Raw genomic sequence first — 56,638 nt, 5'->3', positions numbered from 1 at the left:
ACAGCAACACGAAAAACTACGCTGCGCCGCTGAATCACCGTTGAGTGTTCAGCCTTGCCCGTGGGTCATCGGACTGCCATCAGACATCTGTCGGGCAGCCATCAACGAGTGGTGCTCGTCGTGGTTGTGGTTGTTGTACCGGTATTCGCACCGTCACCACCGCCAGAAGCGGCGATGCCGAGCCCGACCAGCGCGCCCAGTGCACCGATACCCACAGCGGTGGACGTGCCGGACGAGATGGCTCCCGCCTGCGCGCCTGCTGCAGTACCTGCTTCACCCGCTTCCTGTGGCGCAGCATAAGCGCCGGAAGAGACAGCAACGAGGATCAGGGCTGCACCGGCAACCATAGTTTTTTTCATAACAACGTTTCCTGCATTGAGTGAATGAAGGATCTCTGACCGGCAACCCGGATGATGCAGATAACCTGCGATCCGCGTGACGGACAGGCCCATTGCGGGCGCGTTCATTATAGGGCAACAAAATATCAGAGTTCAGTGCCATAAAAACCAGGGCAAATAGCGGGGCGCGAACGTGATTTAATGAGCAATATTGGCGATAACTGCTCTTTATATGGGAGGGTTTCGGGCGGATACCAGATATTTCGCTGTCTGCGAATCTGTTGCAAAGCGTAATGTTCTTTTTTATTTATATCTGGTACGGAATAAGAATAATCAGAATTTACTCAAAACGGCCTGAATTAAATAAGCTTATTAATCAAAGGATAACAGGCCGGTCCGCCACTTTTCAGGGCCATTTTAAACTGGGTATACGCCAGTTTCATCTGATCAGGTTCAGAATTATCTCAGGCTGTTTTAAGACTTTTCCCGCCTCGGACAGCGGCCGGAAAAGAATAAATGGCGTGTTCAGCGATAAAAACGGACAAAAAAAGGGCAGCGCGATGGCTGCCCTGTTCATTTAACGCCGATTAACGCCAGGACTTATAGCGGTTAATTAAGGCATTGGTGGAACTGTCGTGCGAAGTAACCTCGTCGTCGTTTTCCAGTTCCGGCAGAATGCGGTTCGCCAGCTGCTTACCTAATTCCACACCCCACTGATCGAAGGTGAAGATATTCAGGATAGCGCCCTGAGTGAAGATCTTATGCTCATACAGGGCAATCAGCGCGCCCAGGCTGTAAGGCGTAATCTCACGCAGCAGAATGGAGTTGGTCGGGCGGTTACCCTCAAATACCTTGAACGGCACGATATGGGCCACGGACTCAGCAGACTTACCGGCATCGGTAAACTCTTTCTCGACCACGTCGCGTGACTTACCAAACGCCAGCGCCTCGGTCTGGGCAAAGAAGTTTGAGAGCAGCTTCGGATGGTGATCTGCGAGCGCATTGTGGGTGATGGCGGGCGCGATAAAGTCACACGGGACCAGCTTGGTGCCCTGATGGATCAGCTGATAGAAGGCGTGCTGACCATTGGTGCCTGGTTCACCCCAGATGATAGGGCCGGTCTGGTAATCCACCGGATGACCGTCGCGATCCACATACTTACCGTTCGACTCCATATTGCCCTGCTGGAAGTAGGCAGCAAAGCGGTGCATGTACTGGTCGTAAGGCAGAATGGCTTCAGTTTCGGCACCGAAGAAATTGTTGTACCAGATGCCAATCAGCGCCAGCAGGATCGGCAGGTTCTGTTCCGCCGGGGCAGAGGCGAAGTGCTGGTCCATAGCGTGTGCGCCGCTCAGCAGCTGCTCAAAGTTGTCGAAGCCGATGGAGAGGATGATCGACAGGCCGATGGCTGACCAGAGTGAATAGCGGCCGCCCACCCAGTCCCAGAATTCAAACATGTTGTTCGTGTCGATACCAAATTCACCCACCGCTTTGGCGTTGGTTGACAGTGCCGCGAAGTGTTTAGCAACATGCTGCTGGTCACCGGCTGTCTTCAGGAACCAGTCGCGCGCGCTGTGGGCGTTGGTCATGGTTTCCTGGGTAGTGAAGGTCTTCGAGGCGACCAGGAACAGCGTGGTTTCCGGGCTGAGATCTTTCAGCGTTTCGGCGATGTGGGTGCCGTCAACGTTGGAGACAAAATGCATGTTCAGATGGTTTTTGTACGGGCGCAGCGCCTCGGTCACCATAAACGGACCCAGATCGGAGCCGCCGATGCCGATATTCACCACATCGGTGATCGGCTTACCGGTATAGCCTTTCCACTCGCCGCTGATGATACGTTCGGAGAAGGCTTTCATCTTCTCCAGCACCGCATTGACTTCCGGCATCACATCTTTGCCATCTACCAGAATCGGCGTATTGCTCCGGTTGCGCAGGGCGACGTGCAGCACCGCGCGATCTTCGGTACGGTTAATCTTCTCGCCGGAAAACATCGCGTGAATGGCACTGCTCAGATCGGTCTCTCTGGCCAGCGCCTGTAACTTATCGAGGGTGTCCTGGGTGATGCGGTTTTTGGAGAAATCCACCAGCATCTGATCATCAAAGGTGGCAGAGAATTTGGCAAAACGATCGGCATCCTGGGCGAACAGATCGGCGATTTCTACCGATTTCATCTGCTCAAAATGCTGTTGCAGCGCTTTCCAGGCTGCGGTTTGTGTCGGATTGATATTTTTCATGGCAACACTCTTGTTGATATTAAGAACCGTCATTCCATCGGAGGCAGATCCTGCCCATTTAGCGTTTCAGTATGACCACAGTTGTAACTGAAAGGAAAAATTTTGTCAGTGCCCGGCGGGCGGGCGCACGGAACAGCGGACGCTTATCGCCAGCATTAAGTGGTGCGAAGCGCCCAGCCCGACGCGGCAAAGTGTGCCGCGAAAGCGGGCATAAAACGTTGTGCATTATCAGGGATTACTGCACAGGCTGAACCCATTAAGCACTGTAGCCGCTGCGACAGAGGGTAATTTGTTTTCTGATGCGACATTCCGGGCCTCACTGGCGTTGACAGCAGGGCCAGAAAAGGCTAAATCTATGCGCCTACTTGCGCACCTGTGCGCAAGCCAGAAGAGGCGCGTCGCCCAGGCAGTGTGTTGGAGGAGCCGTATCCGGTGAAAACACATAATGGGGAGCGACGCCGAGGCGGTTCAGCACGCGGTGTGTTGTCTGTCGGCTACAGGGGCTGAATCCTCTGGGTTGTCACCAGAAACGTCTGCAGTCGACGTTTCGCAAGGTGGGGCGCTTCTGGGTGACTCGTCTACCCGATCTGGTCTGCCCGTTTCTGCTCTTTCCTTGTGCCTGGCTGAAAGAATGTTTCTCGACCCTTTCTGCGGCGAGAACAAGATAACCTGACACGAGGTCCTACATGTCTCAAACTCTGATTGTGGCAAAATTCGGCGGCACCAGCGTGGCCGATTTTGAAGCGATGAACCGCAGCGCCGATGTGGTTCTGCAGGACGCCAGCACGCGTCTGGTGGTGCTTTCCGCCTCGGCGGGCATTACCAATCTGCTGGTGGCGCTGGCCGAAGGCCAGCCGGCTGCCCAGCGCGCAACGCTGCTGGACGATATCCGCCGCATCCAGTACGCCATCGTTGATCGTCTGCAGCGTCCGGCGGTGATCCGCGAGGAAATCGATCGGATGATCGACAATATCAGCATGCTCTCCGAAGCCGCTTCGCTGGCCAACTCACACGCCCTGACCGATGAACTGGTCAGCCACGGCGAGCTGATGTCTACGCTGCTGTTTGTGGAAATTCTGCGTGAACGTCAGGTTAACGCCGAATGGTTTGATGTCCGCAAGGTGATGCGCACAGACGATCGCTTTGGCCGGGCCGCACCGGACGTCGCAGTGCTGGCGGAGCAGGCGACGACACAGCTGCAGCCGCGCATTGCACAGGCGCTGGTGGTGACACAGGGCTTTATTGGCAGCGAAAGTGAAGGGCGCACGACGACCCTGGGCCGTGGCGGCAGTGATTACACCGCCGCGCTGCTGGGCGAAGCCCTCCACGCCGCGCGGGTGGATATCTGGACCGATGTGCCGGGCATCTACACGACCGACCCACGCGTGGTGCCAACGGCAAAACGCATTGATGAGATTACGTTCGAAGAAGCCGCCGAAATGGCGACCTTCGGGGCGAAAGTGCTGCATCCGGCGACGCTGCTGCCTGCTGTCCGCCGCGGCATTCCGGTCTTCGTCGGCTCCAGCAAGGACCCGGCGGCGGGCGGCACCCGCGTCTGCAATGAAACCCGTAACCCGCCGCTGTTCCGTGCGCTGGCGCTGCGTCGCAAGCAGACGCTGCTCACGCTGCACAGTCTGAACATGCTGCACACCTTTGGGTTCCTCGCCGAACTCTTCGCGATTCTGGCGCGTCACAACGTCTCTGTTGATCTCATCACCACCTCCGAAGTGAGCGTGGCGCTGACGCTGGACACCACCGGCTCCACCTCAACCAGTGGCAGCCTGCTGACCCAGGCGCTGCTGACGGAACTCTCGTCGCTGTGCCGGGTTGAGGTGGAAGAAGATCTGGCGCTGGTGGCGATTATTGGTAACCAGCTGTCAAAAGCCTGCGGCGTTGGCAAAGAGGTGTTTGGTGTGCTGGATCCCTTCAACCTGCGGATGATCTGCTACGGTGCCAGCAGCTACAACCTCTGCTTCCTGGTGCCGGGCAATGACGCTGAAAGCGTGGTGCGGACGTTGCATCACAACCTGTTCGAGTAAAACGCCTTGCCCTCAGGCCGCGTTCGCGCGGCCTGAAACCTGCCTGAGTGTCCGATTTTTGTCCGGTCCTTCCTCGTTGCAATAGTCTGAATAAAATAAGCAAAAACAATTTCTTAGATTACTCGTTGTCAAATGGCAACCCATTTCTTTGCGCATTTCGTGCACCTCCGTTGCGCTCCCCTTGCGCAGATTTATAATCCCGCCGCTGAATCAATTCACCCAAATTTAGGAAATATCATGAAAAGGTTAGTCGCAGAGGCGCTGGGTACGTTCGTACTGGTGGCGGGCGGTTGTGGGAGCGCCATTCTGGACGCGGCGTTCCCTGAGCTGGGCATCGGCTTCACGGGCGTGGCGCTGGCTTTCGGGCTGAGCGTGCTGGTCATGGCGTACGCGGTGGGGCATATCTCCGGCGGTCACTTTAACCCGGCGGTCACCCTGGGATTAGTGGCGGGCGGCCGTTTTCCGGCGTCACAGGCCATCCCCTATATTCTTGCGCAACTGGCGGGCGGCATCGCTGCGGGCGCAGTGCTCTATCTGATCGCCAGCGGCAAAGGTGACTTCAATGCCACGGTGAGTGGCTTCGCGGCAAATGGTTATGGCGAACATTCGCCAGGCGGCTTCAGCCTGCAGGCGGGCATGATCACTGAAGGGGTAATGACCGCTATCTTCCTGATTGTCATCATGGGCGCTACCAGCGAACGCGCGCCGAAAGGCTTCGCGCCTGTGGCGATTGGCCTGGCGTTAACCCTGATCCATCTGGTCAGCATTCCGGTAACCAACACCTCGGTGAATCCGGCCCGCAGCACCGCGGCCGCGCTGTTCCAGGGCGGCTGGGCGCTCTCTCAGCTCTGGATGTTCTGGTTGATGCCGGTTATCGGTGCAGTGATTGGTGGTTTGATCTACCGCGGTTTACAGGAATAAGCAGCGTAATTTCGTCGATATCCTGCGGATCGGCAGCAGTCGATCCGCATTTTCCCGCCTCGCCCGATCTTCGCCTTACGTCCCGATCCTGAGATGTTATGATCCTGCCCTCGTCACGGCAGTCGTTCCTGTCTGACGCTCCGACAGGGAAATCCTGCATAAAACATCACATTCTTATAAGGAAGTCTGGCTATGCTCGCCACCCTGACCCGCCTGTTCCCGCTCTGGGCCGTGTTGTTATCCGCCGCGGCGTATTACTCGCCAGTCACCTTTCTCGGCATCGGCCCCTGGGTCACCTATCTGCTGATGCTGATTATGTTCGGTATGGGGGTGACCCTGAATATCGATGATTTTAAACGGGTATTGATCCGGCCTGCGCCGGTGATCGCCGGCACCTTTCTGCACTATCTGGTCATGCCGCTCGCGGCCTGGGGACTGGCAAAACTGTTTCATATGCCGCCCGATCTGGCTGCCGGCATGATCCTGGTGGGCAGCGTGGCCAGCGGCACCGCCAGCAACGTGATGATCTATCTGGCGAAAGGGGATGTGGCGCTGTCGGTGACCATCTCCTCGGTTTCGGCACTGGTGGGGGTGTTCGCTACGCCGCTGCTGACCCGCTTCTACGTGGATACTCACATTCAGGTGGATGTGGCGGGTATGCTGCTGAGCATCGTGAAGATCGTCGTGATCCCGATTACCCTGGGATTGATCATTCATCACAGCATGAACAGCGTGGTTCGCCGGGTAGAGCCGTGGCTGCCTGCGTTTTCGATGATCTGTATTCTGCTGATCATCAGCGCGGTCGTTGCGGGCAGTCAGGGTTTTATCGGATCGGTAGGCCTGATGGTGATCGCGGCGGTGATCCTGCATAACGCGATCGGCCTGCTGGGCGGCTACTGGGGCGGTAAGCTGTTTGGCTTCGATGAATCCACCTGCCGCACCCTGGCGCTGGAAGTGGGTATGCAGAACTCCGGTCTGGCGGCAACGCTGGGCAAGCTCTACTTCTCGCCGCTGGCCGCTCTGCCGGGCGCGCTGTTCTCGGTGTGGCACAACCTCTCTGGCTCACTGCTGGCGGGCTACTGGTCGGGAAAAGCGATTAAGAAAAAGGCACCCTGACGTCGCAGGATAGCGGGGCGATCCCGGTTGCGCCAGACTCCGGCGCAACCGGCGGTTCAGGCTGCTCGCGGCCTATTCATAATCACGTTCATCGTCGGGCTGCTCCAGCACGGTGTAGGCCACGCTGCAGAACAGGGAGTTAAGACGCTTCATGTCGCCGAGCAGACCGAGATGCAGCGAACTGGTTTCGATGCTCTGCACGTTCTGCTGATGCAGCCGATCGACGTGCGCGTGCGAGTAGCGGCGGATCATCAGGCGGAAGCGGTGTTTTGCGCGGCGCAGACGTCTGGCGCTGGTGACATCGTGCGACAGAAACACCGACAGACTCATTCTGAGGTTAGCGAGCAACTGCTCCAGTAACCCCTCCAGCTCTTTTAATCCCTCGGCAGAGAAGGCACGGCCTGCCGCCAGTGATTTATCGGCAACATCGCCACTCATCCGTTCGATGATGTCCCCGGCCTGCTCCAGGTTCAGTGACATCTCGATAATCTCTCCCCAGCGGCGCGAATCCTCTTCGGGCAGATCCTCTTTCGGCATCCGTGCCAGATAGAGTTTGATGGCGGTATAGAGCACATCCACATCATCATCCAGCCGCCGGACCGTGCGCTCCTCGCGGGATTCGCCGTGCACCACCTTGCTGAAAGCCTCCAGCATCTGCTCCAGCACATCTCCGATGCGCAGCGCCTCGCGGGCAGCGTTCACCAGGGCCAGTGCGGGCGTGTCCAGCGCGCTGCGATCGAGGTGTCTGGGTTTGAGATGCAGCGTGGTGTCGATATCGTCGGCGATCAGGCGACGACAGAGACGCGCCATCTGGTCAGTCAGGGGCACCATCGCCACACAGCGGATCAGGTTGTAAAACACATGGAAGAAGATCACTAACTCTTCATCGTTAACCGGCAGCTTATCGAGCCAGTGCGCCACAATATCGACAAACGGCAGGACCAGGATGCAGCCGATGAATTTAAACAGCAGACTGCCAAGCGCCACGCGTTTGCCCGCCGCATTGGATCCGCTGGCGTTGATCATCGCCAGCAGGCCGCTGCCCAGATTGGCACCGATGACCAGACAGAGCGCCACCTTAAACGAGATCACGCCGGTGGCGGTCAGCGTAGCGGTGATCAGCACGGCGGCCAGGCTGGAGTAGCTGATGATGGCGAAGACCGCACCCAGCAGCGCATCAAGCATCACGTCACCGGTCAGGCTGGAGAAGAGGACCTGAACACCGGAAGCCTGGGTTATCGGACGCGCCGCCGCGACGATCAGCTGCAGCGCCAGCAGGATCAGACCCAGTCCGATGCTGGCGCGGCCCAGCTGACCAGCGCGCGTCTGCTTGCGGCTGAGGAAAAAGACCACGCCAAAAAAGATAAACAGCGGTGAGAGCCAGGAGAGATCAAACGTCAGGATACGCGCCATGATCGCGGTGCCAACGTCGGCGCCCAGAATCACCACCAGCGCGGGCGTCAGGCTGACCAGATTCTGCGCCACAAAGGAGGTGACCAGTAAGGTAGTGGCATTGCTGCTCTGCACCAGCGTGGTCACGCCAATGCCCGCCAGAAAAGCCATGGGTTTTTTTTCGATGCTGCGGCTCAGGACCCGCCGCAGATCCGCGCCGTAGACCCGCATGATACCGGTTCGTACAATGTGGGTGCCCCAGACCAGCAGGGCTACGGCAGAGAGCAGATTAAGCAGAGTTAACACGGGGCATCGCTCCTCGTTCGTCAGGCGCAAAGCACAGACTGCCAGCCTGACGGGAAGCGCAATCTGCGAAGGGGGATTGCCGCGCTGTGCGTGATTTTTTCCTGTGTTTTAAGCCACCTGGCGCAAAGTCGACATCTCCAATTGTAGACCAATCTGACTGCCCGCGGGATGCAAATCGGCCGCCGAGCGGTTCAGCACATCCACCGAAAGTTCGACCCCGTTTGCCCGGATACGGTAGCGGATGACGTTGCCCAGCAGGCTGTGGCTGAGGATTTCAGCCGCTATTCCCTCGCCCGGTGCGGTAAACCGCATCGACTCAGGGCGGATGGCAACCTGGCTGCTGAAAGGCTGGCCGGTCAGCCGCGTTGCCTCTCCGGCGCTCAGCAGGTTGTAGTTGCCGATAAACCCGGCGGCAAAAAGATCGACCGGCTGAGTGTAAAGCGCCTCCGCATCGCCGTTCTGCACGATTTTTCCGCGATTCATCAGCACGATGCGGTCGGAGAGCGTCAGCGCCTCCTCCTGATCGTGCGTGACGAAGAGGGTAGTCAGTTTCAGCTCGCGCTGAATACGCCGGATCTGATCGCGCAGGTGGCGTCGAATGCGCGCGTCCAGCGCCGACAGCGGCTCATCCAGCAGCAGCAGACGCGGGCGCGTCACCAGCGACCGCGCCAGCGCCACGCGCTGACACTGCCCGCCCGAAAGCTGATGCGGATAGCGGCGTGCATAGTCGCTGAGTTCTGCCAGCTCCAGCACCTCCATCACCCGCTGGCGGATCTGCGCCCCGGGCAGTTTCTGCATCTTCAGGCCGAACGCGACGTTCTTCTCCACCGTCATGTTAGGAAACAGCGCATAGCTCTGAAACACCATGCCGATCGCCCGCTTCTGCGGAGCCAGCGGCACGATATCTTTGCCCTCCAGCCGGATCTCGCCGCTGTCGACGCCGGTCAGGCCCGCCAGGCAGCGCAGCAGCGTCGATTTGCCGCAGCCGCTCGGGCCCAGCAGGGTAACAAATTCCCCTTCTGCGGCACTGAAATCGATCTGCTCAAAAATGGGTGTGGGCCCATAGGACTTATTCAGCTCTCTGACTTCCAGATAACTCATATTCAGCCTCGCTCAGGATTCAGGGCGTTAGCCAGCCAGGTGACCAGCAGCACCACGACGAAATAGGAGATCACCAGCGCGCTGGTGAAGTGGCCGCTGCCGTTGCGCATGTTGAAGAGGTAAACCTGCAGGGTTTCATAGCGGTTGCCGACCAGAATATTGGCGAAGACAAACTCGCCGATCAGAAAGGAGAACGAGAGCAGTACGGCAATCAGCATCCCTTTGCGCAGATTGGGCAGCACGACCCACAGCGCCGCCTGCCAGGTGCTGGCCCCCAGCAGCTGTGCGGCATCGATCAGCTCTTTGAGGTTGATCGTCTGCATATTGTTTGCCAGCGCCCGATAGATAAAGGGCAGCGCGATAGTGAAATAGCAGCCGATTAAGATCCAGGGTGTGCCGGTCAGCATCAGCGGGGAGGCGGAGTAAAGTTGCAGCAGTCCTACAGAGGAGACGACGGGGGGCACGGCGAAGGGCATCAGGATCAGCACATTCATCACCGCATCCAGCCGGGGATAATAGTAAGCGATCACAAACATGGCAGGCAGCATCAGCACCAGCGAGAAGAGCAGCGCGCCGAAACAGATCAGCAGAGAGTGCCCCAGCGCCGTCAGAAAGCGCGGGTCGCTCCAGAGCTGGATGAACCACTTCAGGCTATAGCCCTGCGGCAGAATGGTGTTGCTCCAGTCGGATGAGAGCGCATAGAGCAGCGTTGCCAGCAGCGGCAGCGCCAGCAGGGTAAAAAGCAGCCCGACCATGATGCGGTGATAGAGGTGTTCGGCGCGTGACATGGCGGCTCCTTTCATGGCTGCTTCGCATTGAGATAGCTGCGGCGCACCAGATATTGCTGCACCAGGGTGATCAGCGCCATGATCGCCACCAGCAGCATGGCCAGCGCGCTGCCGGTGTCAGGGTCCAGCGAAATATCGCCGGAGACCAGCGCGGCAATGCGCACCGGCACCACGTTAAAGTTGCCGGTGGTCAGGGCGTATATCGTGGCATAGGCGCCCAGCGCATTCGCCAGCAGGATGACAAACGTCCCGATCAGCGCCGGAAAGAGAATCGGCAGGCCGATGTGCCACCCGTAGCGCCAGCGGCTGGCACCCAGCAGCGCCGCCGATTCCTGCCACTCCTTCTTCAGTCCGTCGAACGCCGGATAGAGCAGCAGTACGCCAAGCGGGATCTGGAACCAGGTGTAAACCAGCACCATGCCGTTGCGCGAAAAGAGCCGGAAGCTCTCAATCACACCATAGTGGCGCAGCAGCAGCGTCAGGCAGCCGTTCAGCCCCAGCAGGATCACAAAGGCGAAGGCGAGTGGCACCCCGGCAAAGTTGCTGGTCATGTTGGTAAAGGAGAGCAGAAAACGCTGCAGCCGCCCGCCGCCGAGCTGATGCAGTGAATAGCCGGTCACCAGCGCAATCAGTAATCCATACAGGCTTGACCAGAACGAGATATCCAGCGAAAAGCGGAACGCCTGCTGATAGAAGGGCGAGGTCAGGATATCCCGATAGTTATCCCAGCCCCACTGGCTGTTCATCTCACTCCAGAAGCTGTTGATGGCGATCCACAGCAGCGGGGCCAGCTGAAAGGCGACCCAGAACAGGGTGAAAGGCAGCAGCAGCAATAGCGCGATCCCTTTGCCTTTCATCGTGGCCACTCCGCCAGCAGTCCGCGACAGACCGGCTTATCATGCGCGACCGCCAGCAGCTCGCACAGGGTGCCGCAGAGGTCGGTCTGCTGCGGCGCAAGGTCCGGCTGTAGCGAGAACGCGCGGCCAAAGACAAACAGCGGCACGGTGGTCTCCTCCGGCAGGATCCCGCCGTGGGAGCGGTCGTCGTTCATGCCGTGATCAGCCGTGACCATCACCTGATAGCCTTCCGCCAGCCACGAAGGCATCCACTGCGACAGCAGGCCGTCGGCGATGCGCGCCCGGTTACGATACTGCGGCGAGCAGAGCCCCGACTTATGCCCGGCATCGTCGATGTTCATCGGGTGGATCAGCAGAAAATCGGGATCGTGACGCAGCCGCAGACTCTCTGCATCTTCAAACAGATGCGAGTCGGGATAGCTGTCGTCAGAGTAAAAATGGCCATACTGAATGGGCAGGTCCGGCGCGTCGGTGTGACGGTCGCGCGCCGGAACGAACGGGGTCCGGTTATAGAGCTCACTTACCCAGTGGTAGGCGGCCGCCGCCGTCGTCAGTCCGGCGGCCCGCGCAAAGTGAAATACGCTGCGTTCGCGACTCAACCGGCTGACGCCATTATGAATAATGCCGCTTCTGACCGGCGGAACACCAGTCAGAATGCACTCATAAAGCGGGCGCGACAGTGACGGCAGCTCACAGGTCATACGGTAATAGAAGCCGTTGCCCTGCGAACATTCGGCATGCAGATAACCCATTGCATGTTGCGCCACCTGATTGCTCAGGCCGTCCAGCACCACCAGGATCGTTTTCATTCCGTTCTCCCCGCCAGCGGCTACTGCTGCATGTTGATGATGACGTTTTCCTGCCACAGGCGCGGCAGCATTTTCGACGATTTATCCCATGCAGTCTGGTCCTTAACCGGACGGGCGTTTTTATATTCCGATTGCGGCAGCAGGCGAGCCTGAACGTCCGCCGGCAGCGTCAGATGCTCAGCACGGATCGGGCGGGCATAGCCCTTCGCCAGGTTGATCTGCCCCTGATCGGAGAAGATATATTCGCGGGTCAGTTTCGCGGCGTTTGGGTGTTTTGCATATTTGTTGATAAGGGTGGTGTAGCCGGAGGTCACTGAACCGTCAGAGGGGATCACCACTTCATAGCGATTTTTGTCGATCTGGTCACGGTAGTTCAGGGCGTTGAAGTCCCATACGACCGCCATCTGCACTTCACCCTTTTCGATGTTAGCGATCACCGGATCGGTCACGCCAAGACGTCCCTGTTTTGCCAGGTCCGCAAAGAAGGCCAGCGCCGGTTTCAGGTTCTTCTCATCGCCGCCCAGCGCGTAGTTTGCCGCCAGTACGCCGTTAGCCGCCTGAGCTGCCACGCCGACGTCGCCGATAGTAACCACATACTTACCTTTCTTCAGATCGGCCCAGCTGTGGGGAATATCTTTGACCTGCTGCTTGTCGATCAGAAAGGCAATGGTGCCGGTATAGGCCAGCGCCCAGTGTCCCTCTTTATCTTTGGCCCAGTCCGGGATCTGATCCCAGTGGGTGGGTTTGTAGGGCTGGGTCACGCCTTTAGCCACGGCAATGGGACCAAAGGCGGCACCGACGTCACCGATATCAGCACTGGCGTTCTCTTTCTCCGCCTCGAACTTGGCCAGCTCCTGAGCCGACGACATATCCGTGTCGCTGTGCTTCAGGCCATATTTGCTGCTGATGTCCTGCCAGGTCTCTTTCCAGTTGGCCCAGCTGTCCGGCATCCCGACGCTGTTGACCTGACCTTCACTGCGTGCGGCTTTTTCCAGCGCGGCAGGGTCGTTATCGGCGGCCTGCGCAACGGGCAGGGTAAGCACAACAGCACTGGCTACTACAGAGGCGATAAACGCTTTCATCTCAGTTGCTCCGGGTGTAAGTTGATGGGCCTGACTGGTCTAGTCCAGCAAGAACCGAGCCAATGTAGCCCCTGTATATGAACGATTTATGACAAGGCGGCGCGGGGCGGGGAATGGGGAGAGAAAGCGGCGGCCGGTCAGCCGGTCGATGGCATGTTTACCTGAACAGTAAGTGTGCGGGGTCGCACTAAAATGAGGCTACTGTTGTGGAGTCACCAGCACTCAAATCGGCGGACGCGATCGCCAGCGCCCTGCTGACGCGCATCCACTCTGGCGAGTTCAGCGGCGGACGGCTGCCCGCCGAGCGTGCCCTGAGCGAGGCGTTCAGCACTACCCGCATCACTCTGCGGGAAGCACTGGGCAAGCTGGAAGCGCAGGGGGTGATCTACCGGGAACTGCGGCGCGGCTGGTTTATTGCACCGCCGCGGCTGATCTATAACCCGCTGCATCACAGCCATTTTCATGCCATGGCGCTCGCGCAGGGACGGCAGGCGACCACCGAAGTGATCGCCGCTGAAGAGGTCGCGGCGCACGAGAGCGTGGCGACCGCGTTGCAGCTGACGCCGGGTTCGGCGGTTTACTGCATCCGCCGCCTGCGGCGTATCGATGGACGCGCGGTGCTCTATGTCGAACACTACCTCAATCCCCGTTTTTTCCCGGATTTGCTCGGCGAAGACCTGACGCGTTCACTGACCGATCTCTACGACCAGCGTTACGGCATCCGTTACGGCGGGGCGCGCTTCACCATCCTGCCCGGTCCGTTACCGGAGATCGCCGCACCGACGCTGAATGTGGCATCCGGCAGTCCCGGACTGCTGATCACCCGCATCAATCGCAACCAGCATCGGGAAGTGATTGACTGCGACTGCGAATACTGGCGTTACGATGCGCTCTGCGTGGATGTGGAAGCCTGAGTCAATATTGTGATTTGCGTCACACTCGCGCATGATAGCGCGCGCTGATAACCTCTTTTTTAAGGCGCAACATGAGTGACAAAAATCCGTTTGCCCGCCACCTTGCCACGCTGCTGCAGTGGGTGCTGAATCTGGGCCTGCTGAGTCTGGCGATTATCCTTATCGTCTTCCTGGGCAAAGAGACGATCCACCTGGCAAACGTGCTGTTTAATACCGGCGAGCAGGCCTCTTCCTACCTGCTGATTGAGGGAATCGTCATCTATTTCCTCTATTTCGAGTTTATTGCGCTGATTGTGAAGTACTTTCAGTCAGGCTATCACTTTCCGCTGCGCTACTTTGTCTATATCGGCATCACGGCCATTATCCGGCTGATCATCGTCGACCATAAAAATCCCTTCGATACGCTCTGCTACTCGGCCGCGATACTGATTCTGGTAATCACGCTGTGGCTGGCAAACAGTAACCGGCTGAAACGCGAGTGATCTCTCTGCCGTCTGACACGACGGCAGGTGTTCGCATCGCCGCTCTGCGCTAAACTAGCGACCTGAAAATTACCGGGAGTGGTGCTATGTCGCAAGACGCACTCAGCTTATTACGTGCGCTCAACTGGCTTTCGCCGTCGCAGGCTGCCCCTGCGCCATCTTTGCTCGACTGGCTGATGGAGGAGGATTCGATGACGCGCCGTTTTGAACAGCATTGTCAGCGGGTCACGGTTCAGCCGCTGCGAGAAGGCTTTATCAACGCCAGCGAACTGGCTGAGGAGAGGGCGCTGTTGCCAGATGATGAACGCTTCTGGCTGCGTGAAGTGCTGCTGTTCGGCGACGATCAGCCCTGGCTGGCGGGCCGCACGCTGGTGCCGGAAAGCACCCTCAACGGGCCGGAGGCGATGCTGCAACAGCTCGGCACCCGTCCTCTGGGCCGCTATCTTTTCTCCTCATCGACGCTGACCCGCGATTTTATAGAGCCGGGGCAGGTGGAGGGATTGTGGGGGCGGCGTTCGCGCCTGCGTCTCTCCGGCAAACCGCTGTTGCTGACTGAACTATTTTTACCCGCATCGCCATTCTATCGCGATCGGGACTGAGGGCTCTGTAGTGCAAAATAGTATGACCATGAAATGGCGGGCTTACGCCCGCCTGATGCGTATCGACAAACCGATCGGGACGCTGCTGCTGATGTGGCCAACGCTCTGGGCGTTGTGGCTGGCGGATATGGCCGTGCCGTCGCTGCCGGTGCTGGCGGTTTTTGTCGCCGGTGTGTTCGTAATGCGTGCGGCCGGTTGCGTGATCAACGACTATGCCGACCGTAAGGTGGATGGGCACGTTGAGCGCACAAAGCATCGGCCTCTGGCCAGCGGGGCGGTGAGCGCCAGAGAGGCGAAGCTGCTGTTTGTCATCCTGGCGCTGGTGGCTTTTGCGCTGGTGCTGACCATGAACCTGATGACAATTCTGCTCTCCGTCGTCGGGCTGGCGCTGGCCTGGGTTTACCCCTTTATGAAGCGTTATACCCATCTGCCGCAGGTGGTGCTGGGTGCTGCCTTTGGCTGGGCAATTCCCATGGCGTGGTCAGCAGTTAGTGAGTCCTTACCTCTCGTCTGCTGGCTGGTGTTCATCGCCAATATCTGCTGGACGGTCGCCTATGATACGCAGTATGCGATGGTGGACAGGGATGACGATCTGAAGATTGGCGTGAAGTCGACCGCGATTCTGTTTGGCCGTTTTGACAAGCTGATCATCGGTCTGCTGCAGCTGGCGACCCTGGTGCTGATGGCGCTGGTGGGGATGATGCTGCATCTGAATGGTGCCTTCTACTGGACGCTGCTGCTGGCGGCGGCGCTGTTTGTTTATCAGCAGAAGCTGATCGCCGGGCGCGAACGGCAGCCCTGTTTTCAGGCGTTCCTGAATAATAACTATGTCGGGATGGTGCTGTTCCTTGGCGTGCTGATGAATACGCCGCCGTTCAGCCAGCTATTCTGACAGCGTTCCGGGTATAAAAGGCCGGTTCATTGCTGCCGTGCGCCTTCCGGGCTGAATTTCAGGCATAAAAAAGGCGACCTCATGAGGTCGCCTTTTTATCTGCAGGCAGATGTCAGTCGTGCGCCACGGCGGTTTCAATCGTCAGGCGAACGTCATTGGTCACCAGGTCTGCCAGAATGTGCCAGGTGGCCTGGGTCTGCGCGACATCAGCATCGCCGCGATCACTGATATACCCTTCGTCGCGCAGCGTCAGTACCAGCGAGGTGAAGACGGCTTTGTCGAAGAACTCCGGTGCGTTGATGCCGTGCAGTACCGACAGTCGCTGTGCCAGCGTCCGGCTCTCTTTTTCCAGCGTGCCACGGTTAATCGTTGGCTTGGCACTGAGAATGGAGAAGGTAATAGCGTAACGCTGCAGCGTTTCACGCACCCCGGCGGCCAGCAGTTGCAGCGTGCGGTAGCGCGCCGCAGTGAAGCGCAGCTCACCGGCTTCGCGCGTGATCAGGCCCTGACGCGCCAGCTCCTGACACAGGTCAGCCAGCAGTTGCGGCAGTTCATCGGTCTGCCAGCGCAGGAACAGCTCACTCTTCAGCATCGGGTAGATCAGGCTCACCTGACGCAGCAGTTCGGCTTCGCTCAGCGTCTGATGCTGCTGAACAATGGCGGCAATCAGCGACGGCATCACCAGCATGTGATGAATGTTGTTGCGATAGTAGGTCATCAGCACCGCCTGCTCGCGCGGCAGAATGATGATGTCACCGATACTGTCCTTTTCACTCTCAAACTTGTTCATGCCCATGGCGTGATCCAGCAGTGCTTCCGCTGAGAGATCGGGCACCGTCGCGTTGGGTGAGTAAGGCACATTGCGCAGAAGCTGGGTGTAGCACGCCAGCTGCTCAATCAGCTGTTCGCGCGTTAGTGAGCGCTGACGTGACGCCAGCAGGGCGGTGACACAGAGGTTCATGGCATTGGCTGCGCCCGCTTCATTGATCCGCACCATCAGGCTGGCAGCGATATCGTTGACGGTCGGCGTTAACCAGCTCGGACGCTGCGGCTCGATCGGATCGATGTCGTCGCGCCATTCCGGCACGCGCTTGTTGAGATAGTTAACCAGCGGCATCGGCTCGCCAAAGTTAACGTAGCCCTGGCCGAGATTACGCAGCTTGCGTAAGCCCCGTACCATCTGCATGAAGCCCTCTTTCTCTTTCGCCGCGCCGCGCAGCTCTTTGGCGTAAGTCCCCACTTCCATCACATGCTCATAGCCGATGTAGATCGGCACCAGCGTGATCGGGCGATTTCCGCCGCGCAGCATCGCCTGTAGCGTCATTGCCAGGGTGCCGGTTTTCGGGTCCAGCAGGCGACCGGTGCGTGAACGGCCCCCTTCGACAAAGTACTCAACCGAATAGCCACGGGTAAACAGCTCGCCGAGGTATTCGCGGAACACCGTGGCATAGAGCTTATTACCCTTAAAGGTACGACGGATAAAGAACGCGCCCAGACGACGGAAAATCGGGCCAGCCGGCCAGAAGTTGAGGTTGATACCGGCTGCGATATGCGGCGGCACCAGACCCTGATGGTAGAGCACATAGGAGAGCAGCAGATAATCCATGTGGCTGCGATGGCAGGGCACATAGACGATCTCATGGCCATCCTGCGCCAGCTGACGCACTTTTTCGCCGCCGTTGACGTTGATGCCCTGATAGAGACGGCTCCAGAGCCAGCCCATGACACGGTCAGTGACACGAATTGCTTCATAGGAGAAGTTGGCCGCAATCTCTTCCATCATCTCGATGGCATTCTGCTGCGCTTTCTCGTGGGAGATCTTTTTGCTGCGTGCTTCATCTTCTACCGCTTTTTCAATCGCTTTGGATTGCAGCAGACGATTAAAGAGATCCTGACGCGCCGGTAAACGCGGGCCAATCGCGGCCAGCCGCTGACGGGCAAAATGAATACGGGCCACGCGGGCCAGCTTCTGGGCGATCGACTTGTCCGTTCCGTGTTCGGTTGCCATACGGCGCAGCGAAACGGTCGGCGAGAAGCGGACAAAACTGTCGCGTCCGTGCCAGATGACGGCAAAGAATTTCTGTACCCCGTTCAGGACCCGCAGATGGGGCGTTGGCTCGCCCTGAACTTCACGTCCCGGTGCGCGGCCAAACATCACGGTGACTGGCAGCATCTGAATATCCAGCGTGGGATTGTTTCGATGCAGATCGAGGTAGTCGTGAAAGATTTTCACGGATTCGACGCTGGGCACAAAATAGGGGAAAACGCGCGGACCATCGTGAATAAAGACGTGACGCGGCAGCAGCGCGCCGTCAATCTCCAGCGGAGAGAGCGGATCGGGCAGATGATGCCGCAGACACTGGGCGCGCAAAGTCAGTAAGTCGGCCTTCGAATCGTAAGGCAAAACATACATAATAGGCCGGGTCGGATCCAGACCATGTTCTGACACGGGATCGGCCGGAATGGCCTTACTTTTTACCAAAAACGACAGTGGTAAGTTAAGCAGTTTGTAATAGAGTTTACGCCAACCTGACATAGACAACATGAAGCCTCTTGTTAGCAAAGCGCCGCAAGCATACCAGAAAGTGCAGCGAAGATCTGTGGTGGTGCGAATTGCACGCAGCCCAGACATTGACGTCAATACGATGAAAGGGTTCCCCCATCATGGCAAATAACGCCACCGGACTTATCAGAATAGTTAAAGCCGCAGGTTACTCATGGCAGGGGCTGCGTGCCGCCTGGCAGCATGAAGCGGCATTTCGCCAGGAGGCGCTGGCCGCGCTGGTTGCCATTATTATCGCCTGCTGGCTGGATGTGGATGTAGTCTCACGTATCCTCATGATTGGGTCCGTGGTGCTGGTGGTCATTGTCGAAATCCTTAACAGTGCCATTGAAGCGGTAGTCGATCGCATCGGTCAGGAGCATCATCCGCTGGCTGGTCGGGCAAAAGATATGGGATCGGCCGCGGTGCTGATCAGCATTCTACTGGCTCTGTTTGTCTGGATCGCGCTGCTCTGGACACATTTGCGATAAGCGTTCCATATCGCGTCGGAAGCCGCGTTTTGCGGGACAATCGGTTTCCATTTCACCAATACCTGTATATACTCACAGCGACTGTATAAACAACCAGGGGGCGGGATGAAAGCATTAACCAGCAGGCAGCAGCAGGTCTATGACCTGATTCGCGACCATATTACTTCAACGGGCATGCCGCCTACGCGTGCCGAGATTGCCGCGCAGCTGGGATTCCGTTCGCCGAATGCGGCAGAAGAGCATCTGAAAGCGCTGGCGCGTAAAGGCGTCATCGAGATCGTGTCCGGTGCCTCGCGCGGCATCCGTCTGTTGATGGAAGAAGAAGCCTCAGAAGGCTTACCGCTGATTGGCCGGGTTGCTGCCGGTGAACCTATCATGGCGCAGGAACATATCGAAACCCACTACAAGGTGGATCCGGGCCTGTTTAAGCCGTCGGCTGACTTCCTGCTGCGCGTCAGCGGAATGTCGATGAAAGATATCGGGATTATGGATGGCGATCTGCTCGCGGTGCATAAGACCCAGGATGTGCGTAATGGTCAGGTCGTCGTGGCGCGCATTGATGATGAAGTCACGGTGAAGCGCTGGAAAAAGCAGGGCGCTATCGTGCATCTGCTGCCTGAAAACAGTGAATTTGACCCGATCGTGGTTGATACCCGTGCGCAGTCGCTGACTATTGAAGGTCTGGCCGTGGGCGTGGTTCGCAACGGCGAATGGCTCTGATTTTTCTGCCCGCGTGCATTCGCCCGCTCTGATGCTATTCTGTCTGCCCTAATTCTGTCGCTGCCCTGTCTGCGCAGCGACACTGAGCACGGAACGGCGAATGCGCTTTATCACGGCAACCGATAAAAATCTCTGGCGGCTTGCGCTGCCGATGATCCTTTCAAATATCACCGTGCCCCTGCTGGGCGTGGTCGATACCGCAGTTATTGGTCATCTCGACAGCCCTGTCTATCTTGGCGGGGTCGCGGTCGGGACCACCGTCACCAGTTTCCTCTTTATGCTGCTGCTTTTTTTGCGGATGAGTACCACCGGTCTCACGGCGCAGGCGCTGGGTGCGGGCGACAAAACGGCGCTGGCGCGGGCGCTGGTCCAGCCGCTGATCATTGCGCTGCTGGCCGGTGTGCTGTTTATCGTCTTACGCTATCCGATTATTCAGCTGGCAACGCAGCTGATCGGTGGCAGTCCCGAGGTCCTGGCGCAGGCTGCGCGGTTTATCCAAATCCGCTGGCTCAGCGCACCTGCCACGCTGGCAAATCTGGTGATCCTGGGCTGGCTGCTGGGCGTACAGTATGCGCGTGCGCCGGTGATCCTGCTGGTGGTGGGAAATCTGGTGAATATCGTGCTCGATCTCTGGCTGGTCATGGGTCTGCACTGGGGTGTCGCGGGGGCGGCCACCGCCACGGCGCTGGCTGAGTACATCACGCTGGGCGTTGGCAGCATCATGGTCTGGCGGGTGCTGAAACTGCACGGCATCACGCCAGCCCTGCTGAAACAGAGCTGGCGCGGTGACACTGCCCGGCTGCTGCGCCTCAACCGGGATATCATGCTGCGATCCCTGATGCTGCAGCTCTGTTTCGCCTCGCTGACCGTACTGGGCGCACGGCTCGGCCCTGATGTGGTCGCTGTTAACGCCGTCTTACTGATGTTCATTACCTTCACCGCCTACGCACTCGATGGCTTCGCCTATGCGGTAGAGGCATTTGCGGGAGAGGCGCATGGCGCTAAAGATGGCCGTAAACTGCTGCGTGTCTGGCACTCCGCCTGTCGTCAGGCGGTGGCCGTCGCGCTGTTCTTCTCGCTGGTCTATGCGATCGCCGGTCCGCAGATCGTGACGCTGTTGACCTCGCTGACGTCGCTGCAACAGACCGCCGATCGCTACCTGGTCTGGCAGGTCATCATGCCGCTGGCGGGCGTCTGGTGTTACCTGCTGGATGGCATGTTTATCGGTGCCACACGCGGTCGCGAGATGCGTAACAGCATGGTAATGGCCGCCGCAGGCTACTTCCTGACGCTGCTGAGCGTTCCGCTGCTGGGTAATCATGGACTGTGGCTGGCGGTAACCGTTTTTCTGGCGCTGCGTGGCCTGACGCTCTGGCTCATCTGGCGCAGGCACTGGCGTCAGAACAGCTGGTTTGAAGCCTGATTCAGCCAGGCTGGCAGAAGGGTACAGATTATTCTGTATTATTCTTCATCCTTGAATATGGCGACTACAATTAACTCTATACGGCGCTGTTAAGCAGCGATTTGTATCGAAGTTATGGCGAGTAGCCAGATAATTAAACCCCGAGGATTGGAGGTATGCCATGAATAAAGACGAAGCGAGCGGCAACTGGAAGCAGTTCAAAGGCAAGATGAAAGAGAAATGGGGCAAGCTGACCGACGACGATATGCAGGTGATCGAAGGCAAACGCGACCAGCTGGTGGGCAAAATTCAGGAGCGTTACGGCTATGCGAAAGATGAAGCAGAGCGCGAAGTAACAGACTGGGAAACCCACAACAAAGATCATCGCTGGTAATCGAGCCCCTGTTCCGGTGAGCCTTCACCGGAACCGCTTTCAGGCGTTACAGCCTATCCCCGTTTTCCCCGTTTTTTTCCCTCCTCCTGATGATCATGTTCGCAGCTATCATGATGCGTACAGGCCGCCACTTCCGCACAGTTTTCACATAACCCATGCGCCTCGATCACGCTATGGCGCAGAGCAAACTGCGCTTCGCCCGCCAGCGTCGCAATTATGGTCTCCACGCCCTGCGCCTGTTTTTCCGAGACGGCAGCACAGCGATCGCAGACCAGCATCACCGAGGTATGCGCCGGTGCTTCAAAATGGTGGCACATAACATAGCTATTGTTGGACTCCACCCGATGGATGAAGCCCTGCTCCAGCAGGAAATCGAGCGCCCGATAGACCGTGGGCGGTTTGGCCTGAGGTTCACTGACCCGCAACTGGTCCAGCAGATCGTAGGCGCTGATAGAGCCAGGCTGTTCGGCCATCAGGCGCAGCACTTCAGCGCGCTGCGACGTCAGACGCACACCGCGTTGCAGGCACATTTTTTCGGCCTGGGTCAAAATTTGCTGCGACGTCATGGTTGTCATGAAAATTCTCCGCTGGATGAGTGATGTTATTTTATCACAATTGGCGGCGGGGTGCTGAAGTGGCTTCTGGCTTAAAAAAACAGCATTAATTGCCTGTTAAAACAGCATGTTCAGCGTTTCAGCCCGCTTTTTTAACCTTAGTGAGGACAAATCAGATCCATTCCGAATCGACCGTCAGAGGATTTCAGGGGCAATTTGCTTTGCATCTCACGGAGTTAAGAAGTAATGTTCAGAAAGACTTAAGCAACGGCTGGTATTTTTGGTAATTCCCCGGCTCGGTCTGAACAATCACAACAAATTTTTGGTTGGAAAACGTCCAATCACTTGAATTAAGGCACTGTTTCCTTTGAATTCACAGCAACGACGCGTTAGCCAGCATTCACAATACGGCTAACAAATTATTCAGTCATTGAATGTGTTAATGACAATTTCAGGTGATGGCAGGCAAATGGTGAAAAAATCCGCTCAACGTCCGGCGCTGAAGTACTCCGCTGCGGCGACCGCGCTTTTCCTTTCTTCTTCCGCCATGGCGGCAGGGACCTGGTACGATGCACGTAATGACGCCATGGGTGGCACCGGCGTCGCTTCTTCTCTGTATGGATCTGCGGTGCTGGCAAACCCGGCATTGATGACGCGTGCTAAAACCGACGATAACGTCAGCATTATTTTTCCGTCAGCCGGTGTTCAGGTCACTGACAAAGATGACCTGATTAACAAGGTCGATGATATTACCGCGACCGTGGATCGTTACCGCTCAGTGCTGGGTAACTTTACGCCGGCAGACTATTTCCGTGGCTATCCTGAACTGCGTGCTGCCTCTGGTGATGTGGCCAACAGGCTGAGCGATTTGCGCGGTGATAAAGCCAATGGCTCGGCGGGTGTTGCCGTCGCCGTGACGGTGCCGAATGAGACGCTGCCTTTCGCGTTTATCACCAAAGCCTACGGTACGGCGCACGTTCGCGCTAATGTCGAGCAGGGTGATATCGACTATCTGCGCGGCGTGGCTAACGGCACGATACTGCCGCGTCAGGGCGACCAGAACAACCTTCGCTCCAGCGCCAATGGTTTAGCGGCCCTCGTCACCGATTATGGTGTGGCGGTCGCGCATGAGTTCACCATCGCCGGTCAGCCGGTGTCGGTGGGCGTTACGCCGAAAGTCCAGAAAACCTGGCTCTATAACTACACCGCCAGCATCTATAACTACGACAAGAACGACATCAACAACAGCCAGTATCGCAGCACGGATACCGGGTTTAACGTCGATGCCGGTCTGGCGACGACCTTTGCGGAGAACTGGACGCTGGGCGTCACCGGTCAGAACCTGGTGTCGCGCGATCTGCAGACCCGCGAGGTCAACGGTTATCGCGACACCTATCAGATTCGCCCGCTGGTCACTACCGGCCTGGCCTGGGATAAGGGGCCGTTTACCGTGACGGGCGATGTGGATCTGACGGAGACGAAACGCTTTAAAAGCCAGGGCAGCAGCCAGTATGCGGCTGTGGGTGCGGAGTACCGCGTTCTCGACTGGCTGCAGCTGCGTGCCGGTTATCGTGCGGATATGCGGTCCAACGATGAGAATGTCGCTACCGCCGGTTTTGGTCTCTCGCCGTTTAACAAAGCCGTCCATCTGGATCTGGCCGGATCGGTGGGCGCGAACAACACCTGGGGCGCAATGGTACAGCTGGGCTTCAACTTCTAAGCGCGTTATTCAGGCGGTCCGGGGCGGGGCGATGCACTATCGCCCCGCCTTGTGTTATCCTTGCACAGAATTCCATCACCTTAATTACCGGATTGCCTGTACTTCATGCCTGAATTTTCTTCGCAACGCTTCTCTGTCGCGCCGATGCTCGACTGGACCGATCGCCACTGTCGCTATTTCCATCGTCAGCTGACGGCTGATACGCTGCTCTACACCGAAATGGTGACCACCGGCGCCATCATTCATGGTAAAGGGGATTACCTGGCTTACAGCGAGGCCGAACATCCGGTTGCGTTGCAGCTGGGCGGCAGCGATCCGGCGGCGCTGGCGCACTGTGCGAAGCTGGCAGAACAGCGCGGCTACGATGAAGTGAACCTGAATGTCGGTTGTCCCTCTGATCGGGTACAGAATGGCCGTTTCGGTGCCTGTCTGATGGCCGAGGCAAATCTGGTCGCCGATGCGGTCAAAGCAATGCGCGACGTAGTATCGATTCCGGTCACCGTCAAAACCCGCATTGGTATTGATGAGCTGGACAGTTATGCGTTCCTGACCGATTTCATCGGCACGGTCGCGGGGCGCGGCGAGTGCGACACCTTTATTATTCATGCGCGTAAAGCCTGGCTCTCCGGTCTCAGCCCCAAAGAGAACCGCGAGATCCCGCCGCTGGATTATCCGCGCGTCTGGCAGCTGAAACGCGATTTCCCGCATCTGACCATCGCCCTGAATGGCGGCGTGAAAACGCTGGAAGAGGCGCAGAACCATCTGCAGCACCTCGACGGCGTAATGATGGGCCGCGAAGCCTATCAGAACCCCGGTATTCTGGCGCAGGTCGATCGGACCTTATTTGGTCGTCAGCAGCCGGCGGTAAATCCGGTTGAGGTGGTGCGTGCCATGTACCCTTATATTGAAGCGGAGCTGGCGAAGGGCACCTATCTCGGCCACATTACGCGCCATATGCTGGGCCTGTTCCAGGGCATTCCGGGCGCGCGCCAGTGGCGTCGCCATCTGAGCGAAAATGCCCATAAGCCGGGCGCGGACGTGCGTGTGCTGGATGCGGCGCTGTCGCTGGTCGCTGATAAAATCTCGCAGGAAGCCTGATTTTCTTTTTTAACGTTAAAAACCAGCCGTGAGGCTGGTTTTTTTTACGCCATAATCTGGTTTTTCTCACCAGGTCACAGGCACGAACCGGCCGTTTAATGTTGTAAAAACAGCAGGTTATCTGTTGGCACGCTTTTTGTAATATCTATAACAATGAATATCAAAAAGGAGTGCTGACGTGGAAATTTTATTCGTATTGGGTTTTTTCCTGATGCTGTTGCTGACCGGCGTTTCGCTGGTGGGCGTGCTGGCGGCACTGGGGGTAGCGACCATCGTAATGTTTGTCGGTGGACTGCTCGCACTTGTTATTAAAGTGTTACCGTGGCTGATGCTGGCGGTGATAGCCGTCTGGCTGCATCGGACTTTTTTTGGCGACAGCGATGCACGAGCGCGTCGCAACCTGCGGCGCAAGATCAACAGGTTAGACCGAAAAAGCTGGCGCTAAATGCGGTAAAGATCACAGAGTGAAAGATTGATTAGCGCGGATCTGCAATTAAACATATTTTTTACTTATGTTTTCTGGCAGGATGCTGTCGTCAGTTCGATGTGCCATCGACCCGACACGAATTCATCGCCGCTGTCCCTACACCAGCGCGAACTAAAAAGAATAAAAGAAAAGGGCTTCCTGCGGGAAGCCCTTTTTGTTGCTGACGCTTACGGAATTAACAGGCAGGAGCCCTGCGTGGCACGGCTCTCCAGCATCTGATGCGCCCTGCTGGCCTCTTTAAGCGCAAACTTCTGCTGCGCGGGAACGTCCACCTGAATCGCGCCGCTGGCCAACAGCGAGAACAGCTCGGCGCTGGCGGTTTCCAGCTCCTGACGGTTGGTGATGTAGCCAAACAGCGAAGGACGGGTCACAAACAGCGATCCTTTCTTATTCAGGATGCCAAGATCAATGCCGGTCACGGGCCCGGAGGCGTTACCAAAGCTGACCAGCAGGCCATGACGACGCAGCGAGTCCAGCGACGCTTCCCATGTATCTTTACCGACGGAGTCATAGACCACCGCCACTTTTTTTCCCTCTGTCAGTTCGCTGACGCGCTGCGCAATGTCCTCTTCGCGGTAGTTAATGGTCGCCCAGGCACCGGCCTGTTTCGCCAGTGCGGCTTTCTCCGCAGAACCCACCGTGCCGATCAGGTGCGCGCCCAGTGCTTTGGCCCACTGGCAGGCGATCAGTCCGACGCCGCCTGCCGCAGCGTGAAACAGAAAGGTTTCTCCGGCGCTGATTTTATGGGTCTGGCGCAGCAGATATTGCGTGGTCAGCCCTTTCAGATAGCTGGCTGCGCCCTGTTCAAAGCTGATCGCCTCCGGGAGATGCATCAGGCGATCTTCTGCCACATTGTGTACTTCGCTGTAGGCGCCCAGGGATGCCAGGCAGTAGACCACGCGGTCGCCGGGCTTAAACAGCGTAACGCCCCGGCCGACCCGGGAAACCACGCCCGCGGCTTCCGTCCCCAGGCCAGAAGGAAAGGCGGCCACCGGATAGAGGCCGCTGCGCACATAGGTATCGATGTAGTTGATGCCGATAGCGCGATGCTCTACCTGAACTTCCTGTTCCGCAGGCTCAGCAGGTTCAAAATCTGTCCACTCTAAAACGTCCGGTCCGCCGTGCGCACTGAACTGAATACGCTTTGCCATTCTGACTCCTGTGATTGTTTCATCATGAGGGTGAGGCACGCCCCTCAACTAAGGTATACTTGCGCGTCCCCACAGAAGATCGGTAATGCATTCACTATGGCAGGAAATAAACCCACCAACAAATCGAACGAAACGCAGGATCGCCAGCTCGCAGGCGTGAAAATGCCCCCGCATTCGCTGGAAGCGGAGCAGTCTGTGCTGGGTGGGTTGATGCTGGATAACGAGCGCTGGGACAACGTCTCTGAGCGCGTCGTCGCGAATGATTTTTTCAACCGTTCGCATCGGCTGATTTTTTCAGAGATGCAGCGGCTGCTGGAAAACAGCAAACCCATTGACCTGATTACACTCTCTGAATCGCTGGAAACCCGTGGCGAACTGGAGATGGCGGGCGGCTTCGCCTATCTGGCTGAACTGGCTAAAAATACGCCGAGCGCAGCCAACATTGGCGCCTATGCCGATATCGTGCGCGAACGTGCGGTGGTGCGCGAGATGATCTCCGTTGCCAATCAGATCGCCGATGCCGGTTACGATCCACAGGGACGCAACAGTGAGGAGCTGCTCGACTTTGCGGAGTCGAACGTCTTTAAGATTGCGGAAGCGCGCGCAGATAAAGACGCGGGCCCGAAAAATATCGAGCAGATTCTGGAATCAACCGTTACCCGAATCGAATCGCTTTATCAGACGCCGCACGACGGCGTCACCGGTGTCGATACGGGTTATCAGGATCTGAATAAAAAGACGGCGGGCCTGCAGGGTTCTGACCTGATTATTATCGCTGCCCGTCCGTCGATGGGCAAAACCACCTTTGCGATGAACCTGTGCGAAAACGCCGCCATGCTGCAGGATAAGCCGGTGCTGATCTTCAGCCTGGAGATGCCCAGCGAACAGATCATGATGCGTATGCTGGCGTCACTCTCCCGCGTCGATCAGACCCGCATCCGAACCGGCCAGCTCGATGACGAGGACTGGGCACGTATCTCCGGCACCATGGGCATCCTGCTGGAGAAGAAGAATATGTATATCGACGACTCTTCCGGCCTGACGCCTACCGAAGTGCGCTCCCGTGCCCGGCGCATCTACCGTGAAAACGGCGGTTTAAGCCTGATCATGATCGACTACCTGCAGCTGATGCGCGTGCCTTCGCTGTCGGACAACCGAACGCTGGAAATTGCGGAGATCTCCCGCTCGCTGAAGGCGCTGGCGAAAGAGCTGAACGTGCCGGTTGTGGCGCTGTCGCAGCTTAACCGCTCCCTTGAGCAGCGAGCCGACAAGCGTCCGGTCAACTCGGATCTGCGTGAATCGGGCTCGATCGAACAGGATGCGGATTTGATCATGTTTATCTATCGCGATGAGGTTTATCACGAAAACAGCGATCTTAAAGGGATCGCCGAGATTATCCTGGGTAAACAGCGTAACGGCCCGATCGGCACGGTGCGGCTGACCTTTAACGGCCAGTGGTCGCGCTTTGATAACTATGCAGGCCCGCAGTACGACGACGAATAATCTCCGCACCGGGCTGTCATGCACGATCTGTGCATGACAGCTCCCATCATCAGAAAATAGTGTTGGACAACCTCTCGGGTTATCGGGTTATCTGTAACAAAGCGACGACCATTACGCTGTGGAAACGGAATGACTCACGTAGACGATTACGACCTTAAAATCCTGACTTTATTACAATCCAACGGCCGTCTGACCAATCAGGAACTGAGCGATCTGGTCGGGCTTTCGGCCTCACAATGCTCCCGCCGCCGTATTAATCTGGAACAGGCGAATCTGATCCTGGGCTATCACGCCCGGCTCTCACCCGATGCGATTGGGCTGGGCATGGTAGGACTGATAGAGGTGCGCCTGATTAACCATACTGCAGAGTATGTCGAGAGTTTTCACCGCATGGTGGAGCAGGAGCAGGCAATCGTCGATGCTTACAAAACCACCGGGGATGCAGACTATCTGCTTAAAGTGGCTGTGGCCGATCTCAACGCCCTGAGTGCCTTAATCAGTCAGTTAGTGGCCGGTCATCAGAGCGTATCTCATGTGAAAACGTCAGTAGTGCTGGGCCGCATGAAAGAGAACGGGCTGATGATGATGCCTGAGAGCAGAACGCGCTAAAAAGGTGCGCGCTGTGCGCTTTTGGTGCACACTGGCGGTAAAGCATGCAAACAATGCGCATCGTAACGGGGTTTTACGCAAGATATGACGGAAGCAGGCGTCATTCATGCAAAAATTTCTGTCCTGAAGTATTAGGGATATCAATGAGATATCGCGCGCTTCCGTGCAGCCGCCGGTGAGCGCGGTGACGATGGTGCGTTTTTTGCATTTGAACCGCATCCTTTGCACTGAGAAACCCCCCCATGGATAACATCGCAGAACCCGCCCGCGTCCCCCATTCGCGCATTGAAGATGCGCTGGCGATGGTGCTGGGCACCCTGATGGTCTCGTTCGGCGTCATCATGCTGAAACAGGCAGGTGCCCTGACCGGCAGCACCGCCGGTATCGCCTTTCTGATCAGTTACCTCTCGCCGCTGTCGTTTGGCGGCGCCTTCTTCCTGATCAACATTCCCTTTTACTGGCTGGCGGTAAAACGCATGGGCTGGGAATTTACCCTGAAAACCTTCTGCGCCGTCGGTCTGGTGTCGCTGTTTACCCAGCTGCATCCGCTGTTCGTCCACTTTTCCGATCTCAACCCCTTCTATGCGACACTGTTCGGTAACGTCATCATGGGAATCGGGTTTATAGTGTTGTTTCGTCATAAAGCGAGCCTGGGCGGCATCAACATTCTGGCGCTGTGGCTTCAGGATCGCTTTGGGATCCGCGCAGGAAAACTGCAAATGGCGGTGGACACCTGCGTCGTGCTGGCCTCCCTGTTTGTGGTGAGTGGCCCGATCCTGCTCGCTTCGATTGCGGGGGCGGTGATCCTGAATCTGATTATTGCAATGAACCACCGTCCGGGACGCTACCGGGTTTAACCCGTTTTTTACCTCTGGACCAATCTTGGAGACCTATACCGTGTTTCAAAACGTTGATGCCTATGCTGGCGATCCGATTCTGTCGTTGATGGAAGCCTTCAAACAAGACCCGCGCGAACACAAAGTTAACCTGAGTATCGGGCTCTATTATGACGAACAGAACATCATCCCACAGCTGAAGGCCGTGGCGGCTGCCGAAGAGCAGATCTATGCTGAGCCGCATCAGGCATCGCTCTATCTGCCAATGGAAGGGCTGAACAGCTACCGGAGTGCGATTGCACCGCTGCTGTTCGGGGCAGATCATCCGATGTTGCAGGCGGGCCGTATCGCTTCGATTCAGACGCTGGGCGGCTCGGGCGCGCTGAAAGTGGGCGCCGATTTCCTGAAACGCTATTTCCCGCAGTCCGCTGTCTGGGTCAGCGATCCGACCTGGGAAAACCATATCGCGATCTTCAACGGTGCCGGTTTTGAGGTGAACACTTACCCCTGGTATGACGCAGACACTCACGGTGTGCGCTTTGATGCCTTTATCAGCACTCTGAAAACCCTGCCGGCCCGGAGCATCGTTCTGCTGCACCCCTGCTGCCATAACCCGACCGGTGCCGACCTGACGGACGCGCAGTGGGATGAAACCATTGAGGTGCTGAAAGCGCAGCAGCTGATTCCTTTCCTGGATATCGCCTATCAGGGCTTTGGTGCCGGTATGCAGCAGGATGCTTATGCGCTGCGCGCCGTCGCAGCCGCCGGTCTGCCCGCGCTGGTGAGCAACTCCTTCTCCAAAATCTTCTCGCTCTACGGTGAGCGCGTGGGGGGGCTCTCTATCGTCTGCGACAGCGCCGAAGAGTCAGCGCGCGTGCTGGGCCAGCTTAAAGCGACCGTTCGTCGTAACTACTCCAGCCCGCCGAACTTTGGTGCGCAGGTCGTGGCGCGGGTCCTCAACGATGAGGCGCTGAAAGCGAGCTGGCTGGCAGAAGTGGAGGCGATGCGTCTGCGTATCCTCGCGATGCGTGAGTCATTAGTCGAAGTGTTGCGCACCGCGCTGCCGGGCAAAAACTTTGACTACCTGCTGAAACAGCGCGGCATGTTCAGCTATACCGGACTGAGCGCGCAGCAGGTCGATCGTCTGCGCAACGAGTTTGGCATCTACCTGGTGGGCAGTGGCCGTATGTGCGTCGCCGGTCTGAACAGCAAAAACGTGCATCAGGTGGCTGAAGCCTTTGCCGCCGTGATGTAACGGTTGCCACGCTGTGAAAAAACCGCCGGGTTCGATCCGGCGGTTTTTTTATGGGTCAGGGTTTACCTTTGGGCGACATGCTGCACACTTAAACGGGACAACCGTTCAAGGAAACCGTTATGTGGCATCAACAGACCCTCACGCTGAGCGCGAAGTCGCGCGGCTTTCATCTGGTGACCGATGAGATTGTCGGATCGCTCTCCGGCCTGCGGGATATCAAAACCGGCCTGCTGCATCTGCTGTTACAGCATACGTCGGCGTCGTTAACCTTAAATGAGAACTGTGATCCGACGGTGCGCAGCGATATGGAGCAGCATTTCATGCGGCATGTGCCGGAAAATGCACCTTATCAGCACGACTACGAAGGACGCGATGATATGCCCGCACACATCAAATCATCGATCTTAGGCGTGTCGTTACTTTTACCGGTTCAGCGCGGACGTCTGGTGCTGGGCACCTGGCAGGGTATCTGGCTGGGCGAGCATCGCATTGATGGCGGTGCCAGGCGAATTGTCGCGACGTTACAGGGGGAAGCGTAATGAATAACTCAGACTTACTGACCTATTGTATGAGCAAGCCGGGCGCGGAGCAGAGCGTCCACAGTGACTGGAAAGCCACGCAGATTAAGAGCAATGGCGTGCTGTTTGCGATGGTGCACGAGGCCAAAGGGCGGCCCGCGATATCGCTGAAATCGACGCCCGCGCTGGCTGAGTTACTGCGCGAAGAGCATAGCGACATTATTCCCAGCGAACATCTGAATAAGTCCCACTGGAGCACACTGTTTCTCGACGGTTCGCTCAAAGATTCGCAGATCTACTATCTGATCGACGCCTCCTGGCAGCAGGTGGCGGCGGGGCGGCAGACAGCAAAAAACCCTCTTACCTGAGCAAGAGGGTTAAGCGCAGGACGGTTACGCGGCAGACTGCTCGCGCAGCGTGTTGATGTCGATAACAAAGCGGTACTTCACGTCGCTTTTCAGCATACGTTCATAGGCGTCGTTAATCTGGTCCATCGCGATCAGTTCAATGTCTGAGGTGATGTTGTGCTTGCCACAGAAATCGAGCATCTCCTGCGTTTCCGCGATACCGCCGATCAGTGAACCGGCGATGCTGCGGCGCTTAAAGATCAGGTTAAACACCTGAGGTGCCGGGTGATCGTGCTCCGGCGCACCGACCAGCGTCATGTTGCCATCGAGCTTCAGCAGAGTAATGAACGGGTTGAGATCGTGCTGCGCCGCCACGGTGTTGAGGATAAAGTCGAAGCTGTTTGCGTGCTGCGCCATCTGCGCCGGATCTTTAGAGATAACCACCTCATCGGCGCCCAGACGCTTGCCATCTTCGATCTTAGAGGCCGAGGTGGTGAACAGCACCACATGCGCACCCATCGCGTGGGCGATCTTCACACCCATGTGGCCCAGACCGCCTAAACCGACGATGCCCACTTTTTTACCCGGGCCGACATTCCAGTGACGCAGCGGGGAGTAGGTGGTAATCCCGGCGCACAGCAGCGGTGCCACGCCCGCCAGCTCCAGGTTTTCGGGAATGCGCAGCACAAAGCTCTCATCCACCACCATTGATGTGGAGTAGCCGCCGTAGGTAATCGCGCCGGTTTCGCGATCTTCACCGTTGTAGGTGCCGACAAACCCGTTTTCGCAGTACTGCTCCAGACCCTGCTGACAGCTCGGACAGCTGCGGCAGGAGTCGACCATGCAGCCCACGCCAACCAGATCGCCGACTTTATATTTCTGCGTCTGCGGCCCAACGGCGGTTACGCGACCGACAATTTCATGACCCGGCACAACAGGGAAAATCGTGTTTTTCCACTCATTACGGGCCTGATGCAGATCGGAATGGCAAACGCCGCAGAACAGCACTTCAAGCTGGACGTCATGGGCGCGCAGCTCACGCGGCTTGAAATCGAACGGTGCCAGTTTGGATTTTGCATCCTGAGCAGCATACGCATGCGTAATATTCATGGTGTCTCCAGTTTCGATGTGTCGTGAGTTTTTCTGATGAAGTGCAGCCGTCTGAACGGGCTGCAAAAACAGGGCGACGCAGGGCGTGCCAAAGAGGAACCGCTTAAGGATAGTCAGCGTGGTGAAAAGCGTATATGCCTATACATGTCTGAATCTTGCCTGATCCTGCATTTTTCTGGCTGAATCGGCAGGGGCAATAAAAAAGGCCCGCACGCGGCGGGCCTGAGGGAATTACTTCTGTAACAGCGGCTTCAGGAAGCGCGCCGTGTGGGATTTCTCACACTCCGCCACGGTTTCTGGCGTGCCCGCCACCAGGATTTCACCGCCGCCACTGCCCCCTTCCGGGCCGAGATCGACAATCCAGTCGGCGGTTTTCACCACGTCGAGGTTGTGCTCAATCACCACGATGGTATTGCCCTGATCGCGCAGCTGATGCAGTACTTCCAGCAGTTGCTGGATATCGGCAAAGTGCAGGCCGGTGGTCGGCTCATCCAGAATGTAGAGCGTCTGGCCGGTGCCGCGTTTGGAAAGCTCACGCGCCAGTTTCACGCGCTGCGCTTCACCGCCGGAGAGCGTCGTCGCAGACTGACCGAGGCGGATGTAGGAGAGACCCACATCCATCAGCGTCTGCAGCTTACGCGCCAGTGCCGGCACCGCATCGAAGAACTCACGGGCTTCTTCGATGGTCATCTCCAGCACTTCATGAATGCTCTTGCCTTTGTACTTCACTTCCAGCGTTTCGCGGTTATAGCGTTTGCCTTTGCACTGGTCGCACGGCACGTAGATGTCCGGCAGGAAGTGCATCTCGACTTTCAGCACGCCATCGCCCTGACAGGCTTCACAGCGTCCGCCGCGCACGTTAAAGCTGAAACGGCCCGGGTTATAACCACGCGAACGCGCTTCCGGCACGCCGGCAAAGAGTTCACGTACCGGGGTGAAGATGCCGGTGTAGGTCGCCGGGTTAGAACGCGGAGTACGACCAATCGGGCTCTGATCGATATCGATCACCTTGTCGAAGTGCTCCAGACCCGCCACATCGCGGTAGGGGGCCGGTTCGGCGATGGTCGCCCCGTTCAGCGCCCGCTGTGCAATCGGGAACAGCGTATCGTTGATCAGCGTCGATTTACCCGAGCCGGAGACGCCGGTGATGCAGGTGAAGAGTCCGACCGGCAGCGTCAGCGTAACATCCTTGAGGTTGTTGCCGCGCGCGCCGGTAATCTTCAGCACCTTCGCCGGATCGCCTTTGACACGGGCTTCCGGCACCTTAATCTCACGCTTGCCGCTCAGGAACTGGCCGGTCAGCGACGCCTCCTGCGCCATGATCTCATCCACGGTGCCTTCTGCGACGACCTGGCCCCCATGCACACCGGCACCCGGGCCGATGTCGATCACATGGTCAGCGGCACGGATCGCATCTTCGTCGTGTTCAACCACGATCACCGTGTTACCGAGATCGCGCAGGTGAATCAGGGTGCCGAGCAGACGCTCGTTGTCGCGCTGGTGCAGGCCGATAGAGGGCTCATCCAGCACATACATCACGCCGACCAGCCCGGCACCGATCTGGCTGGCCAGACGGATACGCTGCGCTTCACCGCCGGAAAGGGTCTCGGCAGAACGCGACATTGAGAGATAGTTCAGGCCGACGTTCACCAGGAAGCTCAGGCGATCGCCAATCTCTTTCAGAACCTTCTCGGCGATCTGCGCACGCTGGCCGCTGAGTTTCAGGTTTTCAAAGAAGGACATCGCATGACCGATGCTCATCTCCGAGATGGTCGGCAGCGTGGTGTTCTCGACATAAACGTGACGTGCTTCGCGACGCAGACGGGTACCTTCACAGCTGGCACAGGCGCGGTTGCTGATAAATTTTGCCAGCTCTTCGCGCACCGCAGAGGATTCGGTCTCTTTGTAGCGACGCTCCATGTTATTGAGCACGCCCTCGAACGGATGACGGCGTACCGAAGTGTCACCGCGATCGTTAATGTACTTAAATTCGATATTCTCTTTGCCGGATCCATACAGAATTACCTTCTGTACGTTGTCGGGCAGGCTGCCGAATGCGGCTTCAATGTCGAAGCTGAGGTGATCCGCCAGCGAACGCAGCATCTGGAAGTAGTAGAAGTTGCGGCGATCCCAGCCGCGGATAGCGCCGCCCGCCAGCGAGAGCTCCGGATTCTGTACCACGCGATCGGGGTCGAAATATTGCTGCACGCCGAGGCCGTCGCAGGTCGGACAGGCACCGGCCGGGTTGTTGAACGAGAAGAGGCGCGGCTCCAGTTCGCTCATGCTGTAACCACAGACCGGACAGGCGAAGTTAGCCGAGAAGAGCAGCTCTTCGGCGTCGGCATCATCCATATCCGCAACAATTGCCGTGCCGCCCGAAAGCTCCAGCGTGGTTTCAAACGATTCCGCCAGGCGGGTCGACAGGTCATCGCGCACTTTAAAGCGGTCAATTACCACTTCGATGGTGTGTTTCTTCTGCAGTTCCAGCTTAGGCGGATCGGAGAGGTCACACACTTCGCCATCGATGCGTGCGCGGATATAGCCCTGCGCCGCCAGGTTCTCCAGCGTCTTCGTGTGTTCGCCCTTGCGATCTTTAATCACCGGCGCCAGCAGCATCAGGCGACGGCCTTCCGGCTGCGACAGCACCTGATCAACCATCTGGCTGACGGTCTGCGCCGCCAGCGGCACATCATGATCCGGGCAGCGCGGTTCGCCCACGCGGGCAAACAGCAGGCGCAGATAATCATGGATCTCGGTGATGGTTCCCACCGTAGAACGCGGGTTGTGCGACGTGGATTTCTGTTCGATAGAGATGGCGGGCGACAAACCTTCGATGTGATCGACGTCTGGCTTCTCCATTAACGAAAGAAACTGGCGCGCATACGCAGAGAGCGACTCTACATAGCGGCGCTGACCTTCCGCATACAGCGTATCAAACGCCAGTGAGGATTTACCGGAGCCTGACAGGCCGGTCACCACAATGAGTTTGTCGCGTGGGATGGTCAGGTTAATGTTTTTCAAATTATGGGTGCGGGCACCACGAACTTCGATCTTATCCATTCACCTTTCCCGGTTAGCAGCACTCACCGCGCCTTGCCGACACGGCCAGAATAAACGTGTCATTATGGCACAAAAAATAGACTGAATAAATATCCAGTACTCTGTGGTCCGGGCGGCGGGCAGATTAAAACTGGAACCCCGCTCTAAAGTGGGAAACAGTGCGCAGGACGTGTTAGAATTGATGGATTAGACTGTATGCATTAACTCATCGGGAGACAGCAACATGGCCAGTCGTGGCGTTAACAAAGTGATTCTTGTCGGGAATCTGGGTCAGGATCCGGAAGTACGTTATATGCCCAATGGCGGCGCGGTTGCGAACATTACGCTGGCGACGTCTGAGAGCTGGCGTGACAAGCAGACCGGTGAAAACAAAGAGATCACCGAGTGGCACCGCGTGGTGCTGTTTGGCAAACTGGCTGAAGTCGCGGGCGAATACCTGAAAAAAGGATCGCAGGTCTACATCGAAGGCCAGCTGCGTACCCGTAAATGGCAGGATCAGGGTGGCCAGGAGCGTTACACCACAGAGGTGGTCGTGAACGTCGGTGGCACCATGCAGATGCTGGGTGGCCGTCAGCAGGGCGGTAACGCCGGTGCGCAGGGCGGTGGCAACAACAACGGCTGGGGTCAGCCGCAGCAGCCGCAGGGCAACAACAACCAGTTCAGCGGCGGCGCGCAGTCCCGTCCGCAGCAGCAGCCACAGAGCGCACCTGCCAGCAACAACAACGAACCGCCAATGGATTTCGACGACGATATTCCGTTCTGATTCCACTGGCAGAAAGAGTGCCGAAAAGCCCGCGATGCGGGCTTTTTTTATGCGCTGTGTCCATGTTCCCGCGCCGATCGCGCTGCCGGTGTCGCGTTCTTGCGCGGCACGTCGCCGGATAGACGCAACGGCGAGCACACCTCATACCATGAATACGTCTGCTGTGCCGTCGTGCACACAGTGAATCGCAATTTTTTGCATTTTGCCCCTGGTCGCAGGCATTCTGAAGGTCACATCGGTTCAGAAGAGGAGTCAATCGTGGAAGGTGTTCCGGCGAGTTTCCCGTATGAGAAAGATCGCGCCTGTTTCCGGCAACCTGCCGGACTGCCCGGTGTGGAACTCTATCAGGCCCACATCTCCCGTTACGCCTTTGAGCCCCACACCCATGAAGCCTTTGGGATTGGCACTATCGAAGCGGGCGCGCAGCGTTTCCGCTATCGCGGCACCCAGTATACGGCACCGGTCAACTCGCTGGTCACGATGAACCCGGATGAGCTGCACACCGGCGAGTCGGCGTGCGAGGAGGGGTGGCGCTATCAGATGATCTATATCCAGCCGCAGCGGATGGAGGAGCTGACCGGCGACCGCGGCTGGTGGTTTAACGAGGCGCTGCTGACCGATCCGCGCGTGGCACAGCCGCTTTCCCGCACGCTGGCCGGGCTCTGGCAGGCGGAGTCTGAGCTGGCACGTCATGGCCTGCTCGCGGAACTGCTGCTGCAGATCCGGCCGCTGGCACGCATGGCCTCGCCGGGCCGGATCGAAACCGGTCATCGTTTTGACCTGGTGCGTGATTATCTGCGTGCGAACCTGGCCGAGCCGGTACGGCTGGATGAGCTGGCGGCGCTGGCTTCGCTGTCGCCGTGGCACTTCTTACGCGCCTTTCGTCAGCACTATCACGTCACGCCACATCAGATGCTGATGGCCTTCCGGCTTTACGAGGCGAAACAGCGGCTGGCGCGGGGTGAACCGGCCGCCAGCGTCGCGGCGGCGGTGGGCTTAACCGATCAGGCTCATCTGACCCGCGCCTTTGCCCACCGGTATGGCATCACGCCGGGACGCTATCAGAAACAGGTGCGCCAGCCCTGACGCGATCGCAATCTGCTACAAGCATTGCCCGCCCGAATCCGCCACACTGCCCGAAAACGTCATACGGGAAAAAATCATGTTTGCTGGCGTCATCTTTGCCATCACTGCCGGGCTGATGTGGGGGCTGATCTTTGTCGGGCCGCTGCTGGTGCCCGATTACCCCGGCGCGCTGCAATCGGCGGGGCGTTATGTCGCCTTTGGCGTGATCGCCCTGCCGCTGGCCTGGCACGATCGTCGCCGTCTGCGTCATCTGGTGCGAGCAGACTGGCGCGAAGCTATTAAGCTCTCGCTGGTGGGAAACCTCTTCTATTATGCTTTTCTGGCGAACGCCATTCAGCGGACCGGCGGACCGGTTTCGACCATGATTATCGGCACGCTGCCGGTCGTGATCGCCGTGACGGCCAATCTCTGTTACGGCCATCTCGAAGGGCGGCTGTCGTGGCGGCGGCTGTTTCCGGCGCTGATCATGATGGCCGCCGGGCTGCTCTGCGTCAACGCGGCGGAGCTGCAGAATCAGGGCGCGATGCTGGATCCTGGCCGTTACCTGACCGGGCTTGTGCTGGCGCTGCTGGCCGTGATCTGCTGGACCTGGTATCCGCTGCGCAACGCCCGCTGGCTGCGGACGCATCCCGGACTGCGGCCCTCGACCTGGGCCACCGCGCAGGGGCTGGTGACACTGCCGATGGCGCTGGTGATGTATCTGCTGGTCAGCGTGCAGATCGCCTGGCAGCAGCCCGCATTTTCACTGCCGTTCGGGCCACGACCCGCCGTGTTTGTCACTCTGATGCTGACGATTGGCCTGCTCTGTTCCTGGCTCGGCACCCTGTGCTGGAACGCAGCCAGCCAGCGTCTGCCTACCGTGCTGATGGGGCCGCTGATCGTTTTTGAGATCCTGTTCGGCCTGTTATGGACTTTTCTCTGGTATCAACGCTGGCCGCCGCAGCTCACCGTCACGGGGATTCTCTGTCTGATGGCGGGCGTAATCTGGGCCATGCGTATCAAACCTCAGCCGCGGGTGGTGTCGGTGAACGACTAACCCCCCACGCGAAACAGCAGGTGATTGCCGCGCAGAGACGACGCTGCGCGGCTTTTTAAGATTAAGCCCTATGCCGATTTGCGCGCTCTCCGGCAGATTTATGCCGCGAAATCGTTTTCATAGGGCGCTGCACCCAGGCGATTCCCCGTGCTTCCCCTGGTTATCCCCCCTTAACCCGTGAAAAAAAGCCTCTTACACCCGTCTCTCCCCCGATCTTTTCGCACCGAAAAGGGATTCACTGTTCAGATATCGGTCATTAATCAGGGAAAAAGGGACAACATTATGGACGTTACGCTTTTATCCACGGCTTTTTATTGTGGTCTGGCCCTGAGAAAAGCGGGTTAAAAACCACGATTAACTTCACTCAGTGATAAAGGAGTAAGACAATTCCGCCGCTGCGTTAATAAATAAATATTAATCTCTGGCATCAATGATGCGCAATGAAGAGAAGCAGGCGTAAGACAGATAACGTTAGTGTTAAGGAGCAATAAACTATTTATCCTGGATTATTCCTGGTCCCGGCAGAGGCAATTAACGCACTGCACGACAATTAAAGCGAAGCCGAAAGATTTTCGTCAGGACCATTGTTAACTTAAAAAAGACGTGACGATTTTTTGGCCGATGTTTAAAGCGGCTTAATCATATTCAGCGTGTTTAGTTCCGGGGATTAGCAGGGCTTATCAGATAACGAGAGGGCCCGGCCCCGCTGTTAACGGGGCCGGGAGGAGGAGAAAAGGCGTGGAATGCGAGACTTTTGCTGTTGTGAATCAATTTTACCGCAAAAAAAGAAGCTTAGCCGTGAAGCCATTCATTAGTTATAAATGGAGCGGAAAAGGGTGCCGCAATTGTCCTGTTAAATGATCTTCATCTCTTCTGGTAAGAACAAATCTCAGCGTTAAGTCTAAAAAGCGCGGTAGCATTAGGTTCAGCGGTTCTCCGTGCCTGACGGATAGTGGTAGACGCTGCGGCTGATATCCAATAAGCGGCAGCTGCGGCGGGTGCCGATGTCAAAAGTACTCTGCAGAAAATCCACAGCCTGACGTTTTTCATTCGTCGTAAAGAAGTGCTTCAGCACGCTCTGCAGCATCTCTTTGTCAGAGTTGAGGATCTGCAGTTCGCGTGTGATGTTCTGCAGTTTTTCTTCCAGATCCTTGATTTTTCTGCCTTCTTCCGAAGACAACCCAGAAAACTTCTTCTTCCAGCTGTAGAACGTGGCTTCAGAGATGCCTAACTCTTCACAGATTTCCCTGACTTTCACGCCCGATTCAGAAGCTTTAATGGCATTTGTGATTTGATCTTCGCTGTATCGTGACTTTCTCATAAATGCTCTTACCTTTCTTATCGATTAATGGATGAGAATGACTTTAATAATTTCTGGCACTGTAAGATTCTATTAAGGCAGTATTAAAGTGCGCGAGTTGAATTGCGAAGCCTAAATTAAGATATTTGGAATAAATATCATCATGGGATAAATCTTATTTTATTCTTATCGGCCAGGCGTGCCTTCCTGGAGGCGGGTTTTTGTTATAAATTCATCGCATCCAAATTACGAAAAAATTCTACGTACATTGGATATTTAGCCTTATCGACCTGATTAATTTGCCGATAAGGCGCTTTAAGGTTGTTTTATTTTCAGCCTGAAATCGTTTCCATTTGAAGTGATTCGCGCCATTTATAATAAGAATTATCCTGAATTCACTCTCCGGAATATGATTTACTTCTCACTTTTCGGACCAGTTTGGTCTGAAGTCTTACATTTCCGCCAGGCCCACTGAGCGCTTATTAATTCGTTACAGGGATGTTGTACCGAAGCGGTTGTAGTTGAGTAATACTAAGGAAGAGTCGATGAAATTGAGCGTAATGTCGAATGCCGCCTGGATGATGTCTGAAAAGATCATCTCCGTTTTTGGCGTCATTTTTGTGACGTCTTACGTGGCGAAATCCTTTGGTCCGACGGTGTTCGGCCAGATGGCGTTTTCTACTTCACTGTTTGCAATGGTGCAGACCGTTGCAATCTTTGGCACCGAAACCATTCTGTTCAAGCGCGTCAGCAAAAATGCGGCCAAAGGGCTGCGTCTGATGACGATCGCCCGCACGCTGCGGATGGTGCTGCTGCTGGCGACATCGGTGCCAGTCTTAATCTGGGTCTGGTACAACATGCAGGAAAACTTCCTGGCATTTGCACTGGCCTCATTTGTGGCTTCGGTGTTTGTCACTCAGGACACCTTCAGCGTCTATAACAACGCCCGGCTTGCCTCGCGGCTGAACACGATCGCCAACGCGGTGGGAATGCTGCTGAGTTTCGCCATCAGCTTCACCATCGCCTGGCTGCGTCTGAATCCGCTCTGGCTGACGCTGTCGATCGTGGCCGTGACGCTGGTGCCTTACCTGATTAAACGCCGCAATTTCTATCAGGAGCATCAGGATCAGATGCCGCCGCGCGAGAAGCGCACCGCCTATCTGCGTTATCTGATGTATGCCGGTCTGCCGCTGGCGATCTCCAGCATCTTTATCTCTGTGCAGGTTAAAGCCGCACAGATGTTTCTGGCGGGCACCGCGCCCGCGCGCGATCTTGGCCTGTTTGCGGCGGCTAACACCATTTCCGCCTCCTGGATTTTTATCCCGGTGGCGCTTATCACCTCCTGCTTCACTGAAATTTTCAGAGAGCGCGGCGAGGTAGCCATTAAGCTGGCTGCCCGGCTCAATGGCTATGTTATGGCTGTCTCCCTGTTGATGTTGCTGGTTATTTCGCTTTACGGCGAGCGGATCATCATTGCGTTGTACGGGCCGGAATACACACAGTCAGGAAGTCTCATTACGTTGCTGTCGATAGCGACCAGCTTTTCGGCAATGGGGACGGTAGCGTATCGCTACATGGTTAAAGAGGGAGGATTCAACTACCTGCTGCGGAAAATCATCTGCCTGATGGTCATCAGTCTGCCGCTCTCCTGGTGGTTGATTCAGGGGCACGGCATCATGGGAGCCGCGTGGAGCGTTTTCCTTTCAGAGCTCTTGTCCCTGACCGTAATGAATTACTTCTTTAAAAACGGCGTCATTCAAAAGATTCAGGTTTCCTCACTCAACTACAAAACCTACAAATGAGGTCAGATATGCTCAAGTTGAAAGAAGAACTCAGAAGAAGTGTGCAGTACTTTATCAAGAAGATGCCCTGGGCTTATCAGGACCGCATCTACTACTTCCATAAGTTCAGAAAGCTGCCCAATCTGCGTCAGCCAAAAGTGTTCAACGAGAAGGTGTTGTACCGTAAGTTTATCTTCGGCGATTACCAGAACTATGGTCGCCTGTCAGATAAATACTCGGTGCGCGAATTTATTGCTGAGAAAATCGGTAATGAGTACCTGATCCCGCTGGTTCACGAAACCACTGACCCGACCACGCTGAACAGCTTACCCTGCTGGAAAGGCACGGTGATCAAGCCGAACCACGCCTCCAACATGGTGGAGATTCTGCTGGAAGAGCCGGATGCGCTGCGCAAGCAGCAGATCATTCACGACTGCTATCGCTGGCTGAAGACCGACTTCGCCAACGAAGCGCGTGAGATCCACTACCGCTACATCAAACCACGCATTCTGGTAGAGAAGTACATTGGTGATGGCAAAAGCGCGCCGATCGATTACAAGTTCCATATGTTCAACAAGCGTGATGGCAAGTTCGAATATGTGTTGCAGGTGATCTACAACCGCTGCCAGCCGCTGCTGTCGATGAATTTCTATGTGAACAACCTCAGCGAGGCCTATCACAAGATTCGCGACACCGGTCTGGATGTCTCGCCGATCCTGCCTTCGCTGGAGCATGCGCTGGAACTGAGCAAGAAGCTGGCCAGTGATTTCGACTATGTGCGTGTGGACTGGTATATCCATGACGAACAGATCTACTTTGGCGAACTGACCTTCACCCCAGGTGCAGGGCTGGTAACCGGATTGGATCGCGGTTTAAATCAGATGATGGGAGATATGTGGATTCAGGACCGTCGCGGAACGCAGAGCCCGGGCGTGACAGTGCAGGATGTGAATATCCCTGCCATGTTGAAGAAAATTTAAGCACACACAGCAATATAAAAAACCCCGCTTCGCGGGGTTTTTTATGCGCAGAAATCAGGGCATCGGCCAGTCAGCAGGCGCCTGGCTCATCGCCTCAATAAAGGCATGCTTTGAGATAGCCAGGAAGTTATGCACGTTGTCCATGCTCAGGGTAATGCCCATCAGCCCGGTCACAAACCAGCAGGTCATGCCTAAACCGATCCCGCCACACATAAAAGCCATGACGTGACGGCTATCCTGACGAAGTTTAGTTTTCAGGGTGCTGGCAAAAAACATCATTACTGCGCTCAGCAACTCCCAACGCATAACAAGAAAACTGGCGGTTAACGTAGCCATCGGCCGGACCTCAATATCAGTAAGTATCCCTGACAATCTGCGGACATCACCGGCGGCGGAAAAGCGTGTCAGGAAAGACTTTTGCGCCGTCAAATCAGGTTCAAAGTGTGACGTGGGTCACATTATATCACCCGATTTTAAATTTTGAACAAAATCTGACTCATGGTGCGGGCATGAAATGAACAGCGGCGGAATAAACGGCGGGAAATCAGAGGGATGCGCCCGGGCAGGCGCATCGGTCAATCAGCGAACCGGGCAGCACTCGCCTGTGGTGCGCTGGGTAAAGCTGTTCAGCGTGTCGTTGCAGCCAAAACTCAGGAGGCGAGGGCGCTGGATGGCCTGACGACGCATGGTGTGACGATAAGCCGTCGGCGTCTGTGAAAACTGACGACGAAACACCCGGGAGAAGGTCTGCTGCGAGTCATAACCATACTGCATCGCGATATCGAAAACCGGGCGCTGCGTCTGCGACAGCGCTTCTGCCGCCAGCGTCAGACGGCGTTCACGAATATAACCACCCAGCGTCTGTTTCGTCACCGAACGGAACATACGCTGCAGGTGCCATTTCGAATAGCCCGACTTTGCGGCCACTTCGTCAATCGACAGGCTCTTATCAAGGTTCTGGTCAATCCAGTGCGTCAGGGAATGAATGATCTCTTCTTGCATGATGGCCTCATCCTTCTGGTGTGTAATAAAGAGGTAACAGGAGTTTAGTCGTTCCGATGGAGAAGAAGTATAATTCCTCAAGTTAACTTGAGGTAAAGGCTGAGATGAAAAAAGAACGTAACTATCCAAAACCGGTCTTAACGCCGGGTGAAGTGGCGCGCCGCAGCGGCGTCGCGGTCTCTGCGCTGCACTTCTACGAATCGAAAGGATTGATCTTCAGTACCCGTAACAGTGGCAATCAGCGGCGATACAGCCGTGACGTCCTGCGCCGCGTCGCGATTATCAAGATTGCACAGCGCATCGGTATTCCGCTGGCGACGGTCAGCGAGAGTCTGGACCACATTCCGGCCAACAAGCGCATGTCGACGCCGGAGTGGGATGCGCTGACGCAGCACTGGCGCGAAGAGCTGGACAAGCGGATCGAAACGCTGACCCGCCTGCGCAATGACCTGGATGGCTGCATCGGCTGCGGCTGTCTGTCGATGCGCGACTGTCCGCTGCGCAACCCTGGCGATCGGCTGGGTCAGCAGGGTTCCGGAGCCGTGCTGCTTGATCCCGAACAGGATGACAGACATGCGGAAGGTGAGTGACGTCTATACTGAGGGGAGGTCAACACACAGGGAACCACGATGATCACCGTTCACCATCTTGAGAAATCGCGCTCGCATCGGGTGCTGTGGCTGCTGGAAGAGCTGGAAGTGCCTTATCAGATCAAACGCTATCAGCGCGAGCCGACCATGCTGGCCCCGGCGGCGCTGAAAAAAGTGCATCCGCTGGGGAAATCGCCGGTCATCACCGACGGCAACCAGGTGGTCGCTGAATCCGGGGCCATTCTTGAGTACCTTGAAGAGAAATATGACCAGACGTTCAGGCTGAAGGTGAATGATGAGGCGTCGCGGTTGCAGTGCCGCTACTGGCTGCACTATGCCGAAGGCTCCCTGATGCCGCTGCTGGTAATGAAATTAATCTTCGGGCAGATGGGGAAAAAGCCGGTGCCCTGGCTGCTAAGGCCGGTAGGCGCAGCCTTTGGTAAAGGGGTGCAGAAGGCGTTTCTGGATAAACAGCTTAAGCCGCACATGGCGATGATTGAACAGCATCTGACCGCCCACGACTGGTTTGCCGGCCCGCATCTCACGATTGCGGATATCCAGATGAGCTTCCCGCTGCTCGCCCTGGCGCAGCGCGCCGGACTTGATCAGATGCCCGCCACGCAGAAATGGCTGAACACCGTGCAGCAGCGTTCCGCCTGGCAGCGGGCGATTGCGCAGGGCGGCGAACTTTCACTGCCCGGCTGACCGGGCGTCCAGGCCGCCTGGCCGGGTCCGGCCCCGGACAGGCGACTCATAACGCCCTGAAATCCCGTTAACGGCGGCGTTTCCGTCGCCCTCTCTCAGCCCGGCCATGCGCTCCTGATCCTGAAGAATCTCCCTCTGACAGTTGAAAATGGACGGCTAAACGCCGGATAATCGCCTGCCTTTTTTATCTGGCCGCGTCTGACGGGCCACTATCTGCGGCAAGGTAAACGTTTGCCTGCCGGGTTACGCCGGGCAGTGACGCCGTCTACCCGCTTATTCCAGGGACAGCGATGGTCGCAGAGCGATCCACACAACAAAAATTTTTGAGGCTCAACTATGTCAACTGAATCACGCCCGGCCAGTGGAAAACTGGACGCCTGGTTCTCGATCTCGGCGCGCGGCAGCAGCGTGCGTCAGGAAATTCTGGCCGGACTCACCACCTTCCTGGCGATGGTCTACTCCGTGATTGTGGTGCCGGGGATGCTGGGAAAAGCCGGTTTTTCTCCCTCTGCGGTCTTCGTTGCCACCTGCCTGGTCGCCAGCTTTGGCTCCATCGTCATGGGGCTGTGGGCCAATATGCCGATGGTGGTGGGCTGCGCCATCTCCTTAACCGCCTTCACCGCCTTCAGCCTGGTGCTGGGGCAGCACATCAGCGTGCCGGTCGCGCTGGGCGCTGTCTTCCTGATGGGCCTGCTGTTTACCCTGATCTCGGCGACCGGCATTCGCGCCTGGATCCTGCGTAACCTGCCGATGGGCGTCGCGCACGGCACCGGCATCGGGATCGGCCTGTTTCTGCTGCTGATTGCGGCTGACGGCGTGGGTCTGGTCATGAAAAATCCGGGACCGGGCCTGCCGGTGACCCTGGGCCACTTCACCACCTTTCCAGTGATGATGACGCTGCTGGGGCTGTCCGCGATTATCGGCCTGGAGAAGCGTCGGGTGCCGGGTGGCATTCTGCTGACGATCGTCGCCATTTCGCTGCTGGGGCTGATATTTGACCCGGCGGTCAGCTATCAGGGGCTGTTTGCGCTGCCCGCACTGCGCGACGCCAGTGGTCAGTCGCTGCTGTTCAGCCTGGACATTATGGGCGCAATGCAGCCTGTGGTGCTGCCCAGCGTCCTGGCGCTGGTGATGACGGCTGTGTTTGATGCTACCGGCACCATCCGCGCGGTGGCGGGCCAGGCCGGTCTGCTGGATAAACAGGGGCAGATCATTAACGGTGGCCGCGCGCTGACCACCGATTCCGTCAGCAGCCTGTTTGCCGGTCTGGTGGGGGCGTCTCCGGCGGCGGTCTACATTGAGTCGGCGGCCGGTACGGCGGCGGGGGGCAAAACCGGCCTGACCGCGATTGTGGTCGGTCTGCTGTTCCTTGTGATCCTGTTTATGTCACCGCTGGCGTATCTGGTGCCTGCTTACGCTACCGCCCCGGCCCTGATGTATGTCGGCCTGCTGATGCTCAGCAACGTGTCGAAGATCGACTTCAATGATTTTGTCGATGCGATGTCGGGCCTGCTCACGGCGGTAATCATCGTTCTGACCTGTAACATCGTGACCGGCATCATGATCGGCTTCGCCAGTCTGGTGGTCGGCCGTCTCTTCGCCGGTGAGTGGCGTAAGCTCAACATCGGCACCGTCGTCATCGCTGTGGCGCTGGTGGCCTTTTACGCCGGAGGCTGGGCGATCTGACTGTACAACCGGACGTGCGGCTGCGCGTCCGGGATTTTTCACTGTTTTCCCGCCCGTCGCACGCGTAGCTGACAACCTTCACCGCACTTTGTTTTACACTTTAGCGCTTAACCAATGATTGAAAGAAACGACGCCTAAGGAAAGCATGGAAATCTTTTTTACTATTCTCATCATGACGCTGGTCGTGTCGCTCTCTGGCGTCGCGGCCCGTATCCTCCCTTTTCAGATCCCGTTGCCGCTGGTCCAGATCGCCGCCGGTGCGCTGCTGGCCTGGCCCACATTTGGTCTGCATGTGGACTTCGATCCGGAGCTGTTTCTGGTGCTGTTTATCCCGCCGCTGCTGTTCGCGGATGGCTGGAAAACGCCGATCAGCGAGTTCCTGCATCATGGCCGTGAGATCATCGGCTTAGCCCTGGCGCTGGTGCTGATTACCGTGATCGGTATTGGCTATCTGATCTACTGGATGGTACCCGGCATTCCGCTGATCCCGGCCTTTGCGCTGGCTGCGGTACTCTCGCCGACCGATGCCGTGGCGCTCTCCGGCATCGTCGGGGAAGGCCGCATTCCCAAGAAGATCATGTCGATTGTTCAGGGTGAAGCCCTGATGAATGACGCATCGGGCCTGGTCTCCCTGAAGTTTGCCGTCGCCGTCGCGATGGGCACCATGGTGTTTACCTGGAGCGGTGCCAGCATTGAGTTTCTCAAAGTGGCGATTGGCGGGCTGATTGCCGGTGTGGCCGTCTGCTGGCTCTACGGGAAATCGCTGCGCCTGCTCAGCCGCTGGAGCGGTGACGATCCGGCGACGCAGACCGTCCTGCTGCTGCTGCTGCCGTTTGCCTCTTACCTGATTGCCGAACATCTGGGCGTGTCAGGCATTCTGGCGGCCGTGGCGGCCGGGATGACCATCACCCGCTCCGGCATTATCCGTCAGGCGCCACTGGCGATGCGTCTGCGTGCCAACAGCGTCTGGCAGATGCTGGAGTTCGTGTTTAACGGCATGGTCTTCCTGATGCTGGGCCTGCAGCTGCCGGACATCCTGCAGACTTCTGTCGATCAGGCGCAGGCCGATCCTAATGTCGAACTCTGGATGCTGTTTGCCGACATCGGGCTGGTCTATCTGGCGCTGATGGTGGTGCGTTTCGGCTGGCTGTGGATTATGCAGCGCTTCAGCAAACGCCTGCTGAAGAAGAAGCCGCTGGAGTTCTCTAACTACTCGCTGCGTGAACTGCTGATCGCCTCCTTTGCCGGCGTGCGCGGTGCGATTACCCTGGCGGGTGTGCTGTCGATTCCCCTGTTCCTGAGCAACGGGGATCCCTTCCCGGCGCGCTATGAGCTGGTCTTCATCGCCACCGGCGTGATTCTCTTCTCGCTGCTGGTGGGTGTTGTGATCCTGCCGGTGCTGCTGCGCGGCATCGACAGCATCGACAAAGGCGCACATCGTCGCGAACTGCAGAGCGCCCGCGCGGTGATGGCCGGGGCGGCGATTGAGAGCCTGCACAAGATGGAAGAGCGGCTGGAAAATGAGTCGGAGGAGAACATCGATCCAGAGCTGCTGAAAGAGGTGAGCCTGCGGGTGATTGGTAACCTGCGTCGCCGCGCCGAAGGGAAGAATGATCTCGAACATGCGCTCTACGCCGAGAACCTGGAGCGCCGCTTCCGCCTGACCGGACTGCGCGCCGAGCGTGCCGAGGTCTACCATCTGCGCGCCACCCAGCAGATCTCCAACGAGACTATGCAGAAGTTACTGCACGATCTGGATCTGCTGGAAATCCTGCTGATCGAAAAAGAGGAGTAAGGTCAGGCTGGCACGCCTGCGCGGAGGCAGCGTGCCAGCCTTTTACACCGACAGGCGCGGCGGTTCATCCGGCCAGTGCTCGCGGCAGCAGGCAATCCACGCCTGCGCACTGCGCGACAGATAGCTCCCCTCCCGCCAGATCAATCCCAGGCTCCACTTCAGTTCCGATTCCAGCGGCAGCCACAGCAGAGACTGTTTGTCCAGGCGCTGACAGATCGGCTCCGGCAGAATCGCCAGCCCCATCCCGGCCTGCACCATCGCCGCCAGAAAATCCCACTGTCCGCTGCGCACCGCCACCGTCGGCGTCAGGCTGAGCCGCTGAAAGGCCTGCATCAGCTGACGGTTCAGCGAGAACTCTTCGTTGAAAATCAGCAGCGGATGCTGTGCGAGTTCGGTCAGACTCATCTGCTGACGGCCGAGCCACCCGGGATGGCGCGGCAGCAGCGCACAGAGCGGATGATGCATCAGCGGCAGGGTGTTCAGCGGCAGCCCGGCGTCCACCGGCAGGGCGGTCAGGGCGATATCGAGGCTGCCCGCCAGCACTGCCTGCTGTACCGTCAGACCGCCAAACTCAGAGATCTTCAGCTTCACGCCGGGATAGCGGCGGCGAAAGGCGGATATCGAACCGGCTATCTGCATACCGACCATCGGCGGAATACCGAGCCGCAGCTCGCCGGTTTTGAGCTGGTTGATGTCACCGATCTCCGCCTCCAGCTGATGAAACTCCTGCAGGATCGCCAGACCACGCTGATAGACCGCCTCGCCGCTGTCGGTGAGGTGCAGACGGCGGCCATCGCGCAGGATCAGCGTGCAGCCCAGCTCCTCCTCCAGCTGACGCAGCATCTTGCTGATGGTCGGCTGGGTCACGAACAGTTTCTGCGCCGCCCGGGTAAAGCTCTGCTGGCGGACGACCTCAGTAAAGTAACGCAGGGCGCGGACATCCATAACTATTCCTTTCAGGCATGATTGCGATAATTTTAATTCATTTTTTTCACCTTCTGTGGGCGTTTTATACTGGTGCAGTCAATTTATTCGGGGAGAGAGGAAGATGGCGTCCGTGCTGGTTTCACGCAGTCACCGCGCAGCGCAGTGGTTCAGTCTGCCGCTGCAGCTGGGGTTCTATATCGGCCTCTATATCGCCTGCGACCGGCTGGTAAGCTGGCTGCATCTGCCGCTGCCCGCCAACATTGTCGGGATGCTGCTGATGCTGGCGTTAATCGTAACGCGGATTGTGCCGCTGAACTGGGTAAAAGCGGGATCGCGCTGGCTGCTGGCAGAGATGCTGCTGTTCTTTGTTCCGGCGGTGGTGGCCGTGGTCAACTATGGCGATCTGCTGCGGGTGGATGGCTGGCGCATCTGCGTGGTAATTGGTGTCAGTACGCTGCTGGTGCTGGCCTCGACGGCCTGGGTCGTGGAGAGGCTTTATCAGTATGAAGTCGCGCGTGCCGCGCGTAAGCAGGCACCCGATGCGTGATCTCCTGCTCAGCCTGCTGTGTGTGGCGGTCACGCTGCTGGTTTATGCGCTGAATAAACGGCTCTATCGACGCTGGCGGACAATGCTGCTGATGCCGCTGGTGATGACGCCCCTGGTGCTGGTGGCGCTGCTGCTGCTGACGCACATCAGCTGGCAGGATTACATCGCAGAAAACCACTGGCTGCTCTGGCTGCTCGGCCCGGCCACGCTGGCCTTTGCGGTGCCGGTCTATGAGAACGTGGCGATCATCCGACGCCACTGGCTGTCGCTGAGCGCGGGGGTCATCACCGCCACGCTGGTCGCCGTCTGCAGTTCCGTCTGGCTGGCGCGGCTGCTCACCCTGCCGGAGTCGATCCAGCGCAGTCTGGCCGTGCGCTCTATTACCACCCCCTTTGCGCTGGCGGCGGCAGGCCCGATTGGCGGTCAGCCCGATCTGGTGGCGCTGTTTGTGGTGATCACCGGCGTGTTTGGTATGGCGGTGGGGGATGTGCTGTTTCTGCGGATCGCGATTAAACAGGGGGTCGCGAAAGGCGCCGGATTCGGCGCGGCGTCGCACGGAGCCGGAACCGCACGCGCCTGGCAGCTGGGCCAGCAGGAGGGCGTCGTCGCCAGCCTGGTGATGATGCTGTCGGGCGTATTCACCGTGGTGATGGCACCCCTGATTGGCCACCTGATGTGGGCAATATAGTCTACACTCCGTTGCGCGGGTGATGACATGCAGGCAGAAAGGGACACGGTTTTTTACGTAAAGTTTTCGCTATTTTGTTGTCACCCCATTTCAGGCTGTTAACCTTGCGGCCGAATTAATTGTCATGGAGTGGAATCATGTTTAAGCAATTTGTTGCCGGGAGCGCCTTCGGGCTGGTTTTACTGAGCGGTGCAGCTCAGGCGATTGAAGGCAGTGTGGACGTCAGCGAACACAACACCAATCTGAATCTGGGTCTGGGCACCACGACCCCTGGCCTGTTTCTGAAGGGTAACTGGCTGCGCAGCGACCATGATGGCAGCACCTACGGCGCCGGTCTGGGCTACAACGTTGACTTCGGACCTCTGCGTCTGGCGCCGACCGCAAAAGCGATCTTCACCCATCCTGAAGATGGAAAAGATGGATTTGCGGTGGCGCTGGGTGGCGCTGCGAACTACAGCTTCAACAGCATGTGGGGCGTGTATGGCGAATATTATTACGCACCGGAGTCGCTTACCGATCACCTCGACAGCTATCAGGAAGCCGCTGGCGGCCTGAGCTTTACGCCGGTTTCTCTGCTGAACCTGCGCGTGGGTTATCAGTACATCGAACTGAACAACAAAGGCGGACGCAAAGATAACGTGCTGGTCGATGGCCCGTACGTGGGTGCCTCACTGCGCTTCTGATCCCGTGGCATGAAAAGAAAAGGGCGACTGTTATCAGCCGCCCTTTTTTTGTGCCACCACAAAATCAGTGGGCTTTACCCTGCTGAATGCCGGTGCCGGTCTGTGAACGAATAAACTGCGCCCGGAAACGGGAACGCTCCTCTGCGCCCTGCGGCGTATGGTCGGTAACAGAGAAGATCCAGATGCCGATAAATGCCACGGCCATGGAGAAGAGCGCCGGATACTCATACGGGAAAACCGGCGTGGCGTTACCCAGTACCTGCACCCATACGGTCGGGCCAAGGATCATCAGGATCACGGCAGTCAGCAGGCCCAGCCAGCCGCCCACCATCGCACCGCGCGTGGTGAGTTTCGACCAGTACATCGACAGCAGAATGATCGGGAAGTTACAGCTGGCCGCAATCGAGAAGGCCAGCCCGACCATAAAGGCGATGTTCTGCTTCTCGAACAGGATGCCCAGCGCAATCGCCACCACACCCAGCGCCAGCACGGTGATTTTGGAGACCCGCAGCTCATCTTTCTCGCTGGCCTGGCCTTTACGGTAGACGCTGGCGTAGAGGTCGTGTGACACCGCCGAGGCGCCCGCCAGGGTCAGGCCCGCCACCACCGCCAGGATCGTGGCGAAGGCAACCGCAGAGATAAAGCCCAGGAAGGTGCTGCCCCCAACGGCGTTCGCCAGGTGGACCGCCGCCATGTTGGTGCCGCCAATCAGCGCGCCGCTGGCATCTTTAAAGATCGGATTCGCGCCGACCAGCAGAATGGCACCAAAGCCGATGATAAAGGTGAGGAAGTAGAAATACCCCATAAAGCCGGTGGCCCAGAAGACGCTTTTACGCGCCTCTTTGGCATCCGCCACGGTGAAGAAACGCATCAGGATATGCGGTAATCCGGCCGTACCGAACATCAGCCCCAGCCCCAGCGACAGCGCCGAAATCGGATCTTTCACCAGTCCGCCCGGCTGCATAATGGCGCTGCCTTTGGGATGAACCGCCATCGCCTCGGTGAACAGCGTATTGAAGCTGAAACCGGTCGCCTTCATTACCATCACCGCCATAAAGGTGGCACCAAACAGCAGCAGCACCGCCTTGATGATCTGCACCCAGGTGGTGGCGAGCATGCCGCCAAACAGGACATACATCACCATCAGAATGCCGACCAGCACCACCGCCACATGGTAGTTAAGGCCAAACAGCAGCTGGATGAGCTTACCGGCGCCCACCATCTGCGCAATCAGGTAGAGCGCCACCACCACCAGCGATCCGCAGGCCGACAGGATACGGATCGGCATCTGCTTCAGGCGGTAGGAGGCGACGTCGGCAAAGGTATAGCGACCCAGGTTGCGCAGCCGCTCGGCGATTAAAAACAGAATCATCGGCCAGCCGACCAGGAAGCCGAGCGAGTAGATGAGGCCGTCATAGCCGGAGGTGTAGACCAGCGCCGAAATGCCCAGGAACGAGGCGGCGGACATAAAGTCACCCGCCATCGCCAGGCCATTCTGAAAGCCGGTGATATTGCCGCCGGCGGTGTAGTAGTCGTTACGCGATCGGGTGCGCCGGGAGGCCCAGTAGGTAATGCCCAGCGTGGCACCGACGAAAACCATAAACATGATGATCGCCTGATAGTTGGTCGCCTGACGCTGCACCGCGCCGGTGATCGCATCGGCCGCCAGGGCAGAAAACGGCAGCAGCATGGCCAGCAGCCATAAGGTGAGACGGGTCATGATTTCACCTCGCTGAGGATCGCTTTGGTTAAACGGTCAAACTCACCGTTGGCGCGCCAGACATAGACGCCGGTCAGGACAAACGACATCACGATCAGCCCGACACCAATCGGGATACCGCGCGTGACGCTGGTGCCGGCGTGCAGTGGCGTACCCAGCCAGCCGGGTGCAAAGGCAATCAGCAGGATAAAGCCGACATACAGTACCAGCATAATCAGCGACAGCAGCGTGGCGAACGCCTGACGTTTACGGACTAACTCATGAAAACGGGGATTGCGTTCAATCTGCTGATTGATGGCATCCTGATTCGAAAGGGCGTCATTCATCACATTTTCTCCAGAGGGCTTGCAGGCAGGAACCTCGCGCAGGGCGCGGATTCAGCTGGTTATAGTAGTTGTGACTCGCGAAACAGACTGCGTGGGGCGGGGGTGGCGGGAAGCGATCTTCCCGCCGGATTGCGTGCGCTTAAGGCATTTTAATCGACTGCTTCTCCTCAAGCAGTTTCTCCACCACGCCAGGGTCGGCGAGGGTCGAGGTATCACCCAGATTACTGGTGTCGCCGGTGGCGATCTTGCGCAGAATACGGCGCATGATTTTGCCCGAGCGGGTCTTCGGCAGAGAGTCGGTCCAGTGCAGCACGTCCGGTGTGGCGATGGGGCCGATCTCTTTGCGCACCCACTGCCGCACGTCGCTGTAGAGCTCCGGCGACGGCTCTTCACCGTGGTTCAGGGTAATGTAGGCATAAATCGCCTGGCCTTTGATGCTGTGCGGGATCCCGACGACCGCCGCTTCGGCAATTTTCGGATGGGAAACCAGCGCCGACTCGATCTCGGCGGTGCCAAGCCGGTGACCCGAGACGTTGAGTACGTCATCGACGCGTCCGGTGATCCAGTAGTAGCCATCTTCATCGCGACGGGCGCCGTCACCACTGAAGTAGACGTTTTTAAAGGTGGAGAAGTAGGTCTGCTCGAAGCGGTCGTGATCGCCATAGAGCGTACGCGCCTGGCCGGGCCAGGAGTCCGTGATCACCAGATTGCCCTCGCAGGCACCCTCCTGCGGCTGGCCTTCGTTGTCCACCAGTGCCGGTTGCACGCCAAAGAAAGGACGGGTAGCGGAACCGGCTTTCAGCTCGGTTGCCCCTGGCAGCGGCGTGATCATGAAACCGCCGGTTTCGGTCTGCCACCACGTATCCACGATCGGGCAGCGGCTGTTGCCGATTTTCTTGTAGTACCACTCCCAGGCTTCCGGGTTAATCGGCTCGCCGACCGATCCCATAATGCGCAGGCTGCTGCGGTCGGTGCCTTCAATCGCCTTGTCACCCTCGGCCATCAGCGCACGGATTGCCGTCGGCGCAGTGTAGAGCAGGGTAACTTTATGCTTGTCGACCACCTCGGCCATGCGGCTTGGCGCTGGCCAGTTCGGCACCCCTTCAAACATCAGCGTGGTCGCCCCGCAGGCCAGCGGGCCATAGACCAGATAGCTGTGGCCCGTGACCCAGCCTACATCGGCGGTGCACCAGTAGATATCATCCTGATGGTAGTCAAAGACGAACTTGAAGGTGGTCGCGGCGTAGACCAGATAGCCGCCCGTGGTGTGCAGCACCCCTTTGGGCTTGCCGGTGGAGCCTGACGTATAAAGGATAAAGAGAGGATCTTCCGCGCCGACTTCGGCGGCAGAATGGTTGGTGCTGGCGTTCTGCATCAGGTCGTGCCACCAGCGATCGCGGCCTTCCACCCAGCCGATATCTTTACCGGTGCGCTGGAACACCACGACGTTTTTCACGCTGGTAACGTGAGGATTCTTTAAGGCGTCATCGACATTTTTCTTCAGTGGAATGCTGCGTCCGGCGCGGATCCCTTCGTCGGCGGTGATGACCAGCGACGCACTGGAGTCGACGATACGCCCGGCAACCGCCTCCGGTGAAAAGCCGCCGAAGATGACCGAATGAACGGCACCGATACGCGCACAGGCGAGCATGGCGACAGCCGCTTCGGGCACCATCGGCATATAGATCGCCACCACATCGCCTTTTTTCACCTCCAGCAGCTCCAGCACATTGGCGAAGCGACAGACTTCGGCGTGTAGCTGGCGGAAGGTCAGAGTTTTGCTTTCGCTGGCGTCGTCACCTTCCCAGATAATGGCGGGATGATCGCCGCGTGTGGCGAGATGACGGTCAAGGCAGTTTGCCGCCAGGTTGAGCGTGCCATCTTCGTACCAGCGAATATCAATGTTACCTGGCGCAAACGAGCAATTTTTCACCTTGCTGTAAGGCTTAATCCAGTCGAGGATTTTGCCCTGTTCACCCCAGAAACTGTCTGGATCATCGACAGATTGCTGATACATCGCCTGATACTGCTCTGCGGTAATCAGGGTGTTTGCTGCAATATTCTCTGGAACGGGATGTTTGTGTATTTGGCTCATGGCGGATCTCCTTGAAGATGTTAATGATATGTCAATCAATGGTTAATTAAAGCCCGCCCATAAGCTTTGTTTCTTTTTTGCGCCACAGATCACGGGATAAACCGCCTGCCAGGAAGTGTGAAGCCATTCTGATATTTCCGGTTAACTCTCTGGCGGCGATAGGGAATTAAGAAAGGGTGTCAGACGGGAATGCACTGGATAAAAAGCAAGCAAACGCGCCAGCCGCGTTTTTAACCCACTCTGCATAGCTATGCGGAAATTCATCTAAGTATTACTTTTCATAACAGCAGGTTAGGGATTTTTACTTCTGGCAGCACTTTATGCTACTTAGGTGGCTAACTTTTAATCGGATCCGCCAGGGGTTGCATTTACCACAGTGAAAATGGTACTTATCTCGCCCCTGTTCTGCAGGTATCAACTCAGACAGCGTCTGAATATGGGTATGAGAATCATCAGATTTTCATACGGGGCGCTGTTTCAAGACACCCTCTAATTTACCGGGCTTTTTGCTCACTCCCTGTGTGTATTGTCTTCTGCACCTTCGCAGTAGAGAAAAACGGGTTTTGACTGAGGAAATTACGCGTTATGAAAGGTTTTAAAATCAGCCTGGCCTGGCAGATTCTGACAGCCCTGGTGCTTGGCATCATCGTGGGTGCTGTGTTGCATAATCAGCCAGACAATCGTGAATGGTTAGTCACCAACATTCTCAGTCCTGCGGGCGATATTTTTATTCATCTTATCAAGATGATTGTGGTACCGATTGTGATCTCATCCCTGATTGTCGGCATCGCTGGCGTCGGTGATGCAAAGAAGCTGGGACGCATCGGCGTCAAAACGATTCTCTACTTTGAAGTGATCACCACCATTGCCATTGTGGTCGGTATTACGCTGGCCAACGTATTTCAACCCGGCACCGGCATCGATATGTCAACGCTGGCAACGGTGGACATCTCTAAATATGAAGCGACAACGGCAGAAGTCCAGGGTGGCCCGCACAGCCTGGTGACCACGATTCTGTCGCTGATCCCGCAGAACATCTTCGCTTCCATGGCGAAGGGCGACATGCTGCCGATTATCTTTTTCTCGGTGCTGTTTGGCTTAGGCCTGTCGTCACTGCCGTCAGCGCAGCGCGATCCGCTGGTGAACCTGTTCCGTGGCGTTTCTGAAGCGATGTTTAAAGTGACCCACATGATCATGCGTTATGCGCCGGTAGGGGTGTTTGCGCTGATTGCGGTGACTATCGCGAACTTTGGCTTCGCCT

At 57.4% G+C, this 56,638-nt stretch carries 53 protein-coding genes and 1 riboswitch (1 of these 54 running past the window's edge); of the genes, 33 read left to right on the top strand and 20 right to left on the bottom strand.

Going from position 1 to position 56,638, the window contains the following annotated elements:
- Positions 1-101: 101 nt before the first annotated feature.
- Both yjbE and pgi read right to left on the bottom strand, forming a co-directional pair.
- On the bottom strand, positions 102-359 hold the full coding sequence (gene yjbE, locus ACR6AS_RS12630; protein ID WP_111142061.1) for an exopolysaccharide production protein YjbE: 258 nt from the start codon (positions 357-359) through the stop codon (positions 102-104).
- A 566-nt stretch (positions 360-925) separates the two neighbouring features.
- Positions 926-2,572 (bottom strand): glucose-6-phosphate isomerase, encoded by a 1,647-nt coding sequence (pgi, locus tag ACR6AS_RS12625; protein WP_111142065.1) that lies wholly within the window; start codon positions 2,570-2,572, stop codon positions 926-928.
- A 380-nt stretch (positions 2,573-2,952) separates the two neighbouring features.
- A riboswitch (Lysine riboswitch) is annotated at positions 2,953-3,145 on the top strand.
- A gap of 113 nt (positions 3,146-3,258) precedes the next feature.
- Here pgi and lysC point away from each other — a divergent pair.
- From lysC to panS, 3 genes are all read left to right on the top strand, one after another.
- Positions 3,259-4,611 carry a lysine-sensitive aspartokinase 3 gene (gene lysC, locus ACR6AS_RS12620; protein WP_293774307.1) on the top strand — a complete coding sequence of 451 codons (1,353 nt, stop codon included), beginning with the start codon at positions 3,259-3,261 and terminating at the stop codon, positions 4,609-4,611.
- Positions 4,612-4,845: 234 nt separating this feature from the next.
- Positions 4,846-5,532, top strand: coding sequence for an aquaporin Z (aqpZ, locus tag ACR6AS_RS12615; protein ID WP_304598438.1), 687 nt, complete (start codon positions 4,846-4,848; stop codon positions 5,530-5,532).
- Positions 5,533-5,724: 192 nt separating this feature from the next.
- Positions 5,725-6,648, top strand: coding sequence for a ketopantoate/pantoate/pantothenate transporter PanS (panS, locus tag ACR6AS_RS12610; protein WP_367396003.1), 924 nt, complete (start codon positions 5,725-5,727; stop codon positions 6,646-6,648).
- 72 nt (positions 6,649-6,720) lie between these two features.
- Here panS and ACR6AS_RS12605 read toward each other — a convergent pair whose 3' ends face one another.
- From ACR6AS_RS12605 to ACR6AS_RS12580, 6 genes are all read right to left on the bottom strand, one after another.
- Positions 6,721-8,346, bottom strand: coding sequence for a Na/Pi cotransporter family protein (locus ACR6AS_RS12605; protein ID WP_111141931.1), 1,626 nt, complete (start codon positions 8,344-8,346; stop codon positions 6,721-6,723).
- A gap of 108 nt (positions 8,347-8,454) precedes the next feature.
- A complete protein-coding gene (locus tag ACR6AS_RS12600) occupies positions 8,455-9,447 on the bottom strand; it encodes an ABC transporter ATP-binding protein (RefSeq protein ID WP_111141933.1) in 993 nt (330 codons plus the stop codon).
- A gap of 2 nt (positions 9,448-9,449) precedes the next feature.
- Entirely contained in the window at positions 9,450-10,235 is a 786-nt protein-coding gene (locus ACR6AS_RS12595; RefSeq protein ID WP_111141935.1) for an ABC transporter permease, read from the bottom strand.
- 11 nt (positions 10,236-10,246) lie between these two features.
- Positions 10,247-11,092 (bottom strand): ABC transporter permease, encoded by an 846-nt coding sequence (locus ACR6AS_RS12590; RefSeq protein WP_111141937.1) that lies wholly within the window; start codon positions 11,090-11,092, stop codon positions 10,247-10,249.
- Positions 11,089-11,901 (bottom strand): alkaline phosphatase family protein, encoded by an 813-nt coding sequence (locus tag ACR6AS_RS12585; RefSeq protein ID WP_111141939.1) that lies wholly within the window; start codon positions 11,899-11,901, stop codon positions 11,089-11,091. The genes ACR6AS_RS12590 and ACR6AS_RS12585 overlap by 4 nt, the downstream gene beginning before the upstream one ends.
- A gap of 20 nt (positions 11,902-11,921) precedes the next feature.
- On the bottom strand, positions 11,922-12,983 hold the full coding sequence (locus ACR6AS_RS12580) for an ABC transporter substrate-binding protein (RefSeq protein WP_111141941.1): 1,062 nt from the start codon (positions 12,981-12,983) through the stop codon (positions 11,922-11,924).
- 206 nt (positions 12,984-13,189) lie between these two features.
- On the opposite strand from ACR6AS_RS12580, the gene ACR6AS_RS12575 reads away from it, so the two are divergent.
- From ACR6AS_RS12575 to ubiA, 4 genes are all read left to right on the top strand, one after another.
- Positions 13,190-13,897 carry a UTRA domain-containing protein gene (locus tag ACR6AS_RS12575; protein WP_111141943.1) on the top strand — a complete coding sequence of 236 codons (708 nt, stop codon included), beginning with the start codon at positions 13,190-13,192 and terminating at the stop codon, positions 13,895-13,897.
- A 71-nt stretch (positions 13,898-13,968) separates the two neighbouring features.
- The gene (gene psiE / locus ACR6AS_RS12570) at positions 13,969-14,379 is read left to right on the top strand and encodes a phosphate-starvation-inducible protein PsiE (protein ID WP_111141944.1); all 411 of its coding nucleotides are present in this window, start codon (positions 13,969-13,971) and stop codon (positions 14,377-14,379) included.
- A gap of 86 nt (positions 14,380-14,465) precedes the next feature.
- Positions 14,466-14,978 carry a chorismate lyase gene (gene ubiC, locus ACR6AS_RS12565; protein ID WP_111141945.1) on the top strand — a complete coding sequence of 171 codons (513 nt, stop codon included), beginning with the start codon at positions 14,466-14,468 and terminating at the stop codon, positions 14,976-14,978.
- Between the two features lie 10 nt (positions 14,979-14,988).
- Positions 14,989-15,870: a 4-hydroxybenzoate octaprenyltransferase gene (gene ubiA / locus ACR6AS_RS12560; RefSeq protein WP_434162357.1), complete on the top strand. Its 882-nt coding sequence runs from the start codon at positions 14,989-14,991 to the stop codon at positions 15,868-15,870.
- A gap of 112 nt (positions 15,871-15,982) precedes the next feature.
- Here ubiA and plsB read toward each other — a convergent pair whose 3' ends face one another.
- On the bottom strand, positions 15,983-18,406 hold the full coding sequence (gene plsB, locus ACR6AS_RS12555; protein ID WP_293774337.1) for a glycerol-3-phosphate 1-O-acyltransferase PlsB: 2,424 nt from the start codon (positions 18,404-18,406) through the stop codon (positions 15,983-15,985).
- Positions 18,407-18,534: 128 nt separating this feature from the next.
- On the opposite strand from plsB, the gene ACR6AS_RS12550 reads away from it, so the two are divergent.
- The 4 genes from ACR6AS_RS12550 to ACR6AS_RS12535 all read left to right on the top strand — a co-directional run bounded on the left by ACR6AS_RS12550 (position 18,535) and on the right by ACR6AS_RS12535 (position 21,419).
- Complete coding sequence (locus ACR6AS_RS12550) at positions 18,535-18,903, top strand: diacylglycerol kinase (protein ID WP_013359773.1); 369 nt, start codon at positions 18,535-18,537, stop codon at positions 18,901-18,903.
- A gap of 105 nt (positions 18,904-19,008) precedes the next feature.
- A complete protein-coding gene (lexA, locus tag ACR6AS_RS12545; protein WP_111140194.1) occupies positions 19,009-19,623 on the top strand; it encodes a transcriptional repressor LexA in 615 nt (204 codons plus the stop codon).
- A 100-nt stretch (positions 19,624-19,723) separates the two neighbouring features.
- The gene (gene dinF / locus ACR6AS_RS12540; RefSeq protein WP_434162354.1) at positions 19,724-21,046 is read left to right on the top strand and encodes an MATE family efflux transporter DinF; all 1,323 of its coding nucleotides are present in this window, start codon (positions 19,724-19,726) and stop codon (positions 21,044-21,046) included.
- Positions 21,047-21,206: 160 nt separating this feature from the next.
- Complete coding sequence (locus tag ACR6AS_RS12535; RefSeq protein ID WP_111140196.1) at positions 21,207-21,419, top strand: CsbD family protein; 213 nt, start codon at positions 21,207-21,209, stop codon at positions 21,417-21,419.
- Between the two features lie 53 nt (positions 21,420-21,472).
- Here the strand turns inward: ACR6AS_RS12535 and zur are convergent, their stop codons facing one another.
- Positions 21,473-21,994, bottom strand: coding sequence for a zinc uptake transcriptional repressor Zur (gene zur / locus ACR6AS_RS12530; RefSeq protein ID WP_111140197.1), 522 nt, complete (start codon positions 21,992-21,994; stop codon positions 21,473-21,475).
- A gap of 448 nt (positions 21,995-22,442) precedes the next feature.
- Between zur and ACR6AS_RS12525 the strand changes: the two genes are divergently transcribed.
- The 3 genes from ACR6AS_RS12525 (at position 22,443) to pspG (ending at position 25,236) form a co-directional block, all read left to right on the top strand.
- Entirely contained in the window at positions 22,443-23,693 is a 1,251-nt protein-coding gene (locus ACR6AS_RS12525; RefSeq protein ID WP_111140198.1) for a conjugal transfer protein TraF, read from the top strand.
- Positions 23,694-23,798: 105 nt separating this feature from the next.
- Entirely contained in the window at positions 23,799-24,791 is a 993-nt protein-coding gene (gene dusA / locus ACR6AS_RS12520) for a tRNA dihydrouridine(20/20a) synthase DusA (RefSeq protein ID WP_434162353.1), read from the top strand.
- Between the two features lie 178 nt (positions 24,792-24,969).
- Positions 24,970-25,236 (top strand): envelope stress response protein PspG, encoded by a 267-nt coding sequence (gene pspG, locus ACR6AS_RS12515; protein WP_434162351.1) that lies wholly within the window; start codon positions 24,970-24,972, stop codon positions 25,234-25,236.
- Between the two features lie 209 nt (positions 25,237-25,445).
- Here the strand turns inward: pspG and ACR6AS_RS12510 are convergent, their stop codons facing one another.
- Complete coding sequence (locus tag ACR6AS_RS12510) at positions 25,446-26,429, bottom strand: quinone oxidoreductase (protein ID WP_111140201.1); 984 nt, start codon at positions 26,427-26,429, stop codon at positions 25,446-25,448.
- Positions 26,430-26,525: 96 nt separating this feature from the next.
- On the opposite strand from ACR6AS_RS12510, the gene dnaB reads away from it, so the two are divergent.
- The 6 genes from dnaB (at position 26,526) to ACR6AS_RS12480 (ending at position 31,518) form a co-directional block, all read left to right on the top strand.
- Entirely contained in the window at positions 26,526-27,932 is a 1,407-nt protein-coding gene (gene dnaB, locus ACR6AS_RS12505) for a replicative DNA helicase (RefSeq protein WP_111140202.1), read from the top strand.
- 129 nt (positions 27,933-28,061) lie between these two features.
- The gene (locus tag ACR6AS_RS12500) at positions 28,062-28,541 is read left to right on the top strand and encodes an Lrp/AsnC family transcriptional regulator (RefSeq protein ID WP_128084961.1); all 480 of its coding nucleotides are present in this window, start codon (positions 28,062-28,064) and stop codon (positions 28,539-28,541) included.
- Positions 28,542-28,783: 242 nt separating this feature from the next.
- On the top strand, positions 28,784-29,398 hold the full coding sequence (locus tag ACR6AS_RS12495; RefSeq protein WP_111140204.1) for a YitT family protein: 615 nt from the start codon (positions 28,784-28,786) through the stop codon (positions 29,396-29,398).
- A gap of 40 nt (positions 29,399-29,438) precedes the next feature.
- Positions 29,439-30,632 (top strand): amino acid aminotransferase, encoded by a 1,194-nt coding sequence (locus ACR6AS_RS12490; RefSeq protein ID WP_111140227.1) that lies wholly within the window; start codon positions 29,439-29,441, stop codon positions 30,630-30,632.
- A gap of 119 nt (positions 30,633-30,751) precedes the next feature.
- On the top strand, positions 30,752-31,171 hold the full coding sequence (locus ACR6AS_RS12485; RefSeq protein ID WP_111140205.1) for a secondary thiamine-phosphate synthase enzyme YjbQ: 420 nt from the start codon (positions 30,752-30,754) through the stop codon (positions 31,169-31,171).
- Positions 31,171-31,518 (top strand): MmcQ/YjbR family DNA-binding protein, encoded by a 348-nt coding sequence (locus tag ACR6AS_RS12480; RefSeq protein ID WP_434162347.1) that lies wholly within the window; start codon positions 31,171-31,173, stop codon positions 31,516-31,518. Before ACR6AS_RS12485 ends, ACR6AS_RS12480 begins: the two co-directional genes overlap by 1 nt.
- Positions 31,519-31,542: 24 nt before the next feature.
- On the opposite strand, the gene ACR6AS_RS12475 is transcribed toward ACR6AS_RS12480, so the two are convergent.
- The gene (locus ACR6AS_RS12475; RefSeq protein WP_293774286.1) at positions 31,543-32,607 is read right to left on the bottom strand and encodes an NAD(P)-dependent alcohol dehydrogenase; all 1,065 of its coding nucleotides are present in this window, start codon (positions 32,605-32,607) and stop codon (positions 31,543-31,545) included.
- A gap of 231 nt (positions 32,608-32,838) precedes the next feature.
- Positions 32,839-35,667, bottom strand: coding sequence for an excinuclease ABC subunit UvrA (gene uvrA, locus ACR6AS_RS12470; protein ID WP_111140208.1), 2,829 nt, complete (start codon positions 35,665-35,667; stop codon positions 32,839-32,841).
- A gap of 223 nt (positions 35,668-35,890) precedes the next feature.
- Between uvrA and ssb1 the strand changes: the two genes are divergently transcribed.
- The 3 genes from ssb1 to ACR6AS_RS12455 all read left to right on the top strand — a co-directional run bounded on the left by ssb1 (position 35,891) and on the right by ACR6AS_RS12455 (position 38,552).
- The gene (ssb1, locus tag ACR6AS_RS12465; RefSeq protein WP_111140209.1) at positions 35,891-36,430 is read left to right on the top strand and encodes a single-stranded DNA-binding protein SSB1; all 540 of its coding nucleotides are present in this window, start codon (positions 35,891-35,893) and stop codon (positions 36,428-36,430) included.
- 258 nt (positions 36,431-36,688) lie between these two features.
- Entirely contained in the window at positions 36,689-37,516 is an 828-nt protein-coding gene (locus ACR6AS_RS12460) for an AraC family transcriptional regulator (protein ID WP_111140210.1), read from the top strand.
- 76 nt (positions 37,517-37,592) lie between these two features.
- The gene (locus ACR6AS_RS12455) at positions 37,593-38,552 is read left to right on the top strand and encodes a DMT family transporter (RefSeq protein WP_434162344.1); all 960 of its coding nucleotides are present in this window, start codon (positions 37,593-37,595) and stop codon (positions 38,550-38,552) included.
- 925 nt (positions 38,553-39,477) lie between these two features.
- On the opposite strand, the gene ACR6AS_RS12450 is transcribed toward ACR6AS_RS12455, so the two are convergent.
- Complete coding sequence (locus tag ACR6AS_RS12450; protein ID WP_111140212.1) at positions 39,478-39,873, bottom strand: transposase; 396 nt, start codon at positions 39,871-39,873, stop codon at positions 39,478-39,480.
- 524 nt (positions 39,874-40,397) lie between these two features.
- Between ACR6AS_RS12450 and ACR6AS_RS12445 the strand changes: the two genes are divergently transcribed.
- Together ACR6AS_RS12445 and ACR6AS_RS12440 are read left to right on the top strand one after the other, a co-directional pair.
- Positions 40,398-41,654, top strand: coding sequence for an oligosaccharide flippase family protein (locus ACR6AS_RS12445; protein ID WP_111140213.1), 1,257 nt, complete (start codon positions 40,398-40,400; stop codon positions 41,652-41,654).
- A gap of 8 nt (positions 41,655-41,662) precedes the next feature.
- A complete protein-coding gene (locus ACR6AS_RS12440; protein WP_111140214.1) occupies positions 41,663-42,613 on the top strand; it encodes an ATP-grasp fold amidoligase family protein in 951 nt (316 codons plus the stop codon).
- 54 nt (positions 42,614-42,667) lie between these two features.
- On the opposite strand, the gene ACR6AS_RS12435 is transcribed toward ACR6AS_RS12440, so the two are convergent.
- Together ACR6AS_RS12435 and soxS are read right to left on the bottom strand one after the other, a co-directional pair.
- On the bottom strand, positions 42,668-42,949 hold the full coding sequence (locus ACR6AS_RS12435; protein WP_111140215.1) for a YjcB family protein: 282 nt from the start codon (positions 42,947-42,949) through the stop codon (positions 42,668-42,670).
- A gap of 243 nt (positions 42,950-43,192) precedes the next feature.
- Positions 43,193-43,618, bottom strand: a complete 426-nt coding sequence (soxS, locus tag ACR6AS_RS12430) for a superoxide response transcriptional regulator SoxS (RefSeq protein WP_199560009.1) — start codon at positions 43,616-43,618, stop codon at positions 43,193-43,195.
- 101 nt (positions 43,619-43,719) lie between these two features.
- On the opposite strand from soxS, the gene soxR reads away from it, so the two are divergent.
- The 4 genes from soxR to ACR6AS_RS12410 all read left to right on the top strand — a co-directional run bounded on the left by soxR (position 43,720) and on the right by ACR6AS_RS12410 (position 48,391).
- Entirely contained in the window at positions 43,720-44,205 is a 486-nt protein-coding gene (gene soxR, locus ACR6AS_RS12425; protein ID WP_111140217.1) for a redox-sensitive transcriptional activator SoxR, read from the top strand.
- A gap of 39 nt (positions 44,206-44,244) precedes the next feature.
- Complete coding sequence (locus ACR6AS_RS12420) at positions 44,245-44,910, top strand: glutathione S-transferase family protein (RefSeq protein ID WP_434162342.1); 666 nt, start codon at positions 44,245-44,247, stop codon at positions 44,908-44,910.
- 336 nt (positions 44,911-45,246) lie between these two features.
- On the top strand, positions 45,247-46,596 hold the full coding sequence (locus ACR6AS_RS12415) for an NCS2 family permease (protein WP_293774280.1): 1,350 nt from the start codon (positions 45,247-45,249) through the stop codon (positions 46,594-46,596).
- Between the two features lie 145 nt (positions 46,597-46,741).
- Positions 46,742-48,391 (top strand): Na+/H+ antiporter, encoded by a 1,650-nt coding sequence (locus ACR6AS_RS12410; RefSeq protein ID WP_111140220.1) that lies wholly within the window; start codon positions 46,742-46,744, stop codon positions 48,389-48,391.
- A 42-nt stretch (positions 48,392-48,433) separates the two neighbouring features.
- On the opposite strand, the gene ACR6AS_RS12405 is transcribed toward ACR6AS_RS12410, so the two are convergent.
- Positions 48,434-49,336 (bottom strand): LysR family transcriptional regulator, encoded by a 903-nt coding sequence (locus ACR6AS_RS12405; protein WP_434162339.1) that lies wholly within the window; start codon positions 49,334-49,336, stop codon positions 48,434-48,436.
- Between the two features lie 103 nt (positions 49,337-49,439).
- On the opposite strand from ACR6AS_RS12405, the gene ACR6AS_RS12400 reads away from it, so the two are divergent.
- The 3 genes from ACR6AS_RS12400 (at position 49,440) to ACR6AS_RS12390 (ending at position 51,236) form a co-directional block, all read left to right on the top strand.
- On the top strand, positions 49,440-49,865 hold the full coding sequence (locus ACR6AS_RS12400) for a CidA/LrgA family protein (RefSeq protein WP_111140222.1): 426 nt from the start codon (positions 49,440-49,442) through the stop codon (positions 49,863-49,865).
- On the top strand, positions 49,858-50,553 hold the full coding sequence (locus ACR6AS_RS12395) for an LrgB family protein (protein WP_111140223.1): 696 nt from the start codon (positions 49,858-49,860) through the stop codon (positions 50,551-50,553). The genes ACR6AS_RS12400 and ACR6AS_RS12395 overlap by 8 nt, the downstream gene beginning before the upstream one ends.
- 137 nt (positions 50,554-50,690) lie before the next feature.
- Positions 50,691-51,236, top strand: a complete 546-nt coding sequence (locus ACR6AS_RS12390; protein ID WP_111140224.1) for a YfaZ family outer membrane protein — start codon at positions 50,691-50,693, stop codon at positions 51,234-51,236.
- Between the two features lie 64 nt (positions 51,237-51,300).
- On the opposite strand, the gene ACR6AS_RS12385 is transcribed toward ACR6AS_RS12390, so the two are convergent.
- The 3 genes from ACR6AS_RS12385 to acs all read right to left on the bottom strand — a co-directional run bounded on the left by ACR6AS_RS12385 (position 51,301) and on the right by acs (position 55,377).
- The gene (locus tag ACR6AS_RS12385) at positions 51,301-52,956 is read right to left on the bottom strand and encodes a cation acetate symporter (RefSeq protein WP_111140225.1); all 1,656 of its coding nucleotides are present in this window, start codon (positions 52,954-52,956) and stop codon (positions 51,301-51,303) included.
- The gene (locus tag ACR6AS_RS12380) at positions 52,953-53,282 is read right to left on the bottom strand and encodes a DUF485 domain-containing protein (protein WP_111140226.1); all 330 of its coding nucleotides are present in this window, start codon (positions 53,280-53,282) and stop codon (positions 52,953-52,955) included. Before ACR6AS_RS12380 ends, ACR6AS_RS12385 begins: the two co-directional genes overlap by 4 nt.
- Positions 53,283-53,421: 139 nt before the next feature.
- Positions 53,422-55,377, bottom strand: coding sequence for an acetate--CoA ligase (acs, locus tag ACR6AS_RS12375; protein WP_293774275.1), 1,956 nt, complete (start codon positions 55,375-55,377; stop codon positions 53,422-53,424).
- Positions 55,378-55,962: 585 nt separating this feature from the next.
- On the opposite strand from acs, the gene gltP reads away from it, so the two are divergent.
- Positions 55,963-56,638 carry the 5' portion of a glutamate/aspartate:proton symporter GltP gene (gene gltP, locus ACR6AS_RS12370; RefSeq protein ID WP_111141280.1) on the top strand. The gene runs 626 nt beyond the window's last position, so 676 of the gene's 1,302 nt are visible here — the first part of the coding sequence; its start codon is at positions 55,963-55,965; its stop codon lies beyond the right edge, outside the window.

The sequence above is a fragment of the Pantoea phosphatilytica genome (genome assembly GCF_051025615.1).
Taxonomy (GTDB): domain Bacteria; phylum Pseudomonadota; class Gammaproteobacteria; order Enterobacterales; family Enterobacteriaceae; genus Pantoea.
Note: the sequence above shows the minus strand (reverse complement) of the source record. Positions and strands in the feature narration are given on the sequence as shown.

What these genes read in the sequence shown, in the direction of transcription:
- yjbE (WP_111142061.1), bottom strand. Translation starts at nt 359, where the DNA reads ATGAAAAAAACTATGGTTGCCGGTGCAGCCCTGATCCTCGTTGCTGTC.
- pgi (WP_111142065.1), bottom strand. Translation starts at nt 2,572, where the DNA reads ATGAAAAATATCAATCCGACACAAACCGCAGCCTGGAAAGCGCTGCAA.
- lysC (WP_293774307.1), top strand. Translation starts at nt 3,259, where the DNA reads ATGTCTCAAACTCTGATTGTGGCAAAATTCGGCGGCACCAGCGTGGCC.
- panS (WP_367396003.1), top strand. Translation starts at nt 5,725, where the DNA reads ATGCTCGCCACCCTGACCCGCCTGTTCCCGCTCTGGGCCGTGTTGTTA.
- ACR6AS_RS12600 (WP_111141933.1), bottom strand. Translation starts at nt 9,447, where the DNA reads ATGAGTTATCTGGAAGTCAGAGAGCTGAATAAGTCCTATGGGCCCACA.
- ACR6AS_RS12595 (WP_111141935.1), bottom strand. Translation starts at nt 10,235, where the DNA reads ATGTCACGCGCCGAACACCTCTATCACCGCATCATGGTCGGGCTGCTT.
- ACR6AS_RS12590 (WP_111141937.1), bottom strand. Translation starts at nt 11,092, where the DNA reads ATGAAAGGCAAAGGGATCGCGCTATTGCTGCTGCTGCCTTTCACCCTG.
- ACR6AS_RS12585 (WP_111141939.1), bottom strand. Translation starts at nt 11,901, where the DNA reads ATGAAAACGATCCTGGTGGTGCTGGACGGCCTGAGCAATCAGGTGGCG.
- ACR6AS_RS12580 (WP_111141941.1), bottom strand. Translation starts at nt 12,983, where the DNA reads ATGAAAGCGTTTATCGCCTCTGTAGTAGCCAGTGCTGTTGTGCTTACC.
- psiE (WP_111141944.1), top strand. Translation starts at nt 13,969, where the DNA reads ATGAGTGACAAAAATCCGTTTGCCCGCCACCTTGCCACGCTGCTGCAG.
- ubiC (WP_111141945.1), top strand. Translation starts at nt 14,466, where the DNA reads ATGTCGCAAGACGCACTCAGCTTATTACGTGCGCTCAACTGGCTTTCG.
- plsB (WP_293774337.1), bottom strand. Translation starts at nt 18,406, where the DNA reads ATGTCAGGTTGGCGTAAACTCTATTACAAACTGCTTAACTTACCACTG.
- ACR6AS_RS12550 (WP_013359773.1), top strand. Translation starts at nt 18,535, where the DNA reads ATGGCAAATAACGCCACCGGACTTATCAGAATAGTTAAAGCCGCAGGT.
- lexA (WP_111140194.1), top strand. Translation starts at nt 19,009, where the DNA reads ATGAAAGCATTAACCAGCAGGCAGCAGCAGGTCTATGACCTGATTCGC.
- dinF (WP_434162354.1), top strand. Translation starts at nt 19,724, where the DNA reads ATGCGCTTTATCACGGCAACCGATAAAAATCTCTGGCGGCTTGCGCTG.
- ACR6AS_RS12535 (WP_111140196.1), top strand. Translation starts at nt 21,207, where the DNA reads ATGAATAAAGACGAAGCGAGCGGCAACTGGAAGCAGTTCAAAGGCAAG.
- zur (WP_111140197.1), bottom strand. Translation starts at nt 21,994, where the DNA reads ATGACAACCATGACGTCGCAGCAAATTTTGACCCAGGCCGAAAAAATG.
- ACR6AS_RS12525 (WP_111140198.1), top strand. Translation starts at nt 22,443, where the DNA reads ATGGTGAAAAAATCCGCTCAACGTCCGGCGCTGAAGTACTCCGCTGCG.
- dusA (WP_434162353.1), top strand. Translation starts at nt 23,799, where the DNA reads ATGCCTGAATTTTCTTCGCAACGCTTCTCTGTCGCGCCGATGCTCGAC.
- ACR6AS_RS12510 (WP_111140201.1), bottom strand. Translation starts at nt 26,429, where the DNA reads ATGGCAAAGCGTATTCAGTTCAGTGCGCACGGCGGACCGGACGTTTTA.
- dnaB (WP_111140202.1), top strand. Translation starts at nt 26,526, where the DNA reads ATGGCAGGAAATAAACCCACCAACAAATCGAACGAAACGCAGGATCGC.
- ACR6AS_RS12500 (WP_128084961.1), top strand. Translation starts at nt 28,062, where the DNA reads ATGACTCACGTAGACGATTACGACCTTAAAATCCTGACTTTATTACAA.
- ACR6AS_RS12495 (WP_111140204.1), top strand. Translation starts at nt 28,784, where the DNA reads ATGGATAACATCGCAGAACCCGCCCGCGTCCCCCATTCGCGCATTGAA.
- ACR6AS_RS12485 (WP_111140205.1), top strand. Translation starts at nt 30,752, where the DNA reads ATGTGGCATCAACAGACCCTCACGCTGAGCGCGAAGTCGCGCGGCTTT.
- ACR6AS_RS12480 (WP_434162347.1), top strand. Translation starts at nt 31,171, where the DNA reads ATGAATAACTCAGACTTACTGACCTATTGTATGAGCAAGCCGGGCGCG.
- ACR6AS_RS12475 (WP_293774286.1), bottom strand. Translation starts at nt 32,607, where the DNA reads ATGAATATTACGCATGCGTATGCTGCTCAGGATGCAAAATCCAAACTG.
- uvrA (WP_111140208.1), bottom strand. Translation starts at nt 35,667, where the DNA reads ATGGATAAGATCGAAGTTCGTGGTGCCCGCACCCATAATTTGAAAAAC.
- ssb1 (WP_111140209.1), top strand. Translation starts at nt 35,891, where the DNA reads ATGGCCAGTCGTGGCGTTAACAAAGTGATTCTTGTCGGGAATCTGGGT.
- ACR6AS_RS12455 (WP_434162344.1), top strand. Translation starts at nt 37,593, where the DNA reads ATGTTTGCTGGCGTCATCTTTGCCATCACTGCCGGGCTGATGTGGGGG.
- ACR6AS_RS12450 (WP_111140212.1), bottom strand. Translation starts at nt 39,873, where the DNA reads ATGAGAAAGTCACGATACAGCGAAGATCAAATCACAAATGCCATTAAA.
- ACR6AS_RS12445 (WP_111140213.1), top strand. Translation starts at nt 40,398, where the DNA reads ATGAAATTGAGCGTAATGTCGAATGCCGCCTGGATGATGTCTGAAAAG.
- ACR6AS_RS12440 (WP_111140214.1), top strand. Translation starts at nt 41,663, where the DNA reads ATGCTCAAGTTGAAAGAAGAACTCAGAAGAAGTGTGCAGTACTTTATC.
- ACR6AS_RS12435 (WP_111140215.1), bottom strand. Translation starts at nt 42,949, where the DNA reads ATGGCTACGTTAACCGCCAGTTTTCTTGTTATGCGTTGGGAGTTGCTG.
- soxR (WP_111140217.1), top strand. Translation starts at nt 43,720, where the DNA reads ATGAAAAAAGAACGTAACTATCCAAAACCGGTCTTAACGCCGGGTGAA.
- ACR6AS_RS12420 (WP_434162342.1), top strand. Translation starts at nt 44,245, where the DNA reads ATGATCACCGTTCACCATCTTGAGAAATCGCGCTCGCATCGGGTGCTG.
- ACR6AS_RS12415 (WP_293774280.1), top strand. Translation starts at nt 45,247, where the DNA reads ATGTCAACTGAATCACGCCCGGCCAGTGGAAAACTGGACGCCTGGTTC.
- ACR6AS_RS12410 (WP_111140220.1), top strand. Translation starts at nt 46,742, where the DNA reads ATGGAAATCTTTTTTACTATTCTCATCATGACGCTGGTCGTGTCGCTC.
- ACR6AS_RS12405 (WP_434162339.1), bottom strand. Translation starts at nt 49,336, where the DNA reads ATGGATGTCCGCGCCCTGCGTTACTTTACTGAGGTCGTCCGCCAGCAG.
- ACR6AS_RS12400 (WP_111140222.1), top strand. Translation starts at nt 49,440, where the DNA reads ATGGCGTCCGTGCTGGTTTCACGCAGTCACCGCGCAGCGCAGTGGTTC.
- ACR6AS_RS12395 (WP_111140223.1), top strand. Translation starts at nt 49,858, where the DNA reads ATGCGTGATCTCCTGCTCAGCCTGCTGTGTGTGGCGGTCACGCTGCTG.
- ACR6AS_RS12390 (WP_111140224.1), top strand. Translation starts at nt 50,691, where the DNA reads ATGTTTAAGCAATTTGTTGCCGGGAGCGCCTTCGGGCTGGTTTTACTG.
- ACR6AS_RS12385 (WP_111140225.1), bottom strand. Translation starts at nt 52,956, where the DNA reads ATGACCCGTCTCACCTTATGGCTGCTGGCCATGCTGCTGCCGTTTTCT.
- ACR6AS_RS12380 (WP_111140226.1), bottom strand. Translation starts at nt 53,282, where the DNA reads ATGAATGACGCCCTTTCGAATCAGGATGCCATCAATCAGCAGATTGAA.
- acs (WP_293774275.1), bottom strand. Translation starts at nt 55,377, where the DNA reads ATGAGCCAAATACACAAACATCCCGTTCCAGAGAATATTGCAGCAAAC.